This is a genomic window from Flavobacterium plurextorum, assembly GCF_002217395.1.
Taxonomy (GTDB): Bacteria; Bacteroidota; Bacteroidia; order Flavobacteriales; family Flavobacteriaceae; genus Flavobacterium; species Flavobacterium plurextorum.
On record NZ_MUHD01000002.1, the window covers coordinates 114,263 to 160,373 of the forward strand.

46 protein-coding genes (1 of these 46 only partly in view) are annotated in these 46,111 nt (G+C 32.9%); 29 read left to right on the top strand and 17 right to left on the bottom strand.

Annotation, left to right across the window (positions count from 1 at the left end):
• Positions 1-596, top strand: the 3' portion of a protein-coding gene (locus B0A81_RS00900; protein ID WP_089056251.1) for a hypothetical protein. The gene continues 373 nt to the left of window position 1, outside the view; the window shows 596 of its 969 coding nt (coding positions 374-969); its start codon lies beyond the left edge, outside the window; it ends in the stop codon at positions 594-596.
• Here B0A81_RS00900 and B0A81_RS00905 read toward each other — a convergent pair.
• Both B0A81_RS00905 and B0A81_RS00910 read right to left on the bottom strand, forming a co-directional pair.
• A complete protein-coding gene (locus B0A81_RS00905) occupies positions 583-1,272 on the bottom strand; it encodes a DUF4386 domain-containing protein (protein ID WP_089056252.1) in 690 nt (229 codons plus the stop codon). The two genes, B0A81_RS00900 and B0A81_RS00905, sit on opposite strands and share 14 nt — an antisense overlap.
• Positions 1,273-1,288: 16 nt before the next feature.
• Positions 1,289-1,720, bottom strand: coding sequence for a DUF6326 family protein (locus B0A81_RS00910; protein WP_089056253.1), 432 nt, complete (start codon positions 1,718-1,720; stop codon positions 1,289-1,291).
• A 220-nt stretch (positions 1,721-1,940) separates the two neighbouring features.
• Here B0A81_RS00910 and B0A81_RS00915 point away from each other — a divergent pair, with 220 nt between their 5' ends.
• The 3 genes from B0A81_RS00915 to B0A81_RS00925 all read left to right on the top strand — a co-directional run bounded on the left by B0A81_RS00915 (position 1,941) and on the right by B0A81_RS00925 (position 5,210).
• On the top strand, positions 1,941-3,803 hold the full coding sequence (locus tag B0A81_RS00915) for an ABC-F family ATP-binding cassette domain-containing protein (protein ID WP_089052922.1): 1,863 nt from the start codon (positions 1,941-1,943) through the stop codon (positions 3,801-3,803).
• A gap of 104 nt (positions 3,804-3,907) precedes the next feature.
• Entirely contained in the window at positions 3,908-4,378 is a 471-nt protein-coding gene (locus tag B0A81_RS00920) for an FKBP-type peptidyl-prolyl cis-trans isomerase (protein ID WP_089056254.1), read from the top strand.
• A 28-nt stretch (positions 4,379-4,406) separates the two neighbouring features.
• Positions 4,407-5,210: an O-methyltransferase gene (locus tag B0A81_RS00925; RefSeq protein WP_089056255.1), complete on the top strand. Its 804-nt coding sequence runs from the start codon at positions 4,407-4,409 to the stop codon at positions 5,208-5,210.
• 55 nt (positions 5,211-5,265) lie between these two features.
• Here B0A81_RS00925 and B0A81_RS00930 read toward each other — a convergent pair whose 3' ends face one another.
• Positions 5,266-5,922, bottom strand: coding sequence for a DUF6565 domain-containing protein (locus tag B0A81_RS00930; RefSeq protein ID WP_089056256.1), 657 nt, complete (start codon positions 5,920-5,922; stop codon positions 5,266-5,268).
• A gap of 305 nt (positions 5,923-6,227) precedes the next feature.
• Here B0A81_RS00930 and B0A81_RS00935 point away from each other — a divergent pair, with 305 nt between their 5' ends.
• The 8 genes from B0A81_RS00935 to B0A81_RS00970 all read left to right on the top strand — a co-directional run bounded on the left by B0A81_RS00935 (position 6,228) and on the right by B0A81_RS00970 (position 15,516).
• Complete coding sequence (locus B0A81_RS00935; RefSeq protein ID WP_089056257.1) at positions 6,228-6,914, top strand: ABC transporter ATP-binding protein; 687 nt, start codon at positions 6,228-6,230, stop codon at positions 6,912-6,914.
• A 96-nt stretch (positions 6,915-7,010) separates the two neighbouring features.
• A complete protein-coding gene (locus B0A81_RS00940; protein ID WP_089052917.1) occupies positions 7,011-7,580 on the top strand; it encodes a cob(I)yrinic acid a,c-diamide adenosyltransferase in 570 nt (189 codons plus the stop codon).
• Positions 7,581-7,752: 172 nt separating this feature from the next.
• Positions 7,753-7,974 (top strand): DUF2795 domain-containing protein, encoded by a 222-nt coding sequence (locus B0A81_RS00945; RefSeq protein WP_007138072.1) that lies wholly within the window; start codon positions 7,753-7,755, stop codon positions 7,972-7,974.
• Positions 7,975-8,061: 87 nt separating this feature from the next.
• Positions 8,062-11,406, top strand: coding sequence for a preprotein translocase subunit SecA (secA, locus tag B0A81_RS00950; RefSeq protein ID WP_089056258.1), 3,345 nt, complete (start codon positions 8,062-8,064; stop codon positions 11,404-11,406).
• A 393-nt stretch (positions 11,407-11,799) separates the two neighbouring features.
• Positions 11,800-12,252: a hypothetical protein gene (locus B0A81_RS00955; RefSeq protein ID WP_244281195.1), complete on the top strand. Its 453-nt coding sequence runs from the start codon at positions 11,800-11,802 to the stop codon at positions 12,250-12,252.
• 106 nt (positions 12,253-12,358) lie between these two features.
• Positions 12,359-13,162: an MbnP family protein gene (locus B0A81_RS00960; protein ID WP_089056293.1), complete on the top strand. Its 804-nt coding sequence runs from the start codon at positions 12,359-12,361 to the stop codon at positions 13,160-13,162.
• A gap of 171 nt (positions 13,163-13,333) precedes the next feature.
• Entirely contained in the window at positions 13,334-14,374 is a 1,041-nt protein-coding gene (locus B0A81_RS00965) for a cytochrome-c peroxidase (RefSeq protein ID WP_089056259.1), read from the top strand.
• Positions 14,375-14,556: 182 nt separating this feature from the next.
• On the top strand, positions 14,557-15,516 hold the full coding sequence (locus B0A81_RS00970; RefSeq protein ID WP_089056260.1) for a transporter family protein: 960 nt from the start codon (positions 14,557-14,559) through the stop codon (positions 15,514-15,516).
• Between the two features lie 110 nt (positions 15,517-15,626).
• Here B0A81_RS00970 and B0A81_RS00975 read toward each other — a convergent pair whose 3' ends face one another.
• Together B0A81_RS00975 and B0A81_RS00980 are read right to left on the bottom strand one after the other, a co-directional pair.
• Complete coding sequence (locus B0A81_RS00975) at positions 15,627-16,289, bottom strand: TrmH family RNA methyltransferase (protein ID WP_089056261.1); 663 nt, start codon at positions 16,287-16,289, stop codon at positions 15,627-15,629.
• A 56-nt stretch (positions 16,290-16,345) separates the two neighbouring features.
• Positions 16,346-16,726, bottom strand: coding sequence for a hypothetical protein (locus B0A81_RS00980; protein WP_089056262.1), 381 nt, complete (start codon positions 16,724-16,726; stop codon positions 16,346-16,348).
• A 102-nt stretch (positions 16,727-16,828) separates the two neighbouring features.
• Between B0A81_RS00980 and B0A81_RS00985 the strand changes: the two genes are divergently transcribed.
• The 4 genes from B0A81_RS00985 (at position 16,829) to B0A81_RS01000 (ending at position 22,346) form a co-directional block, all read left to right on the top strand.
• Entirely contained in the window at positions 16,829-17,530 is a 702-nt protein-coding gene (locus B0A81_RS00985) for an SIR2 family NAD-dependent protein deacylase (protein ID WP_089056263.1), read from the top strand.
• The gene (locus B0A81_RS00990) at positions 17,527-18,219 is read left to right on the top strand and encodes a sterol desaturase family protein (protein ID WP_089056264.1); all 693 of its coding nucleotides are present in this window, start codon (positions 17,527-17,529) and stop codon (positions 18,217-18,219) included. The genes B0A81_RS00985 and B0A81_RS00990 overlap by 4 nt, the downstream gene beginning before the upstream one ends.
• A gap of 297 nt (positions 18,220-18,516) precedes the next feature.
• The gene (purB, locus tag B0A81_RS00995) at positions 18,517-19,863 is read left to right on the top strand and encodes an adenylosuccinate lyase (protein ID WP_089056265.1); all 1,347 of its coding nucleotides are present in this window, start codon (positions 18,517-18,519) and stop codon (positions 19,861-19,863) included.
• A 233-nt stretch (positions 19,864-20,096) separates the two neighbouring features.
• Positions 20,097-22,346: a cation:proton antiporter domain-containing protein gene (locus tag B0A81_RS01000; protein WP_089056266.1), complete on the top strand. Its 2,250-nt coding sequence runs from the start codon at positions 20,097-20,099 to the stop codon at positions 22,344-22,346.
• 54 nt (positions 22,347-22,400) lie between these two features.
• Here the strand turns inward: B0A81_RS01000 and B0A81_RS01005 are convergent, their stop codons facing one another.
• Both B0A81_RS01005 and B0A81_RS01010 read right to left on the bottom strand, forming a co-directional pair.
• The gene (locus B0A81_RS01005) at positions 22,401-23,039 is read right to left on the bottom strand and encodes a peroxiredoxin (RefSeq protein WP_089052906.1); all 639 of its coding nucleotides are present in this window, start codon (positions 23,037-23,039) and stop codon (positions 22,401-22,403) included.
• 111 nt (positions 23,040-23,150) lie between these two features.
• The gene (locus B0A81_RS01010) at positions 23,151-24,062 is read right to left on the bottom strand and encodes an AEC family transporter (RefSeq protein WP_089056267.1); all 912 of its coding nucleotides are present in this window, start codon (positions 24,060-24,062) and stop codon (positions 23,151-23,153) included.
• A 129-nt stretch (positions 24,063-24,191) separates the two neighbouring features.
• Between B0A81_RS01010 and B0A81_RS01015 the strand changes: the two genes are divergently transcribed.
• The 3 genes from B0A81_RS01015 (at position 24,192) to meaB (ending at position 26,714) form a co-directional block, all read left to right on the top strand.
• Entirely contained in the window at positions 24,192-24,599 is a 408-nt protein-coding gene (locus B0A81_RS01015; RefSeq protein WP_089056268.1) for an RrF2 family transcriptional regulator, read from the top strand.
• 57 nt (positions 24,600-24,656) lie between these two features.
• Positions 24,657-25,298, top strand: coding sequence for an NAD(P)-dependent oxidoreductase (locus B0A81_RS01020; RefSeq protein ID WP_089056269.1), 642 nt, complete (start codon positions 24,657-24,659; stop codon positions 25,296-25,298).
• A 318-nt stretch (positions 25,299-25,616) separates the two neighbouring features.
• Entirely contained in the window at positions 25,617-26,714 is a 1,098-nt protein-coding gene (gene meaB, locus B0A81_RS01025) for a methylmalonyl Co-A mutase-associated GTPase MeaB (protein ID WP_089056270.1), read from the top strand.
• Between the two features lie 136 nt (positions 26,715-26,850).
• Here meaB and B0A81_RS01030 read toward each other — a convergent pair whose 3' ends face one another.
• The 3 genes from B0A81_RS01030 to B0A81_RS01040 form a co-directional block, all read right to left on the bottom strand.
• On the bottom strand, positions 26,851-28,785 hold the full coding sequence (locus B0A81_RS01030) for an LTA synthase family protein (protein WP_089056271.1): 1,935 nt from the start codon (positions 28,783-28,785) through the stop codon (positions 26,851-26,853).
• 60 nt (positions 28,786-28,845) lie between these two features.
• Complete coding sequence (locus B0A81_RS01035) at positions 28,846-29,073, bottom strand: hypothetical protein (protein WP_017495128.1); 228 nt, start codon at positions 29,071-29,073, stop codon at positions 28,846-28,848.
• Positions 29,074-29,200: 127 nt separating this feature from the next.
• Positions 29,201-30,586, bottom strand: a complete 1,386-nt coding sequence (locus B0A81_RS01040; protein WP_089056272.1) for an MATE family efflux transporter — start codon at positions 30,584-30,586, stop codon at positions 29,201-29,203.
• 190 nt (positions 30,587-30,776) lie between these two features.
• On the opposite strand from B0A81_RS01040, the gene B0A81_RS01045 reads away from it, so the two are divergent.
• Positions 30,777-31,292 carry a hypothetical protein gene (locus B0A81_RS01045; RefSeq protein WP_089056273.1) on the top strand — a complete coding sequence of 172 codons (516 nt, stop codon included), beginning with the start codon at positions 30,777-30,779 and terminating at the stop codon, positions 31,290-31,292.
• 133 nt (positions 31,293-31,425) lie between these two features.
• Here the strand turns inward: B0A81_RS01045 and B0A81_RS01050 are convergent, their stop codons facing one another.
• The gene (locus tag B0A81_RS01050) at positions 31,426-32,304 is read right to left on the bottom strand and encodes a PPK2 family polyphosphate kinase (RefSeq protein WP_089056274.1); all 879 of its coding nucleotides are present in this window, start codon (positions 32,302-32,304) and stop codon (positions 31,426-31,428) included.
• Positions 32,305-32,447: 143 nt separating this feature from the next.
• Between B0A81_RS01050 and B0A81_RS01055 the strand changes: the two genes are divergently transcribed.
• From B0A81_RS01055 to B0A81_RS01090, 8 genes are all read left to right on the top strand, one after another.
• The gene (locus B0A81_RS01055) at positions 32,448-33,041 is read left to right on the top strand and encodes a hypothetical protein (RefSeq protein ID WP_089056275.1); all 594 of its coding nucleotides are present in this window, start codon (positions 32,448-32,450) and stop codon (positions 33,039-33,041) included.
• Between the two features lie 11 nt (positions 33,042-33,052).
• Positions 33,053-33,889 (top strand): DUF6929 family protein, encoded by an 837-nt coding sequence (locus B0A81_RS01060; protein ID WP_089056276.1) that lies wholly within the window; start codon positions 33,053-33,055, stop codon positions 33,887-33,889.
• Positions 33,890-34,082: 193 nt separating this feature from the next.
• Positions 34,083-34,583 (top strand): RNA polymerase sigma factor, encoded by a 501-nt coding sequence (locus tag B0A81_RS01065; protein ID WP_089056277.1) that lies wholly within the window; start codon positions 34,083-34,085, stop codon positions 34,581-34,583.
• 2 nt (positions 34,584-34,585) lie between these two features.
• Complete coding sequence (locus B0A81_RS01070) at positions 34,586-35,554, top strand: hypothetical protein (RefSeq protein WP_089056278.1); 969 nt, start codon at positions 34,586-34,588, stop codon at positions 35,552-35,554.
• A gap of 71 nt (positions 35,555-35,625) precedes the next feature.
• On the top strand, positions 35,626-37,749 hold the full coding sequence (locus tag B0A81_RS01075) for a vWA domain-containing protein (RefSeq protein ID WP_089056279.1): 2,124 nt from the start codon (positions 35,626-35,628) through the stop codon (positions 37,747-37,749).
• Positions 37,750-37,807: 58 nt separating this feature from the next.
• Positions 37,808-38,395 (top strand): LURP-one-related/scramblase family protein, encoded by a 588-nt coding sequence (locus tag B0A81_RS01080; RefSeq protein ID WP_089056280.1) that lies wholly within the window; start codon positions 37,808-37,810, stop codon positions 38,393-38,395.
• A 113-nt stretch (positions 38,396-38,508) separates the two neighbouring features.
• Positions 38,509-39,225, top strand: a complete 717-nt coding sequence (locus B0A81_RS01085) for a 3-ketoacyl-ACP reductase (protein ID WP_089056281.1) — start codon at positions 38,509-38,511, stop codon at positions 39,223-39,225.
• Between the two features lie 98 nt (positions 39,226-39,323).
• Complete coding sequence (locus tag B0A81_RS01090; protein WP_089056282.1) at positions 39,324-39,833, top strand: hypothetical protein; 510 nt, start codon at positions 39,324-39,326, stop codon at positions 39,831-39,833.
• A 212-nt stretch (positions 39,834-40,045) separates the two neighbouring features.
• Here B0A81_RS01090 and mtaB read toward each other — a convergent pair whose 3' ends face one another.
• Positions 40,046-41,380 (bottom strand): tRNA (N(6)-L-threonylcarbamoyladenosine(37)-C(2))-methylthiotransferase MtaB, encoded by a 1,335-nt coding sequence (gene mtaB / locus B0A81_RS01095; protein ID WP_089056283.1) that lies wholly within the window; start codon positions 41,378-41,380, stop codon positions 40,046-40,048.
• Between the two features lie 490 nt (positions 41,381-41,870).
• Between mtaB and B0A81_RS01100 the strand changes: the two genes are divergently transcribed.
• Positions 41,871-42,389: a hypothetical protein gene (locus tag B0A81_RS01100; RefSeq protein ID WP_089053087.1), complete on the top strand. Its 519-nt coding sequence runs from the start codon at positions 41,871-41,873 to the stop codon at positions 42,387-42,389.
• Positions 42,390-42,495: 106 nt separating this feature from the next.
• Here the strand turns inward: B0A81_RS01100 and B0A81_RS01105 are convergent, their stop codons facing one another.
• The 5 genes from B0A81_RS01105 to B0A81_RS01125 all read right to left on the bottom strand — a co-directional run bounded on the left by B0A81_RS01105 (position 42,496) and on the right by B0A81_RS01125 (position 46,074).
• A complete protein-coding gene (locus tag B0A81_RS01105; protein ID WP_089056284.1) occupies positions 42,496-43,023 on the bottom strand; it encodes a GNAT family N-acetyltransferase in 528 nt (175 codons plus the stop codon).
• Positions 43,024-43,029: 6 nt separating this feature from the next.
• Positions 43,030-43,833 carry a Cof-type HAD-IIB family hydrolase gene (locus B0A81_RS01110; protein ID WP_089056285.1) on the bottom strand — a complete coding sequence of 268 codons (804 nt, stop codon included), beginning with the start codon at positions 43,831-43,833 and terminating at the stop codon, positions 43,030-43,032.
• Positions 43,834-43,895: 62 nt separating this feature from the next.
• Positions 43,896-44,114, bottom strand: coding sequence for a putative signal transducing protein (locus B0A81_RS01115; protein ID WP_089056286.1), 219 nt, complete (start codon positions 44,112-44,114; stop codon positions 43,896-43,898).
• 30 nt (positions 44,115-44,144) lie between these two features.
• On the bottom strand, positions 44,145-44,810 hold the full coding sequence (locus tag B0A81_RS01120; RefSeq protein ID WP_089056287.1) for a DEAD/DEAH box helicase: 666 nt from the start codon (positions 44,808-44,810) through the stop codon (positions 44,145-44,147).
• Positions 44,811-44,910: 100 nt separating this feature from the next.
• Positions 44,911-46,074 carry a sigma-54-dependent transcriptional regulator gene (locus tag B0A81_RS01125; RefSeq protein ID WP_089056288.1) on the bottom strand — a complete coding sequence of 388 codons (1,164 nt, stop codon included), beginning with the start codon at positions 46,072-46,074 and terminating at the stop codon, positions 44,911-44,913.
• Between the last annotated feature and the right edge of the window lie 37 nt (positions 46,075-46,111).

Below are 46,111 nucleotides of genomic sequence, written 5' to 3' on the forward strand. Positions count from 1 at the left end.
ATGCAAAGGGAAATCGAACGGATTTAAAGATTCTAAAAATAAACAAAACAGCATTTTTGAATGAAAATCCAAGTGTTGAAATAATTTCATTTAAGTACTCTGATCAAACTGATTTTTCTGCAAAGAAGCCAAACACAACCAATTTTGACTGCGAAGCTTTTATAGTTTCTAAAGACAGCATTTATCTGTTTACTAAACAATGGAAATCTTCACAAACAAATATTTACGTTTTACCCAATCGCACAGGAAATCATATTGCACAATTTAAAAGCACAATTAACACAAAAGGTTTAGTTACAGGTGCCGTTTTTCTTGAAAACAAAAAAACAATTGTGTTATGCGGTTACTCAAAAACAGGAAAGTCTTTTCTGCATTTATTATATGATTTTAAAAATGGAGATTTTTTATCAGGAAATAAACGTCGAATAAGTCTAAAACTCCCTTTTCATCAAATTGAAGGAATTGCGACAAAAGACGGACTTCATTATTTTATTACAAATGAATCTTTGATTCGCAAACCAATCTTAAACAATCCTCAGCAAATGCATTATTTAAATTTGAGTTCAGTATTAAGCCAATATTTTAATCAGCCGTAATTACTTTATCTTTTGCTCCCATTATAAGTAACCATAAACAAGTTCCTATTTCTCCCAGACTTGCAGGAAGTCTTACATAAGACGACATTCCTAGTTCTGAATAGTTAGGGAATAGTGCATTTCCGAAAAAATTAATCAAATAGCCAACGCATCCAAGCATCAATAAAACACCTAAAAATCTAGGAATTATTGCAGATTTAAAAACTAAGTATCCAAAAGGAAATAACCAAAGTCCCCAAAAAATTTGAACAATTAAATTTCCGAAATCATATTGATTTAAATAAAACATAATCTCTTCTTTTTGCTGTTGACCTGAACTTATAATAGAGAGAACTGCAAATTTATTCAGCATATTAACAAAAGAAATCGGCACGCTTACAATGGCTAAAACGACCATATATAAGGCATACGTTTTATTGAAAGATTTAAGCAATTTGTATAAAACCAACGGCAGAAACAAAAAGAAAGTATAACAAATCAGACCGCTCACAATTCCGAGTCGAAATAGAAATTCAGCATTAACGATATTTGTTAAAGTGGCTGGCGGATTATCCCAAACTATTAATTTTGAAGGAACGTATCCTAAACTAAAAATTCCAGTTATTACAACTACAAAATACAATAAGCCAGCAATTCTGCCAGTATTTCTAAACGTTATTTTTGATTCTTCAGTCATCTTTTATGTTTTAAAATTAAACTTGTCTTGGCCATTTAACTGCATTATAAACAATTATCGAAGTGAGAATACTTTCTACTAATGCCAGAAAAACATAAAAACTCCACCAAGGCGCTATTGAAGTAAAAGCAATCAACAGCATTATTGCCGTATAAAAAATTCCAAAAACAATATTGAGCCATCTATTTATTCTTGGTTTTAAAACAATCGATGCAAAAATCATTAAAGCCGGAACAGTCATTAAAACTGCCGCAAAAAATAATTTTAAAGGAGAATCAAGTAGTGTTTCTCCACTTATAAAATCCTCAACTTTTTTTGGAACATAAAGCGAAAAGTAATCTCCATAGATATAACAAAACATCACAGAAGTCCACAATGCCGAAAGTTTGATTTTTGTATTTACTTTAAAATCTTCAAAATCGCTGACACTTTTCTCTTTATCACTCATAATTAAGAATTTAAGTTTTAAGTATGACGAATATCATCACAAATTGTTACAATCTTTTTATAATTCATTTTAGCAGCACGCTTTTATTCTATTTTACATTAAATCAGGAAAAACAGGTTTAAAATTGCTCGTTTTTTTTCTCTAATTCAAAAAGCTATCTTTGCGCCGTCTTATTAGAATTTTTAATTAATAAAAACTGAGTTTTCAGTTAGAAATCTTCATGAATTACTTATCTGTAGAAAATATATCGAAGTCATTTGGCGAAAGAGTCCTTTTTGACAATATCTCTTTTGGAATCAACAAAGACCAAAAAATTGCTTTTATTGCCAAAAATGGTTCTGGAAAAACAACTATCATGAGCATCATAAATGGTTTAGACGAACCAGATACGGGACAAGTTGTTTTGAGAAAAGGAATTAGAATGGCTTTTCTGTCGCAAGACAATAATCTTCAGGATGAACTTACGATTGAGGAAAGTATTTTCGCTTCAGACAATGAAACGCTTAAAATAATCGAAGCTTATGAAAAAGCTTTAGAAAACCCAAATGACGAAGAAGCCTATCAAAAAGCTTTTGACGGAATGGATCAGCATAATGCTTGGGATTTTGAAACACAATACAAACAAATTTTATTCAAGTTAAAACTCGAAGATTTTAAACTTAAAGTAAAAAACCTTTCTGGTGGACAAAAAAAACGTCTTTCATTGGCTATTATCTTAATTAATCGTCCAGATTTATTGATTTTAGATGAGCCAACCAACCATTTAGATCTTGAAATGATCGAATGGCTTGAAAGCTATTTTGCCAAAGAAAATATTACTTTGTTTATGGTAACGCACGACCGTTTCTTTTTGGAACGTGTCTGCAATGAAATAATCGAATTAGACAACGGTAAATTATATCAATATAAAGGAAATTACTCTTATTATTTAGAGAAAAAAGAAGAGCGAATTACGTCTGAAAATTCTAGTATTGACAAAGCAAAAAATCTTTTTGTAAAAGAATTAGAATGGATGCGCCGCCAGCCAAAAGCGAGAACAACTAAATCTAAATCGCGTCAGGACGACTTTTATGTAATTAAAGAAAAAGCGCAAAGCCGACGTAAAGAAAACAAAGTCGAGCTTGAAATTAATATGGAAAGAATGGGAAGCAAAATTATCGAGCTTCACAAACTTTCTAAAAAGTTCAAAGACCGCGTTATTCTTGACAATTTTAGCTTTGATTTTCAGCGTGGCGAAAGAATTGGAATTATTGGTAAAAACGGAACAGGAAAATCTACCTTTTTAAATTTACTAACTGGAACAATTCCGCCAGACAGCGGTAGAGTTGTAAAAGGCGATACTATTAAAATTGGTTATTATACACAGTCTGGAATTAATCCAAAACCTGGACAACGTGTAATTGATATTATAAAGGAGTACGGAGAATATATTCCGCTTGCAAAAGGAAAAATCATTTCGGCTTCACAATTGTTAGAACGCTTTCTTTTTGATGCTAAAAAACAATACGATTATGTCGAAAAATTAAGCGGTGGAGAATTAAAACGTTTGTATTTATGTACGGTTTTAATTCAAAATCCAAACTTTTTGATTCTCGATGAGCCAACAAACGATTTAGATATTGTAACGTTGAACGTTCTTGAAAGTTTCCTTCTAGATTATCCAGGATGCTTGCTGGTTGTTTCGCACGACCGTTATTTTATGGATAAAATTGTTGATCACTTATTTGTTTTTAGAGGAAATGGCGAAATCGAAAATTTCCCAGGAAACTATTCTGATTTCCGCGCTTATGAAGACAGTGCCGATGTTGCTCAAAAAGAAGAAAACAAAGCTGAAAAGAAAGACTGGAAACAAAACAATCCAACTGGAAATTTGAGCTTCAACGAGCAAAAAGAATATCAAAAAATCGAAAGAGAAATTAAAGATTTAGAAATCGAAAAAACTAAAATCGAGCAATTATTCTCTGACGGAAAAGTTGCTGACGCCGATATTGAGAAAAAAGCAAACGAATTGCAAAATATCATAAACAAAATAGATAAAAAAGAAGAGCGTTGGTTTGAGCTTTCTGCTAAACTTGAAAGTTAATATTTTAGTTATAAATTTCCGTTTTCAAAAAAAATGAATTTTCCGACCAAAATATAGAGTAAAAACAAATTTTATATATTTACGACTTTTAAAACAAATACCACATGAAAAAATTACTAATTGCTTTTTCGATTCTTACTTTTTTTATTTCTTGCACAAGTGATTCAGGATTAGAAAGAATTCCTGAAAAAATAGATTATAGTGTTGAAAACGAAAAAGAAATCACAGATTATCTAGTTAAAAACAATTTAACGGCGAAAAAAACAACGACTGGTTTACATTACATTATTACAGAAGAAGGAACGGGTAAACAACCTATTTCGCAATCATCTGTTACGGTAACATACAAAGGTTCTCTTACCAATGGAAAAGTTTTTGACCAAAATGCCACAGGCGCAACTTTCCCATTAAACAAGTTAATTTTAGGATGGCAGCAAGGATTACCATTTTTTAAAGAAGGAGGAAGTGGTCGTTTGTTTGTTCCAGCACATTTAGGATATGGCAGTACTGCTGTTTCTGGGATTCCTGGAGGTTCTGTTTTAATTTTTGAAATTAAACTTATTACAGTAAATTAATTCGTCTAAAAAACGAAACATTATAAGAATGCTTTCCCAAATACGATCTTATCTAAAATTTCTTTGGAATTCTAAAAACGAACATGGTGTTCACTCGCCTTTCGTTTTTAGTCTTCTAACAAAATGTTTCTATGATAAGAAACCTAAACCAGAATATAAAATTCTAAAAAATTACAGAAAGTCACTTCTTGAAAACAAAAATTTCATTGAAGTAACTGATTTTGGTGCAGGTTCAAAAGTCTTTAAATCTAATAAAAGACAGATTTGTAAAATTGCATCAACGGCAGGAATTTCTCCAAAACGTGCCGAACTATTGTTTAGAGTAACTAATTATTTCAAACCAAATAACATTCTTGAAATAGGAACTTCACTGGGCTTAGCAACTTCTGCCCTAGCTCTTGGATCCCAAAGTCTCGGAACAAAAGCAAAAGTTACTACTATTGAAGGATGTGCACAAACTGGAAATATTGCAAAAAATCAATTAGAAAAATTTGAATGCAAAAACGTTGAAAACATAATTTCAGAATTTGAATCTTTTTTAATTTCTGAAAATCTATCCCAAAACTTCGGAACTAAAATTTACGATCTAATTTACTTTGACGGTAATCATTCTAAAAAAGCAACTTTAGCTTATTTTGAACTTTTACTGCCGACAATCGACAACGATTCGGTTTGGATTTTTGATGACATTCATTGGTCTCAAGAAATGGAAGAAGCTTGGGAAATCATAAAAAATCATCCAAAAGTAAAAGTTACTATCGATACCTTTCAATGGGGATTTGTATTTTTTAGATACGAACAGGAAAAAGAGCATTTTGTAATTAGAGCATAAAAAAAAAAGACGATCAAAAATGATCGTCTTTTTCATTTCAATAAAAACTTAAACTTTATTTTTTAGCAGCAGCAGTTTCTTCAGACTTCGCTCCTATTCTGTTTACTGTATACATTGGTGCAAATTTAAGTTTCAAACCAGCGATTTTTCTGTTATCTTCAGCAGTAAGGCCTTCTTTTTCAACTGTATTTTTACGGCTGTCAAGTGCCTCATACATAAGTTTAACTTCATCCCAGTCTTCTCTTGAATACTTATCTTTATTATTCTCAACCGTATGAACAAATTGCTGGTAAACACTATGGATATTTTTAGCATTTACCCAATCAAAATTCATATCATCACCAATTTTGCCTTCGCCAAATAAGGCATTACGCAATTGTTGTTTTGGGCTCGGACTTGGGGTAAAAAGGACAGTCATCTTATTTCTAAACTCTTCATACTTTACTTTACTCGTATTTATTTTCTCCGTTGCCGCAGTATTATCTTTAATATCTGCCAAAGCCATTTGAGCTTCTTCGGCTCTTTTATCATATTCAGTTTCTACACCTTTCCAATTTTCTTTCAAATCATCAGCAGTTACATTTTTAACTGAATCGACGTAAGCCACATAAGAATCAATCGTTTTTTGAGCCTTTTCTTGTTTCTCATCTTTACACGACGTAAAAATCAACGCAATAAATGCAATTCCTGAAACTAATTGTATATTTTTCATAATTCTGATTATTTAAGATTACATAACAAATATAGTTATAACCTTAAGTGTTTTATTACATAATTATCACTTTTACAGCAATATAAACAATATAATTCAATAAAACTTAAAAAACATGATAATTACACAATAATAATTCAAAATGATATAACAGCATTTTCAATTCTAATTTTATATTATGCAAACAAGCACAAAAACTTAAATCAATATAAAAAACTACAATTTGTAACATAATTCAATTTAAAACTACTTATCGTTTATTGAAAAGTGTTTTGTACTTTTAAATCCAAAAATTGTAAAACGAAATGGCAAATCCATTAATTAAAATAACCGACATAAAACGAAATTTTGTTCTAGGTAATGAAATTGTATATGTTTTAAAAGGAATTAATTTAGAAATCAACAAAGGAGAATATGTTGCATTAATGGGGCCTTCGGGATCTGGAAAATCAACTTTAATGAATTTATTAGGTTGTTTAGATACGCCAACTTCTGGGCGATACATTTTAAACGGAAAAGATGTCAGCCAGATGAAAGATGATGAATTGGCAGGAATTAGAAACAAAGAAATTGGTTTTGTTTTTCAAACCTTTAATCTTTTACCAAGAACAACGGCGTTAGACAATGTTGCATTACCAATGATTTATGCCGGACATTCAAAATCAGAACGAAATGCAAGAGCAGTCGAAGTATTAACGCAGGTTAATCTGGCAGATAGAATGGATCACCAGCCAAATCAGCTTTCTGGAGGTCAGCGTCAGCGTGTTGCTATTGCTCGAGCTTTGGTTAACAAACCTTCTATTATTTTGGCCGATGAGCCAACAGGAAACTTAGACAGTAAAACTTCGGTAGAAATTATGAAGCTTTTTGGCGATATTCATGCACAAGGAAATACAGTAATTCTGGTAACTCACGAAGAAGATATTGCAGCTTATGCACATCGAGTTATTCGTTTAAGAGACGGATTAATTGAAAGTGATACGACGAAATAATTTTATAATTCAAATAGTTTAACCGTTTGTTTGGTTAATTGTTTAACTGCAAAAGGAAAAACTCAGCATCTTAGAATCTCAGCATCTTTAAAAAAAATGAAAGTATATACAAAAACAGGCGACAAAGGAACTACGGCTCTTTTTGGAGGCACGCGAGTTCCTAAAGATCATATCAGGATTGACAGTTACGGAACTGTTGATGAATTAAATTCTTACATTGGATTAATTCGCGATCAAGAAATGGATTCTCATTATAAAACTATTCTAATAGAAATTCAAGATCGATTATTTACTGTTGGAGCAATATTAGCAACTCCACAAGAAAAAGAGGTTTTAAAAAACGGCGAGCTTCGTTTGAAAAACTTAGGCATTATTGATTCTGATATTGAATTACTTGAAAACGAAATTGACAAAATGGAGGAAAGTTTACCGCCAATGACTCATTTTGTTTTACCGGGCGGTCATCCCACCGTGTCACATTGTCATATAGCACGCTGCATTTGCCGCCGAGCAGAACGTTTGGCAGTGCATTTAAGCCATAATGAACACGTTCCTGAAGTAGCAATCAAGTACTTAAACCGACTTTCTGACTACCTTTTTGTCTTGGCACGAAAGTTGTCCTCAGACTTAAAAGCGGAGGAAGTGAAATGGATACCTCGCAAGTAAAATTTTAGATTTTAGAGCTCCCTTTTTAGATTTTTTTCAATGTATCAATCTAAAATCAACAATCTAAAATCTGCAATTTAGAAGACGTTCTTAAATTTTATTAAAATAAATCAAAATTTACTTGTCTTTTTCAGTAAAAAATTTATTTTTGCACAAACTAAACAGATAACAGATGTATTGGACATTAGAATTAGCATCTTATTTAAGTGATGCGCCATGGCCTGCTAACAAAGACGAACTTATTGACTACGCTATTAGAGCTGGTGCTCCATTAGAAGTAGTTGAAAACCTTCAATCAATCGAAGACGAAGGCGAGATATATGAATCAATGGAAGAAATTTGGCCTGATTATCCAACAGACGAAGATTATCTTTGGAATGAGGATGAATATTAAAAAATAAACCAAAGGAAAAAGTCTCATCACCGAGGCTTTTTTTTTGGTTCAAATACACAACATATAATAAAGAAATACTAATAAATTATGAGTTTCATAAACAGCATCATCAAGGTCTTTGTAGGTGATAAATCTCAAAAAGATGTCAAAGCTTTACAACCTTATTTAAACAAAATTAAAACATTCGAAACCAGCTTAATGGCTTTATCTCACGATGACCTAAGAGCTAGAACTGTATATTTTAAAGATAGAATTAAAGAAGCCAGAGCAGATAAAGATGCTAAAATTGCTTCGCTTAAAGCTGAAGTTGAAAACATCGAAGACATCGACAAAAGAGAAGATCTTTATGATGCAATAGACAGTCTTGAAAAAGAAGCTTATGAAATTTCTGAAAAAACTTTATTAGAAATTCTTCCAGAAGCATTTTCTGTAGTTAAGGAAACAGCACGTCGTTTTAAAGACAACTCATTTATTGAAGTTACTGCTACTCCAAAAGACAGAGAATTTTCGGCTTCAAAAACTTATGTTACTATTGAAGGTGACAAAGCTACTTGGGCTAACAAATGGAATGCTGCAGGTAAAGAAATTACTTGGGACATGATTCATTATGATGTTCAGTTAATTGGAGGAATGGTTCTGCACGAAGGTAAAGTTGCCGAAATGCAAACTGGTGAAGGTAAAACTTTGGTAGCTACACTTCCTTTATACTTAAACGCTTTGACAGGAAACGGAGTTCACTTAGTAACAGTGAATGACTACTTAGCAAAACGTGACAGCACATGGAAAGCGCCTTTATTCGAATTTCACGGCTTAACTGTTGATTGTATCGATAATCACCAGCCAAGTACTGAGCAAAGAAAAAAAGCATACGATGCCGATATCACTTACGGAACTAATAATGAATTTGGTTTTGACTACTTAAGAGATAACATGGCGCATTCGCCTAGCGACTTAGTTCAAAGAAAACACAATTATGCTATTGTCGACGAGGTCGATTCTGTATTAATTGATGATGCAAGAACACCGCTTATTATTTCAGGACCAGTTCCTCAGGGAGATCGTCATGAATTTAACGAGTTGAAACCAAAAATCGAAAATCTAGTTGCACAACAACGTCAATTAGCAAATGGTTTCTTGGCAGAAGCTAAAAAATTAATCAAAGAAGGAAATACTAAAGAAGGCGGATTCTTATTATTAAGAGCTTACAGAAGTTTACCTAAAAATAAAGCATTAATTAAATTTTTGAGTGAAGAAGGAATCAAACAATTACTTCAAAAAACTGAAAACCAATATATGCAAGATAACAATCGCGAAATGCATAAAGTGGATGAAGCTTTATACTTTGTGATTGAAGAAAAAAATAATCAGGTAGAATTGACAGATAACGGTATTAAATATCTTTCTGGAGATACTGATGCAGATTTCTTCGTTTTACCAGACATTGGTACAGAAATCGCTGCTATCGAAAAACAAAAATTAGATAAAGACGCTGAAGCTGAAGCTAAAGAAAGATTATTTCAAGATTTTGGAGTAAAAAGCGAGCGTATCCATACTCTTACACAACTTTTAAAAGCATATGCTTTATTCGAAAAAGATGTAGAATATGTGATCATGGACAACAAAATTATGATTGTCGATGAGCAAACAGGTCGTATTATGGATGGTCGTCGTTATTCTGATGGATTACACCAAGCGATTGAAGCTAAAGAAAATGTAAAAATTGAAGCTGCAACTCAAACTTTTGCAACCGTTACATTACAGAATTATTTCAGAATGTACAGCAAATTGGGTGGTATGACAGGTACAGCGGTAACAGAAGCTGGAGAGTTATGGCAGATTTACAAATTGGATGTTGTTGAAATTCCAACCAACCGTCCAATTGCTAGAATTGACAAAGAAGATTATATCTACAAAACAACAAGAGAGAAATTCAACGCTGTTATCGAAGACGTTACTGAATTATCAAACGCTGGAAGACCAGTTTTGATTGGAACAACTTCTGTAGAGATCTCTGAATTATTAAGCCGAATGTTGAAAATGAGAGGCGTTACACACAACGTTTTGAATGCTAAAATGCACAAGCAAGAAGCACAAATCGTTGAAGAAGCTGGTAAAGCCGGCGTTGTAACCATTGCGACAAACATGGCTGGTCGTGGTACCGATATTAAATTATCTCCAGAAGTAAAAGCTGCAGGAGGTTTAGCAATCGTTGGTACAGAGCGTCATGATTCTCGTCGTGTAGACAGACAGTTACGTGGTCGTGCTGGTCGTCAAGGAGATCCAGGAAGTTCTCAATTTTATGTTTCTCTAGAAGATAACTTAATGCGTTTATTTGGTTCTGAAAGAGTCGCTAAAGTTATGGACAGAATGGGACTTCAAGAAGGTGAAGTTATTCAACATTCGATGATGACTAAATCTATTGAGCGCGCTCAGAAAAAAGTAGAAGAAAACAACTTTGGTGTTCGTAAACGTTTATTAGAATATGATGACGTAATGAACTCACAACGTGAAGTAGTTTACAAACGTCGTCGTCACGCATTGTTTGGTGAGCGTTTAAAACTGGATATTGCAAATATGCTTTACGATACGTGCGAACTAATTGTAAGCAATAATAAAGTAACAAACGATTTCAAAAATTTCGATTTTGATTTAATCCGTTACTTCGGAATTACTTCTCCAATCTCAGAAGCTGATTTTACAAAATTATCAGATATTGAAATTACAGGAAAAGTATACAAAGAAGCACTTGCTTTCTATACTGAAAAAACAGAAAGAAGCGCAAGAGAAGCTTTCCCAATTATTAAAGGAGTTTACGAAGAACCAAACAACCATTTTGAAAGAATCGTAGTTCCATTTACTGACGGAATCAAAACGCTTAATGTTGTTACAGACTTAAAGAAAGCATACGATAGCCAAGGAGCTCAGTTAATTGCTGATTTCGAGAAAAACATCACACTTTCGATTGTTGATGAAGCTTGGAAAAAACACTTACGTAAAATGGACGAATTGAAACAATCTGTTCAATTGGCCGTTCACGAACAAAAAGATCCATTGCTTATCTACAAATTAGAAGCTTTCAACTTGTTTAGAGGAATGTTGGACAACGTTAACAAAGAAGTTATTTCATTCTTATTTAAAGGAGATTTACCTGCGCAAAACGTTCCTGAAATTCACGAAGCAAGCGAAGTGCGTCAAAAAGAAAATTTACAATTAAGTAAAGACGAAATTGTAAACAGCGAAGAAATTAATCGCGAAGCTGGAGAAACACAACAACGTCAGGTTACAGAAACCATTGTTAGAGAGATGCCAAAAATCAATCGTAATGACAATGTAACGATTCAAGAAGTTGCAACTGGTAAAACAGAAACAATGAAATATAAAAAAGCAGAAACTCTTTTAGCTTCAGGAGCTTGGGTTATTGTTAAAGAATAATTTTTATTTCAAATTACATATTAAACCCGACAAGTTTTTTAAAACTTGTCGGGTTTATCATTTAAAAGAATCTTCGGTTGTTTGCAGAATCAGGTTCAAAAGTTAGGGATTAGACAATCTGAATAAGAAAAAAAGATCAAGAACAATTAATTTAATCTTATTTCGGATATGGCCCGCTGTTTCAACCGTGGGAGTGTTTGGGATAATCGTTGTGTGCATTGTAACATAAATTTTGATATGCGTTATTCCCCAGTGGCTGAAACCACTGGCTATGTTTCCTAATAAGACCTGCTAATAAATTATGGACAAAAATCTAAAATGCTCTTAATCTAAAATGTTCTTATATCACTTATATGGTTTTAAAAGAAAAGGGCAGCTCTTGAATATTTTTTTTTGAAAAAATTTAAAATAAGTTCTTTCCAAAACGAATTAAATGTATTTTTGCATTCGAAACAACGAAATCAAGCCTTGAAGAATATCTTCATCATATTACTTTCCGGTATACTTTTACTGCCATCTTTTGGCAATTTCTTTGTTTATACTAATTTCAAACTAAATCAGGAAGAAATTGTAAAAACCATTTGTGTACAGCGTAAACAAGTTTTCAATACCTGTAACGGTCGATGCGAGCTTCAAAAAAGCTTGAAAAAATACGCCGATAACGAGAAAAAAATGGAAAACAATCTTAAAGAAAAATCAGAGATTGTTTATATTCAAAATACAATTACAGCACCTTACAACTTAATTGTGCCTATTACAACTAAAACACAAAACTTTTCTGTTTTAGACAAAAAACCTGTTTCTGTTTCGAACACTTCATTTCGTCCGCCATCCTATTTTATATAATTTTTAAATCTACTTTCAATTTTACAATTGAAATCATTTTTATTGCCCAAAAGCAATGAAACGTGCTTACGCACATCTCAAATTTAAATTATATAAAACTCATAAAATGAAAAATACTTTATACAGAGCTTTAGCTATTGTAACACTATCTATATCTTTATTTTCTTGTTCAAGCGACGATAACAACGAAACGATTACTGGAAACGGAAAAATCACTTTAAAATTTGACAATGCATTTGGAGCAAATGATCTAATTTTAAACACACAAGGAAACACAACTTCTAACAATGAAGTATTAAAAATCAGTCTTGTAAAATATATTGTCAGCAATGTTGTTTTTACAAAAGCTGACGGAACCACTTTTACATACCCAAAAAGCAAAAGCTACTTTATTGCAGATGAATCTACTGCTACCGGACAACAATTTCAACTTGCTGATATTCCTGCTGGAGACTATACAAAAGTAAAATTCGGAATTGGAGTTGATGAAGAACAATGGAAATTAGGCGCTGCTGGACAAGGTGATTTCTTAGCAAAAGCTGATGCTGCAGGAATGATGTGGTCTTGGGCTGCTGGATATAAGTTTTTAGCTCTTGAAGGCACATTTACTTCACCAACAGTTACAACTGCCACTCCATTTATGATTCACACCGGAAAAACGGGAACAGATTATAACTATACTGAAGTGACTCTGGATCTTCCAACAAAAGCTTTAGTTCGTACGAACATTACTCCTGCCGTACACATTATCACAGATCTTTCGAAAATTATCGACGGGAAAAACAAAATCAAACTTTCTGACAACAACATGGGCGGAATGGGCGCGATGATTATGGGCGGTGCTAATTTGCCATTAATTACTCAAAACATCTCTGCAATGTTTCGAGTAGATCACGTACATAACGACTAAACTTATTTTCAGGAGCACAAAAGTTAGGGTTTAACAGACCACTCGTCCCGCCATCCGTTAAATCTTTCACGGCATCCCGATCCCGAAGCTTCGGGCCGGGACCGCCGTAAAAGGATATCACTTCTGTCAGGGCTAAAAAACATCTTTTGTGCTTCTTAAAACCCAAAAATTATGTTGAAAACAAAATATTTTCTTTATCTGATCATTCCATTACTATGGAGCTGTTCAGATCAAGATGACGAATATATAAATGTGCCGCTAGAATTTAAAGTTCCATCAAACTTTCCAGATCTTGCTTATAATATTGCTTTAAATCCACCAACAGAAAAAGGATTTGAACTAGGAAAAAAATTATTTTATGATGGTCGTTTAGCGTCTGACGGAGTAGTTTCCTGCGGTTTTTGTCACATACAAGCAAATGCCTTTACGCATCACGGACATACTGTAAGTCATGGTGTAGACAATGCTCAGGGAACACGAAACACACCTTCAATTCAAAATCTAGGTTTCCAAACTACTTTTATGTATGATGGTGCAGCTGATCATTTAGATTTACAGCCGTTGATTCCGCTTAAAAGTGTGATCGAAATGAATGGTGATTTGAATGCGATTCTAAAAATGATGAAAGCCGATAAAGAATATCAAAAACTATTTGGGCAGGCTTTTGATGATGGTGCCATTACAACCGAAAATATGTTGAAAGCCCTTTCGCAATTTATGGTTATGGTGGTTTCATCAAATTCAAAATTTGACAAATACAGACGAAATGAATCTGGCGGAACTTTGACTTCTAATGAATTGGCAGGTTACGACTTATTCAAATCAAAATGTGCTTCATGTCATGCAACAGATTTACAGACTGACAATTCATTCCGAAACAATGGCTTAGCTGTAAATCCTGCCGTTAATGATGTTGGACGTTATAGAGTAACAGAACTGACAAATGATTATTACAAATTTAAAGTACCGAGTTTACGAAATGTAGAAGTTTCTGCTCCTTATATGCATGATGGACGATTTGGAACTCTTGAAGGCGTTTTGGATCATTATGCGAGCGGAATTGAAGATTCTCCAACTTTAGATCCAATTTTAAAACAAAACGGAAAATTTGGAATTGCACTTTCTGCAACTGAAAAAACACAAATAATAGCTTTTCTGAAAACGTTAACTGACAATCAATATTTAACAGATAAACGTTTATCAGAATATTAAAAAATATTTCCATAAAATCAGGTGCCCTAGCCCCGATTGCAGTGGAAAGCCTTTTTGAAAAAAGATAAAATTTTTCTTGAGTTTATGAAGCGACCAACGGAAGCTTTATAAACTTTTAGAAAAATGAGATTTTGATAAAAGTTTGAAACGAAAAGCGGGATAAGCTCCTAAAAACAATAAAAATGAAAAAATTAATAATAGTTTGCACTTTCTTGGTTGGATTTTCAGCCTTTAGTTCTACTGTAAAAGACAGTATTTCGACATTCACCTTTCAGCGTTTGGCACTTATGGAAGATTTTGACTGTGATGCCTGCGGTTGTTCTGCAAGCGGAGGAAGTATGGGTTTTAGCTCAATGTTGAATAACAATTTTGTTGGACTTCGATATTTTAAACAAAGCTATACAAGCCGTGACGGTATTTTTGCCAATTCGCCTTGGATAGACGAAAATTTCAATACTGTTCAAGCCTGGGCAAGGATTCCGATTTCAGAGAAAATTCAGATTTCCGCTTTAATTCCCTATCATTTTCACGAACGAGCATTAACTGCCGGAACGCAAAGTATTGAAGGTTTAGGCGACATGACTGTTATGGGACTTTACACCGTTTATGAAACTCAAAAAGACAGTACGGTTTTTACTCATAAACTAAATCTTGGTGGTGGAGTTAAGATTCCGACTGGACAATTTAAAGAGATTAATAATTTAGGAACTATAAATCAGAGTTTTCAATTAGGAACAGGAAGCTGGGATTTTCCTTTGGTTTCAGAATATGTTATCAAACATAAAAATCTAGGCCTGAACACTACTTTAAATTATATTTTTAAAACTGAAAACAGTAAAAATTACCAATACGGCGACCAGTTTAATTATGCTGGTACTTTTTTCTATTTGTTTGATGCAAATAAATTTCAAATTGTTCCACAAGCAGGACTTGCAGGCGAAGTTTACCAAACTAATAAACAACACGGACTTGATTTACCAAATACGGCAGGAGATATTTTGTTTGGAAAATTTGGCATTGAAGCCGGAAAAGATAAATTTTCGATTGGCGTAAATGCCATGTTACCGATTAATCAAAATTTATCGAATGGTAATATGGAGGCGAATTATCGCTGGAGTATTAATTTGAATTATACTTTGTAAAAAGGCTCAAAGCTGCAAAGACACAAAGTCGCAAAGGTTTTTAGCTACGAATTACACAAATTTTTATAACATTTTAATTAGTGAAAATTCGCGTAATTCGTGGCAAACTTTTATCTTGGATTCTCTTCGTAATAACGTGCCTCAATTCTCTTAATATCTTTGATAGAGTTTTTTGCCCATGAAAGACGTTTTTCTAAAATTTCTTCTTCAGACAATTGCCAGTTGATATCTGAATTTCTCAGTCTATTAGTTAGGTTTTGAATAATGATTGCAGCCGAAACAGAAATATTCAAACTCTCGGTAAAACCAACCATCGGGATTTTAAGGAAACCATCGGCTTTCTCTAATATTTCTTCAGATAATCCATCTCGTTCTGTTCCAAAAAATAAAGCACTTGGTTTTGCAATATCAAAATCCTCAAGCAAGCAATCATTTTCATGCGGAGTAGTTGCAATAATTTGATAACCTTGATTTTTTAAAGTCGAAATACAATTGCTGACAGAATCAAACTGATTGATATCTACCCATTTTTGAGCGCCCATCGCAATTTCCTTGTCGATTTTTTTTCCATATCGCTGTTCAATAACATTTAGTTCCTGAATTCCAAAAACTTCACAACTGCGCATTACAGCACTTGTGTTATGCATTTGAAAAACATCTTCAACAACAATAGTAAAATGTTTAGTACGATTTCCAAGTACGTTTAGAAATCTTTCTTTACGATTATCCGTTAATATATTTTCAAGAAAAGCGAGGTAATCTAAATCAACCATTATAATTTTATTTGCTGCAAAAATACATTTTAAAGAATAGTCGAATTAGTTTTATTCTATTTTTTACTAAAAATGCCGTCTAAAACTTGATAAAAAACAGCTTCGCCAAATGTTTTATTATCCTTTTCGTCAGGAAAAATAGGCTCTGGTTTTATATTACTCATCTCTTTTTTCAGTAATAACCTTGTATTTACCAAAGAGTAATATTTTCCTGCTTCTATTTTTGTTGGAGTAAATCCTGGTTTCGGATTATAAATTGAAAATGGAGCAGAAGAATTATAATACTTCTGAAATTGGACCGCTAATGGAGTTTCTTTTAAGAATGAAAATGCCATTAAATCATCATTTTCACTAAATAAATTTTTATTTTTAGAAACTGATTGTCCAAAAAAAGAAATGCTCACTAAAAAAAATCCAATTAAAAATAGTCTTTTCATCTGATAAAAATAAAGTATAAAAGTAAGAAAAAACTATTTTTATAATCAAACCAAAAGATAAATTCTATTTTGCGAAAAAATAGATCGAAAATAATTAATGATATGAAAAAGAAACTTGTGGTATTAACTGGTGCTGGAATAAGTGCCGAAAGCGGTATTAAAACCTTTCGAGACAGCGATGGTTTATGGGAAGGCCACGACGTTATGGAAGTTGCGACTCCCGAAGGCTGGCACAAAAACCAAGATTTAGTATTGGATTTTTACAACAAAAGGCGCCAACAGCTTAAGGAAGTGAATCCGAATTTAGGTCATCAGATTTTAGCTGAATTAGAAAAAGACTTTGATGTTTATATTGTTACTCAAAATGTTGATGATTTGCATGAACGCGCTGGAAGCTCAAAAGTTTTGCATTTGCATGGAGAATTATTGAAAGTAAGAAGCACAAAAAATCGCGAATTAATTCTAGACTGGACTAATGATTTACTTAGTGGTGATCTTGATAAAAACGGTCATCAGTTGAGACCGCATATTGTTTGGTTTGGTGAAGAAGTTCCTGCGCTTGAAGAAGCCATTTCGATTGTCGAAGAAGCTGATTATTTGGCCGTAATTGGAACTTCTCTGCAAGTGTATCCTGCGGCTGGATTAATTTCATATACGTACAGCATTACTCCGGTTTTCTATATAGATCCTAAACCAATTTCGATTCCTAATATTCAGAACAAAGTTGAAGTTATCGCTAAAACTGCGACTGAAGGAGTTGCAGAAATGAGAAAGAAATTATTCGAATTGGAAAAAATATCATGATTGTAGAAAATCTTTTACAGCAACTATCGCAAATAGGTTTCTGGACACAATTACTAATTTTTACACTAGAAAACGGTATTTTGTTGTTGATGGCTATTTTAATTGGAAAAGTAATCGAACCCAAAAACACTATTTTAAGTATAAAAGATCGAAAATGGGTTATTTCGAGTTTGATCTGCAATATATTAATTACTGCTTTAGGGTTTAAACTGTATCAATTGCAAATAATTCGAATTGATTTTTCGCCCTCTTTAACTTCCGCTGTAATCGATACTCTTGTACTCATTATTTTGATGGACTTTTTTATGTTTTGCTTTCATTATCTAGCACATACTCTAAAATGGTTTTATCCAATTCACAAATTGCATCATACACACATAAAGACCAATGTTTATAGTTTATTTGTGCTTCATCCAGTAGAAACTCTCGGATTTGGTTTTATATGGCTTATTCTCATTTCTATTTTTCAATTTAATTACATCAGTATAATAGTTTATCTGTTCTTAAATTTGATGTATGGAATATTTGGTCATTTAGAAAAAGATCTATTTCCTGCATTTTGGCACAAAAGCTTAATCACAAAATGGATTTCTACAACAAAATTTCACGCTGATCATCATAAAAATGAAGCTCATAATTTTGGTTTTTACTTTACCATTTGGGATAAAATTTTCAAAACTAATATTTAACACGGTACGTATAATTACTTTTAACACATAGAAACATAGGTTTTGCGGTCGAAAATTAGGCGTTTCACTTTTTTAAAACACACATAACTACCTTATGTGAAAGAAACATGTTGCTTTTTATTTCCTTTTTTTTTGGTTATAAATTCTATGTTTCTATGTGTTAAACTATTCTTTTTTTGCAATTATACCCAATGGATTAATTATTTAATTTGAAAGTTCCTATATAATAACGCTTCGGTAATTTTCAGAAGTTTTAACAATAGCTTATATTTGCACCTTTCGAAAAACAACATAACAATGACTACTTTAAACGAACTGAATGCTATATCGCCAATTGATGGAAGATATAGAAATAAAACTCAAAATTTAGCACCTTTTTTCTCAGAAGAAGCTTTGATAAAATATCGCGTATTGGTTGAAATTGAATATTTCATTGCCTTATGCGAAGTGCCTTTGCCTCAGCTTTCAGACATAGACTCTAGTTTATTTGACAGCTTAAGAGATATTTACAAAAAATTCTCTACTGAAGATGCGCTTTGGATTAAAGAAACGGAAAAAGTAACCAATCACGATGTAAAAGCGGTTGAATACTTTATTAAAGATGCATTTGAAAAATTAGGTTTGTCTAAATACAAAGAATTTATTCACTTCGGACTGACATCACAAGATATTAACAACACTGCAATTCCGCTTTCTACAAAAGAAGCATTCGAGCAAGTTTACATGCCGTCTCTAATTAGTTTAATTTCTAAACTAAAAGAGTTAAGTGTAGAATGGGCTGCCGTTCCAATGTTGGCACGCACGCACGGACAACCAGCTTCACCTACACGTTTAGGAAAAGAAATTTTGGTTTTTGTAGAGCGTTTAGAAGAGCAAATGCGTTTGTTATTTAATATTCCTTTTGCGGCTAAATTTGGTGGAGCAACAGGAAACTTCAATGCACATCATGTAGCTTACCCACAGATTGACTGGAAAAAATTCGGAAATAAATTTGTAGAAACAGATCTAGGTTTACACCATTCTTTTCCAACAACACAAATTGAGCATTACGATCATTTTGCAGCATTCTTTGATGGTTTAAAAAGAATCAACAACATTATTATTGACTTAGATCGTGACATTTGGACTTATGTTTCAATGGAATATTTTAAGCAAAAAATAAAAGCAGGTGAAATCGGTTCATCAGCAATGCCGCATAAAGTAAATCCAATTGATTTTGAAAACTCAGAAGGAAACTTAGGGATTGCAAACGCTATTTTTGAGCATTTAGCAGCTAAATTACCTATTTCAAGATTACAGCGCGATTTAACTGACAGTACCGTTTTACGTAATGTTGGAGTTCCAATAGGACACACGATTATTGCTTTTGAAGCTACTCTAAAAGGTTTAAACAAATTATTATTAAACGAAGGTAAATTTGCTGAAGACTTAGAGAAAAACTGGGCTGTAGTTGCAGAAGCAATTCAAACTATTTTACGTCGCGAAGCATATCCAAATCCATACGAAGCATTAAAAGGGTTAACAAGAACAAATGAAGCCATTGATAAAAATGCAATACACAATTTCATTGCAACTTTAGAAGTTTCTGATGCTGTTCGAGCTGAATTAATGCAGATAACACCTAGTAATTACGTAGGAATTTAAATAAAACCTAAAATATTTTCTAAAAAAAAGCTATCTTTATCGAGATAGCTTTTTTTTTAACACAGGAAGTTAATCCAGATTCAAACAAAAATCCTTTTGTCGAAAAAATTTCGTTTTTTTTCACTCCTGTTAAATGGCTGACGAAAGCACCAGGAACCAATTTAAAAGGGCTATTTGAGTAAACAGCTTAAATATAAAATCTGACTAAGCTCCTTAAAACAAAAATACCCTTTATGATTGCCTTAAACGCCGCTGCCGAAAGTACACACCATTTGCAACCCTTAATCAGTGATCTGGGATTAATCCTGATGACTGCTGGAATCGCTGTTTTATTATTTAAAAAAATGAAACAACCTCTAGTTTTAGGATACCTGATTGCAGGATTCTTAGCTGGAAACCATTTTGATTTTTTCCCTTCAATAACCGATATGAAAAGTGTTGAAGTATGGGCCGAAATTGGGGTTATCTTTTTGCTGTTTAGTTTAGGACTCGAATTTAGTTTTAAAAAGCTGATGAAAGTTGGAGGCACCTCCTCCATCACCGCAATAACCCAGATTTTATTCATGACCATTATTGGCTATTGCGTAGGACAATGGATGGGATGGGGAAAAATGGACAGCGTTTTTCTTGGCGCGACACTCTCAATCTCATCAACAACGATTATTATTAGAGCCTTTGATGAACTGGGGGTAAAAGGTAAAAAATTCGCCGGAATTGTATTTGGTGCCTTAATAGTCGAAGATATAGTTGCCATTTTAATGCTTGTTTTATTATCGACTATTGCAGTCAGTGATCAGGTTTCAGGCGCCGAATTATTACAATCAGTTCTAAAACTGGTTTTCTTTTTAATCATTTGGTTCCTAGGAGGAATCTTTATTATACCAACGATTCTTAAAAAAGCCAAACATCTTTTGACAGATGAAATGCTTCTTATTATTTCATTGGCATTATGTTTAATGATGGTTGTGTTTGCTGCAAAAGTTGGTTTTTCTCCAGCATTAGGGGCATTTATAATGGGTTCTATCATTGCCGAAACTACTATGGCAGAAAAAATAGAACATTTAATTCAGCCCGTAAAAGATCTATTTGGAGCCGTTTTCTTTGTATCAGTCGGAATGTTAATTAATCCAGACACCTTAATTACTTATGCGCTCCCTGTTGCCTTAATTACACTTATAACCATTTTCGGAAAAGCATTTAGTTCCTCATTCGGAGCCTTGCTTTCTGGACAGCCGCTTAAACAATCCGTTCAAACTGGTATGAGTTTAGCACAAATTGGTGAGTTCTCTTTTATTATTGCCACTTTGGGAATGACATTAAAAGTTACCAGCGATTTCTTGTATCCAATTATTGTTGCTGTATCAGCAGTTACAACCTTTACAACTCCATTTTTAATTAAATATTCAGATCCTTTCTCTGAATTTCTTGAGCGAAAGCTGCCAAAAAAATGGGTTAAAAACATAAACCGTTACAGTGTCAATGCACAAGCGATAAAATCAGTCAGCACATGGCAAATCGTATTAAGAGCATCTATAACCCAAATCATACTGCACACCATAATTATTGTTGCTATAATTTTACTATCATCAAAATTTGTTGCTCCTTTGGTTGCTGATACTCGTTTTGGCAACACCTTAGCTGCACTTATTACACTAGTAATCATTGCTCCTTTTTTATGGGCGCTTTCACTGCGTCGCGTAAAAGTTGAAGAAGTTGAAACTTTATGGGAAGAACGTAAATATCGAGGCGCACTTTTAATGCTTATATTAATTAGAATGAGCCTTGGATTATTCTTCGTAGGTTTCTTATTGAATATTTTCTTCTCTCCATTAGTAGCATTTGTTGCACTTATTATTGCAATTGGAGCGTATCAAATTTTCCCTAAAAAACTAAACGAACAATATCATAAAATTGAGAATCACTTTTTAAAGAACTTGAACGATCGTGAAAATAAAAAAATAGACAGAAGATATGCTAATCTTATGCCTTGGGACGGTCACATGTCTATTTTTGATATTGGAAAAGAATCAAACCTTGCAGGTAAAACACTTGAAGAATTGCGAATTCGAGAAAATATGGGAATAAACATCGCTTTTATTCGACGTGGAGAAATTACAATCCCGATTCCAACTAAAAACGAACGATTGTTTCCTGGTGATGAGATATGTGTTATTGGGACTGATGAACAAATTGCACAGTTTACTACTTACTTAAAAAATGAAATTGAAGCTCCTAACAACAGCGAAGAATCTGATATCGTACTTCGCCAATTAGAGATTTCAAACGAAGATTTTATTCAAAAAAGTATCGGTCAATTTAGAGGAAGAACCGGCGGACTTGTTGTAGGAATTGAACGTAATGGTAATCGAATTTTAAATCCTGAATCTAATATCATTTTAGAAAAAAACGATATTATCTGGGTGGTAGGCGATAAAAAACGAATGAACGAATTAATGCAAAAAAGTACACACGTTGCATTTTAAAATCTAATTATATATAAAAAAAGCCACAGATTAATTTCTGTGGCTTTCTTTTTTTTATTTATTTGGCTGCGGTGTCATACGCAGATAAGGTTTTATAGGTGTATGTCCTTTAGGAAACTTTGCAGGAATATCACTATCCGGAATCGCTGGTGCAATTACCACATCTTCTCCGTCTTTCCAGTTTGCCGGTGTAGCAACGCTATAATTGGCTGTTAACTGCAAACTATCAATAACACGAAGCAATTCGTCAAAATTTCTTCCAGTTGATGCTGGATAAGTCAAAGTCAACTTGATTTTTTTATCGGCGCCAATTACAAAAACAGATCTCACCGTAAATTTATCACTTGCATTTGGATGAAGCATATCATACAAAGTCGCTACTTTTTTATCCTCATCAGCAATAATTGGAAAATTAACTTCAGTATTCTGAGTTTCGTTGATGTCTTTAATCCAATCTAAATGCGATTGTAAGCCATCTACACTCAAAGCAATAACCTTGGTATTTCTTTTTGTAAACTCAGGAACATAATTCGCTACAGTTCCCAATTCAGTTGTACAAACAGGAGTAAAATCTGCTGGGTGCGAAAATAAAACTCCCCAAGAATCTCCTAACCATTCATGAAAATTAATTGGTCCCTGCGTGGTTTCTGCATGAAAATCTGGAGCTATATCGCCTAATCTTAATGTTGACATAATTTATCTTTTTTAGTTCCTCTAAAATTAACTAAAAAATACATTTAGAAAACATGTAAGAATTAAAAAAAAGTTAAAATTCTATCTTATCTATATAATTACTATTTTAAACTAAATAAAACTCACCACAAAGTACCAGAATGCAAGGGTTACAAACGAAATTGGAATTCCAAAACCAATCATCATACTGCTCAATTTTGGTTTTAAACCATAAGTAGAAGCCAAAATTGCACCAGTAATCATTGGCGCCATAGCAATTTCTATAATTGTAATCTTTATAGCTTCAGAATGCTGCTTAAAAACAAATACATATAATATAAAGATAATGAGCGGTGTCACTATAAGCCTAAAGAAAAGTCCGAGCTGCAAGAATTTCCAATGTTTGCTTTTTCGATCAAAAGTGAGTTGTAATCCAACCGAGAATAAAGCCAAAGGCGTAACTAAACTTCCTAATTTTAATAGTAAAGATTGAATATTTATATCTAAATCATAATTCCAAACATTCAATAAACAAGCTGCAACGAAAGTTATAAAAGGCGGAAAGAAAATTATCTTTTTTGTAATGCTTTTAAAATCAGGATTTCCTTTAGAATAAAAAGCAGCAACAAAAACACCAAGTGTAGAAACCACAACAAAAGTTCCGGGTTGATCTACCAAAACAGCAGTTTCTAAACCTTTCTTGCCAAACAAAGCTTCAATAATAGGATAACCCAAAAATGACGAATTACTTAATCCTGCCGTTAAAACCAAACAGCCGATTAGTTTGTTTGACCAGCCTAATCGTCGTCCTAAAAAATGAAAAAAAACAAAAGCAAGAAAAAAACTAATCCACCCTGCTCCTATTGGAAACAACAATTCGCTGCTCCATTTTATTTTCGGAATATGATATAAAGTAATCGCGGGAAGACATAAATAAATGACAATTTTATTGATTGTTTTATAAATATGAGTAGGAAATCGCTTTACATTTTGCAAAAGCAATCCTAAAAATAAAAAGAAGAATATTATAATAAAGTTGCTCATATCAAGGGTTAAGCACAAAAATAAGTATTTATAAGTTAGTAACTACTAAGGGCTAAGCACAAAAAAAAACGTTAAATTTGTTTTTTGTGTTATAAAACTCCTTACATTTGTAACATATTTTATTACAGTATGATTTCAGGTAAATTTGCCATAACGATTCACATTCTTACTTTGCTGACTAAATTCCCTAATGATTATTTATCATCAGAGTTTATTGCCGGCAGTATCAATTTAAATCCTGTTTTGGTTCGAAAAGAAATCGCAAACCTAAAAGCACATCATATTGTAGAAAGTAAAGAAGGTAAAAATGGCGGAACAAAATTGGCCGTAGATGCCGCGAAATTGACTCTAAAAGAGATTTTTGAAATGACTTTTGAAACTATTAATTTGGGATATGCAAAAAATGAACCTAACCCAGATTGTCCTGTTGGAAAAAAAATCAATCAAAATCTAGCTGATTTATACACCGAAATGAATCAGAAAGTAAGCGCACAACTAGAGAATATTTCGCTTGAAGATTTTTCGAACCAATTTTAAAACTATTTTTTTATCCTAAACTGTAACATTTTTTATTACTAAATAAATTTATATATTATGAAAATCGCAATTATTGGAGCAACAGGATTTGTAGGCTCAGCAATCTTAAATGAATTAGCAGACAGAAAACATAACATTTCTGCAATTGCTAGAAATCCAAAAGACAATACAAACGCAACTTGGATTGCCGCAGATATTTTTAATGTTGATGCTTTGGCAGAAGCTTTAAAAGGACACGATGTTGTAGTAAATGCATTTAATCCGGGTTGGACAAATCCTAATATTTATGATGATTTCCTTAACGGATCAAAAGCAATTCAAGAAGCTGTAAAAAAATCAGATGTAAAACGTTTTATTACCATTGGAGGCGGAGGAAGTTTATTTGTTGCTCCAAATTTACAAGCCGTAGATACTCCAGATTTTCCAAAAGAATATTACGCCGGTGCAACTGCAGCAAGAGATTATTTGAATATCTTAAAAGAAGAAAAAGATTTAGATTGGGCATTTTTTAGTCCGGCATTTGAAATGCATGCAGGAACTAAAACAGGAAGAACTGGTAAATATCGTTTAGGTTTAGAAAACCCAGTTTTTAATGACGAACAAAGAAGCATCTTATCTGTAGAGGATCTGGCAGTTGTTATTGCTGACGAAGTTGAAAATCCAAAACATCATCAAGTTAGATTTACAGCTGGATATTAATTTTAAGATGCTAAGGCTCTAAGATTCTGAGATACTAAGTTTTTTTTCATATTAAAGCTAAGTTCTGTATGTCATTTTGAGCTAGAAACTCTATAATACTACTCAGACCCGACAGGTTTTAAAAACCTGTCGGGTCTCTTTGTGTCAAAAAAAATGCTGCTAAACAATCTTTGTCGAGCTATTTCTGTCAATTCTTTGGCTTCGTTCAGGAAGAAAAAAATATGATAACAAATTAGTAGAAATTCGTGTAATTCGTGGCAAACTAACTTTTTGAAACTGTTTTTGTTTTCAGTACTTTTACACTATTAAAAAAGTATTTTGTCAAGTTTAAAGAAACAGTCAAGCAGTTTAACTGAAAAAGCTGGAATTTCATCACCCGAAATCACCAATGTTTCGGCTATTAATCAAATTAAAAACAAACGCAGACAACAACCTTCTGCCAGCGAATTAATATCTGGAATTCTTTCTGAAAATAGAACGGCTCTTAGTCGTGCTATTACTCTTGTCGAAAGCACAAATCCTGAACATACTGAAAAAGCGAACGAAATTATAAACGGCTGTTTACCTCATGCAAATAAATCTATCCGAATAGGAATTACGGGAGTTCCCGGTGTTGGCAAAAGTACTTTTATCGAAGCTTTTGGAACCTATCTTACACAGGCAGGAAAAAAAGTAGCAGTTCTAGCCGTTGATCCAAGCAGTTCGATTTCCCACGGAAGTATTTTGGGAGATAAAACACGCATGGAAGAATTGGTTAAAGATGAAAATGCTTTTATACGCCCGAGTGCCTCAGGAGAAACTTTAGGCGGTGTGGCACGCAAAACCCGCGAATCAATAATCTTATGTGAAGCTGCTGGTTTTGATACTATAATTATTGAAACAGTTGGTGTTGGTCAAAGCGAAACGGCTGTGCACAGCATGGTAGATTTTTTTCTTTTATTAAAAATTTCTGGTGCCGGCGATGAGCTTCAAGGTATTAAACGCGGCATTATGGAAATGGCAGATGCTATTGTAATTAACAAGGCAGACGGCGATAATATCAAAAAAGCAAATCAGGCAAAACTTGAGTTCAATCGAGCTTTACATTTATTTCCTCCAAAAAAATCAAACTGGCAGCCAAAAGTAACTACTTGCAGTGCCATAACAAAAGATGGAATTACGGCTATTTGGGATACAATTTCTGATTATCTTGAACTAACAAAGGAAACCGGTTTCTTCCAAGAGAAAAGAAAGGAACAAAATCATTTTTGGATGATGGAAACAATAGACGAGCAATTAAAGCAAAATTTCTATAACAGCCCTGAAATCATTTCCCTTTTAGAACAAAATAAAAAAGCAGTTCAAAATAATGAAATTTCACCTTTTGCGGCTGCACAAAGTTTATTAAAATTATATTTTAATAAAGGTTCAAAGTAGCAAAGATTCAAAGAGACAAAGGTTTTCTCTAGCTTGTCTTTTCTTAGTCTAAATTCATAAAAGTAAAAAGGTTCAAAGTAACAAAGTCATTAACTCTGTTTCTTTGAACCTTTGCATCTTTGTACCTCTTTTAAAACTATTTTTTTCTAAGCTTGTATTTGCTTTCTTTATATAAATTACCTGCTGTAATTACGTGTGCCAAGGCATCTTTTGCCAACTCTTCGTTTAATTTTACAGGAACTAAAGTCGTATCATTTTTAACCTCAAACTGAAGAGGTTTTAAATTAGGCTGCATAATTACAACCTGATTTTCAACTCTAAATGCATTGATATCGTTAAACTGCATAATTGCTCTTCCTTGTACTTTCTCATCAAGTTTACTTAGATTTCTACCTACCATTGGAGTTTCGAAAGGAAGTCCTAAATAACTTAATAATGTTGGCGGAATATCAATTTGACTTGCTAATTTATTATAAACAGCACCTTTTGGAACTCCAGGTCCCATAATAAATGCAGGAATATGAAATTTGTTTATTGGCACTAAATTTTTTCCGTATGTTCTTGTATTATGATCCGCAATTACAATAAAGATTGTATTTTTAAAATAAGGCTCTTTTTTAGCCATTTCAAAGAATTTTCCAATTGAAAAATCCGCATACTTCATAGCATTATTTACCGTTGCAGGTTTTGAATCATAAGGTTTTATTCGGCCTGCAGGATATTCAAAAGGTTCATGATTTGAAGTGGAGAACATTAAAGAGAAAAATGGTTTGTCACCTTTTGCCTTAAAATAATTATTTGCTTTTGTAACTAAATCTTCATCAGAATAGCCCCAAGTTCCTTTAAAAGCATATTTATTTCCATCTGATTCAAAATCTTCTTGATCTACAATATCTTGAAAACCATTTCCGTTGAAAAACGACGCCATATTATCAAAATTGGCCATTCCTCCGTAAATAAAACTCGTATCGTATCCTTTTTGTTTTAAAGCATCTGCAAGTGTAAAAAATCCTTGCTGCGAATTTCCAAGTTTTACAACGCTTTCTGACGGTGATGGTAAAAATCCGGTTACAACTGCTTCAATTCCGCGAACACTTCTTGTTCCTGTACAATACAAATTGGTAAACAATAATCCTTCTTTTGATAATTTATCAAATTCTGGCGTCAGCGGTTTTCCTCCTAAAATTCCAACATATTCAGCACCTAAACTTTCTTGTAAAAAAATCACCAAATTATATGGCTTTTTCAAAACAGAATCTGGCTGCTGTACATGAAGAAACGGAATTTCAGCATCTGTAAAATCGTTTGGACCAGCAATCATGTATTTTTTCACACGAGCGATTGCTTCAGCTTCATCCATTTTACCGTACATTTTTGTGTTTCCTTCATTTTTAATCGAATAAGCAGCAAAAGCAACAGTATAAAATGAATTTAATCCTAAAGTATTTGTCAATTGATCTGTTGAAAAAACAGCATTACTGGCATTGATAGGACGCTTTGAAGTAAGACTTGAACGTGCTCCAAAAAACAATAAAAATGCTAGTAATGGAAAAACCATTAATTTGAATTTATATGGAGTACTTGTTGTATGAAAATATTTTTTCCCTTTTTTGAAAGCAAAATAAAGTACAACTCCTAAAATTAAAAAAGTTACAATTATTGAAGTCAGATAACTTTTTAAAAGCATTCCAACAACTTCCTTTGGATAAATAAGATAATCTAAGAAAATTTTATTGGGACGTGTATCGTATTGTTTTACAAAATCAGGCGTAGCTAATTCTACAAAAAGAATCAGAAACAGGAATAAAAAACTATAAATTACCAAAAAATTATTGGTGAACTTAAGCCATTTATTTGGTAAAAAAGTAATCAAAACGGCTGGTAAAAATGACAAATAGCAAAGTAAAATCAAATCCATTCGCAAACCGATTGGAAAAATATACCAGAAATTTGGAGTTTCTACTACTCTTTCTTTAAATAGAAAAAATAAAAAGATTCGGCTTAAAGTAGTAATCAGTAATCCGATTAAAATAAAATTAACTATAGGTTTTAAATAACGTAAATTTTTCATTAGATGCTTTAGACTATTTTTTGATTAAGGCAAACTATAGAGACACATTGTTGTGCGTTTCTACTCTTCGTAACGATTTATTTCTCGGTCATAGAACTCATTTGCCAAAACAATCAAACCTTCCATTTCTGCATTTAACTCCGCTTCATCAAGATCTTCGGCTTCTTCCATAAACTCAACCTCATCATCTTTTAGATTGATTATAAATCTAGGGTAATCAAGGTGAATGATAAAAATATCATCTGGAAAATCAGTATTATCTCCAAGTAAAAATTTAGGTAGTTCCATTTTTATTTATTTATTATTTTGTTTTATTTTTTTGCTTTACCCGAAGTTATCGAGACGCAAGGATTAAACTATTTATTATTTGTTTAAGTCATTTAATCCGTGCCAGATTCTTATTTTCTGCTCAAATTTAAGTATTTGAAACTGAATTAGTATTTAATTTCCTAGTTAAATAATGAAAGCGCATGAATAGAAAAATTGCCGCTGCAGTTAATCCTGCCAAAAGTCCAATCCAAACACCTTGAGCTTTCCATTCTGTATGTTCGCCTAAATAATATGAAATTGGAAAACCAATTATCCAATAAGCTACAAATGTTATATACATTGGGATTTTTACATCTTGTAAACCACGTAAAGCACCAAGAACAACTACCTGAATTCCATCAGAAATTTGAAAAACTGCTGCAATTAAAAGTAATTTTGATGCAATGCTGATTACTTCTGTATTATCCATAAGCTGCCCGCTGTTTTCCATATTTAAAAAGATGTAAGGCAGATGATTGTGAAAAACAACAAACAATATTGCAAAAAATGTTTCTATTATAATGGCAAGCAAAAAAATTGAACGTGCCACAACAATTAGTTTTTTATAATCTTGTAATCCTCTCTGATTACTAACTCTAATCATCGAAGTTACACTTAATCCCATGGCAAACATAAATGTCATCGAAGCAAGACTTAAAGCAATTTGATTGGCCGCTTGGCTCGTTTTACCAATATTTCCGCAAAGCCATATTGACGCTGTAAACAATACAACTTCAAAAAGCATTTGCATTGCTGATGGAAATCCAATACTTATAATTTTTTTGATGGTAGCTTTTTTAATTTCCTGAAAGCTGAAGTTCTTGAAAAAACGCTTTAAATCATTTCTTCTAGAAAGCATGATATGCATAAACATAACTAAGAAAATCCTAGAAATTACAGTTCCTAAAGCGGCACCAATAATTCCCATTTTTGGAAAAATCCATATTCCGTAAATCAACACATAATTGATTCCTACGTGCAGTACATTTGCCATAATCATTGCATACATAGAGTATTTTGTCAATGATAATCCGTCAGCAAATTGTTTGTATCCTTGATACATAATTAGCGGAATCAACGAAAAAGCCACCCAGCCCAAATACGGTTTTGCTAAAACAATTACTTCTTCTGGCTGCTGCAATAATTCCATGATAGGCTTCGCAAACATAATTACCGTAAAAAGAACTAATCCTAGAATGGTACATAAAAATAATCCATGATGAAAAGCGGATCTAATTTTAGTATCATTTTTTTCGGCATCACCTTCGGCAACAATTGGAGTAATAGCGGTAGAAAAACCAATTCCTAAAGACATTGCAATAAAAATCATACTGTTGCCCAGAGAAACTGCTGCCAGTTCAGTACTTCCAAGTTTTCCCACCATTATATTATCGACAATACCAATTAAGGTATGTCCGACCATTCCTAAAATTATGGGATATGCTAATTTTAAATTGTATGAAAACTCTTTGGTGTACTGCTTTAAATTCACTTCTATTCTTTTTTAGTGTGCAAAGATAATCAGAAGCTTCGAATTCTATTCTATTAATAAAAAGATAAGCCAATTTTAAGGTGAATTTTGGCTAAACGCAATATTATGTAACGATTTTTAAAAATTATATAACGAGCTCCAAAGGTCTTGATTCTACTTTTACAGTATTAGAAATTCAAAAAAAATTGTCATGAGAAAATTACAAATGTTATGCCTGGCGACTTTCGCTTTTTTATACGCCAATACCACTTTCGCTCAAGACAGTGAAACAAAAAATTACGATCAAGGTTTTAGATTAGGATTTGGTGTGAATGGCGGAATACCAACTGACAATGATTACAGATGGTCGCTTGGTGGAGATGTTCGTTTACAATACGATTTATCTAAAAAAACATCGTTGACTTTAACTACAGGTTTTACAAACTTGTTTATGAAAGATCAAAATGGAGTTGAAGTAAAAGATCTTGGATTTATACCTGCTAAAGCTGGTTTTAAAGCTTTCATCTGGGAAGACCAATTTTACGTTCTAGGTGAAGTAGGTGCAGGTTTTGCCGTAACAAATGGCTATAACGACACTACTTTTTTGTGGGCGCCGGGAATTGGATACGCCAATAAGTACATTGATATTAGTGTTCGTTACGAAGACTATAACAAATTCAATACCAACCAAGTGGCGTTACGTTTAGCTTATGGTTTTAAATTATAAAAAGAAAGGTTTAATTTATTATTTTGTTTTTGGTAACAAGCCCGACAGTTTTCATAGTCTGTCGGGTTTTGTTTTTTATAATTTCTTATTTCTAAAAAAAATTATCTAATCATCAAATTGACACATTATCAAATTAATCCTTTTCTAATGCTTTTTTATACATTTCAAAATTAGCTTTTATTTTATCGTCCAATTCTGGTTCTTTAATATCAGTGTGTTTTTGCATTTCTTCCCAAATAATTTTTGCCACAATATAACGTGCCATTTCCTTATCGTCGGCAGGAACTACATACCACGGCGCATAATCTGTAGAGGTTTGATTAATTGCTTCTTCGTAGTATTCCTGATATTCTGCCCAATGCTCGCGTTCCTTCAAATCACCTGGTGAAAATTTCCAATGATGTTTCTCCTCTTCTAAACGGCGCAACAAACGTTTTTTTTGTTCGTCTTTGCTTAAATGCAAAAAGAACTTCATTATAATAGTTCCGTTTTGAGCAATATGTTTCTCGAAATTATTAATCTGCTCAATTCTATTTTCCCAAAACTTAGGCGTAATATCATCGATAGATTTAATGTCTGGTAAATTCTCTGACAAGATATATTCGGGATGCACACGAGTTACTAAAACATTCTCATAATGTGTTCTATTAAAAATGGCGAACTTTCCTTTCTCGGGTAAAACAATATAATGACGCCATAAATAATCGTGTTCCAGCTCGCTTGAATTTGGTGTTTTAAAACTATGAACTACTACTCCACGCGGATTAAATTCTTTAAAAACTTCCCGAATCAAACTATCTTTTCCTGAAGTATCCATTCCTTGAAGGCAAATTAAAACCGCATATTTATTATGAGCATACATTACGTCCTGCAAATCACTCAATTTAGCTTGAACCTTATCCAATTTCTCTTCCTTTTCATCGTCATCAGCATCAATATTTAACAAAGTAGGAAGTTTACTTAGTTTGATTTTATCTGTAACTTTAAAATCTTTCGGGTCTATTGATTTCATGTTTTTTAGTTTTTTGTATCATAAATATACTACTTTTACGAATTCCGATAACTATCGGAACTGCTATTCATTGCAATACTTTTTAATAAATTGCTCTCAAGGTTAAACAGTTGTTCTTAAAACAAGCTTTTAGATAAGAAAAAATGCAGCGATTCAATATTTATAAAAAATCAAAAAAGTTTCATTGGAGCAGCGCTTCAATATTTTTTTCATTACTATTATTGTTGTACTTAATTTATTTTATTAAGAATAATTTATTTTCTCTAGCCAAAGGATTATCTGAAGACGCATTTTTAAAATCCGCCCTTTTATTCTCTTTTATTATATTAGTACTAAAATCAATTGGTTTAATAAAACCTAAAGCCTTAAATGGTACGTTTAGCGGCTTTTTAGAGTTTTTTGAAGATGCTATAATTATAGATGACGAGAAATTTCAAATTGAAGAAATCAAATTAGTTGAAATTTCTAATAATGATTACTACGGTAAACCAACGAAAAATGGCTTTGACTCTTCGTTATCAAGCGGAATAGAAAATCGAATAACTCTTACGCTAAATTCTGGAGAAAGAAAAACATACTACTTTGAATTGTACAATCAATATGATTTAGGAAAAGTTGAGGATGAACTAGTTTCATATTATTTAAAAGGAAAAATGAAGTTTACAGAACTTTGCAAAATATTAAAATTAAAACAATCAGAAATAGAGGAATATAAAAATCAAATTACTCTTCTCTAACAGAAACATTCATGGAAAAATTCACATTAGAAATATTATTTCAAATCATAGGAATCGGTTCGGCATCAGGATTATTTTACAATAATGATGCACTTTATGTAATTGGCGACAACAGCGGATTCTTATACGAATACAATATGCAGAATCAGCAATTAAATCAACACGCTTTAATTGACAATCCGACACAGAATATTCCAAAAAACTTAAAACCTGATTTTGAGTCGCTGACAAATCATAATGATACTTTGTATATTTTTGGTTCTGGTTCAACCGAAAATAGAAACAAAATGATTGAGTTCGACCTTAAATCTAAAACTGTTTTACAAAAGAATAATTTGGTCGACTTATATGGTTTAATGCAAAATTTTGGAGAAATAAAACCTGAAGATTTCAATCTGGAAGGTTCTATTTTCGACGGTGAAAACTGGTATTTGTTTAATCGCGGAAATGGCGTTTCAAACAAAAACACCATTTTTACGATTCACGCCAAAAGTCTTGGTGAAGAATTTGCCTTAATTTCTGTGAATTATAAACTTCCAAAAATAAAAGGTATTCGTTCCAGCTTTACTGATGCCATTTTAGTTGAAGACAAAATCTATTTTCTTTCTACAGTCGAAAATACTAAATCAACTTACGATGACGGTGAAATCTTAGGAAGTTTCATTGGCCGAATCGATCAGAAAACCATGAAAATAGATTTTACTCAAAAAATTACTTCAACCAATAAATTCGAAGGTTTAACTTTTTACAAAAAAGAAAACAACAAAATTGAGTTCTTGCTTTGCGAAGATAATGATACAGAAGTTTTAGAAACTAAGATTTATAAATTGACATTGCCTGTTAAATAAATTTTTACGCATAGAATATCGTAGAGACGCACTGCGGTGCGCCTCTACGATAAAACCTTTGTAGCTTTGTAACTTTGAACCTAAAAAAAATATTTTTTTTCACCCCTGTCCCAACCTTTTTATCTTTTTCTCTCTCTATATAAGAAAGACAACAATTGTGATAAACGAGACTCAAATAGCAAACTGTAAAAAAATGCATCGTGATGCCCAGCGTCAGGTGTACGAATACATGGCGCCAAAGCTGTACCGCCTTTGCAAACGATATTTAAAAAAGGAAGAAGAAATCGAAGAAGCTTTGGCAGATTCATTCTTTACCATTTTCACCAAACTGGATCAATTGAAAGAAGCATATGCTTTTGAAGCTTGGGCTAGAAGAATAACGGTAAATCATTGCTTGGCGACTATTAGAAAAGAAACTAACTTCAATATGTATCTGGATGATGTTAAGCTGATTTCGCAGCCTTCAACAGAGGAATTAACAACATTAGAAGAGGAAGATTTACTTAATTTATTAAACCATATTCCAGACGGCTGTAAAACAGTATTTAACCTTTTTGTTATTGAAGGTTTTGCGCACAAAGAAATAGCCGAAATGCTAAAGATCTCCGAGGGCACCTCAAAATCACAATTGAATGCCGCAAAGACCAAATTAAAAGAACTGGTTAATAAACTCTATTATCAAAAAGCAAAATAGTCATGGACAATCAAGATAAATTATTCGATAAAATAAAACAAGCTTCGCAAAATGCCGAGTTTAAAGACTTTCCTGGAATGGAAAAAGTCTGGTCGCGCGTTGAAGAAAAATTGGACAAAAAAGAAGATAAAAAAACAATCGCATTGTGGAAAAAAATTGCTGTTGCCGCTTCTCTTCTTTTATTGATTTCTTTAGGTTCTCAATTTTTTCTTTCGGATAAAAAATCAGCAACTGAAACACAAGAAGTAGTGATTCAAGAAAAAGAAAAATCTAAAGAACCTGTTTTAAATCAAGAAAACACAATTCCTTCTTCTGGTTCTGGGCTTGTTTCAAATGAAGAAGCTGCTGAAATTTTAGAAAAACAAAATAAAGGACAAAAAGCTGTCGCCATTCATGAAGAAGCAGCTCCAAATATTCAAGCAATAGAACCTTTAGCAGACAAAAAAGTTTATACAGAACCTCTTGCTTCAGCTCCTGCACTTGTTGCTCCAGTTCAGCAAAATTATGCTGAAGAACAAGACAATGCTGCATTTTCTAAAGAAGAAACTGTCTCAGCCGCTAGATATTCAAAAGCCAAAGAATCGACTAAAGTTGCTTATGGTGCAAAACAATTTCAAAGCGTTAAAAAAAGTACGCCTTTAGTAATTTTAAACGGGAGTGCAGTAGCTCACAGCGATGATGCCAAAAAAGACAAAATGCTGCAGAATGAGCTTCCGAATCTAAATCCAGAAAACGTAGATTCACTTGTAATTCTTGATGAGCCTTTGTACATCATCGATGGGATTTACTATTCAGAAAATGATTTATTTGGCAATAACCCAACAAGTCCATATGCGCCTTTAGACAAACAGGATATTAAAACAATAACCATTTTACAAGACCTTGAAGCTACAGAAAAATACGGCGAAAAAGGTAAAAAAGGAGTTGTCATAATTACTACAAAAACAGGAAAACCTACTCCGAAAAAATAATTCCAAGCTTTGTCAAAGTCTGCAGCTTTGACAAAGCTAAATCCGAACATTAATTCTTAAAACTTACTATCATGAAAAGTTTAAAACTTATTTCATCAGGCATTGCTATGCTTATATGTTTCGTAACCATGGCACAGCAAAGAGCTATTACAGGAACAGTTACAGATGTAAATTCTACTCCGCTTCCCGGCGCTAATGTCTTTATTAAAGAATCAAAAACATCTGCTGTCACCAATTTTGACGGAAAATATACTATTAAAGCTGAAAAAGGAGACGTTCTCGTTTTTAGTTATATTGGTATGAGTACTGAAAATGTAGTTGTAAAAAATTCAAATGTAATTAATGTTACATTGAAAGAAAGCGCTAACCAACTGCAAGAGGTTGTTACAACTGCTTATGCTTCTACAAAAAAGAAAATGACAACAGGATCCGTAATGATGATTCGAGGTACAGCGGCAGGCGTTGCAGTTTCATCAAATAACCAATATCTCGCGGCTCCGAGTGTTGCTATACGAGGAGTTGGATCAATTTCGCCTAAAAATGAACCCATGTACATTGTTGATGGTGTTCCTGTAAAAGCAGATCAAATGGCAAAAATTAATCCGAATGACATTGATGACGTAAAAGTTCTAAAAGACGAATCAGCCGCCTCTCTTTATGGCAGTAAAGCTGCAAATGGCGCTGTTGTAATTGTAACTAAAAATGAACTTTACAAAAATCTTTCGGAAAAAGAATTAGACAAAAAATTAAACATTATTAGACCAATTCCAGCTCAACCAACTCAGGAAGATTATGATACTTTTGTAGAAAATGCTTTTGAAAGCCCAAAAACAGCACCGCTTTCTACATTTTCTATTGATGTTGACAATGCTTCTTACACTAACATTAGACGTTTTTTGAACAACGGACAAGAAGTTCCAAAAGATGCTGTACGTGTTGAGGAAATGGTAAACTTCTTTAAATACAATTATCCACAGCCAAAAGATCAGCACCCGTTTTCTATTAACACTGAAGTAAGTGAGTCGCCTTGGAATTCAAAAAACAAAATTTTGAAAATTGGTTTGCAAGGAAAAAATATTCCAACCAATGATTTACCAGCTTCAAATCTTGTTTTCTTAATTGATGTTTCAGGATCGATGAGCGACATGAATAAACTGCCTTTACTAAAACAATCTTTAAAAATATTGGTAAATGAATTACGTGCAAAAGACAAAGTGGCAATTGTAGTTTATGCAGGAGCAGCCGGAGTGGTTTTGAAACCAACTACGGGAGATGAGAAAAAAACAATAATTGAAGCGCTGGATAAATTAGAAGCTGGAGGAAGTACTGCCGGCGGAGAAGGAATTGAACTTGCTTATAAAATTGCATCTGAGAATTTTATTAAAAATGGCAATAATCGCGTGATTCTAGCAACTGACGGAGATTTTAATGTGGGAAGCTCTTCTAATTCTGATATGGAAAAATTAATCGAAGAAAAAAGAAAAACTGGTGTTTTTTTAACTTGTCTGGGTTATGGAATGGGAAATTACAAAGACAGCAAAATGGAAATCTTAGCCGATAAGGGAAACGGAAATTATGCTTACATTGATAATATTCAGGAAGCCAATCGTTTTTTAGGAAAAGAATTTAAAGGTTCGATGTTTGCCATTGCCAAAGATGTAAAAATTCAGATCGAATTTAATCCGAAACAAGTTCAGGCGTATCGTTTGATTGGTTATGAAAACAGAAAACTTCGTCCAGAGGATTTTAAAAATGACGCTATTGATGCAGGAGAATTAGGAAGCAATCATACGGTTACAGCTTTGTATGAAATTATTCCAGCCGGCGTAAAAAGCGATTATTTAAATGTTCAGCCAGATGATTTAAAATACACTAAAACGGAAACCAATTCTGCTAATTACAGCAGTGAACTGGCGACAATAAAATTCCGTTACAAAAAACCAGACGGAGATAAAAGCATCGAAATGGTTCAGATAATTAACAATAAATCGGTTGCTTTAGATAAAGCGAGTGATGATTTAAAATTCAGCTCAGCCGTGGCTTGGTTCGGATTAAAATTAAGAGATTCTAAATTGATTGCTGACAAATCATCTGAAGAAATCGTGAAATTAGCCAAACAAGGAATTTCAAATGACGACGATGGTTATAAAGCTGAATTTATCCGTCTTGTAGAGACTTCAAAGCAGTATAATTAATAAATATTTTATTACATTTGGGTTCTAAAATCTAAACACTAATTTTTTTAAAAAACGTATGAACCCAATTTTAAGCCAAAATCTATTTTTAGTAAAAGAACATGTCGGAATGTTTAAAGCTGCTAACAATTATGATATTTACAATCCTGAAACGAATCAAATAACTATGAATTGCCGTGAGAACAATCTTGGTTTTTTCACAAAAATGATGCGTTTCACAGATTATAAAAGAATGACTCCTTTTAATGTTGAAATTACAACCGCTTCTGGAGAAAAATTAATTTCGGTAAAACGAGGTATTGCAGTTTTTCGCTCAACAGTTGAAATATTTGATGAGAAAGATAGATTGGTAGGAACCTTCAAACAAAAGTTCTTTTCTATTGGCGGGAAATTTGAAATCATGGATAAAAATGAAAAACCAGTTGCTACTTTACAAGGAAAATGGACAGGTTGGGACTTTAAATTTTCACACGAAAACAAACAACTTGCTCAAGTAAGTAAAAAATGGGCTGGTTTAGGTAAAGAGTTTTTTACAAGTGCTGACAATTACGTGCTTCAAATCGAAGACAATGTCGCAGCAGACAGTTCACTTAGACAATTAATTCTTGCTGCCGTAATGTGTATTGACATGGTTTTGAAAGAATAACAAAGTTGTTAAACTTAGATTAAGAAAATACTTGAAAGCATCATTTTAGTTTGCAAAAGCTTTATTTTTGTAATACTTAAAATGATGCTTTCAGCATTTCTAAACAATAAATCATGACAAGCTTAAAAAATAAAAATGCTCTTATTACAGGAGCTGGAAAAGGAATTGGAAAAGCAATTGCAATTGCTTTGGCAAAAGAAGGTGTAAACGTAATTCTGGTTTCAAGAACTCAAGCCGATGTTGATCAATTGGCAGATGAAACCACTAATTTAGGTGTTAAATCTTTAGCTCTTTCTGCAGATGTTTCTGATATTAATTCTATAAATACTGCCGTTGAAAAAGCTTTAGCTGAGTTTAAACATATTGATATTTTAATCAACAGCGCGGGAATTGCTTCTTTTGGAAAATTCCTAGATTTAGAACCTTCGGCTTTTGAAAAAATTATACAGGTAAATTTAATGGGAACTTATTACGCAACACGCGCCGTAATCCCAAATATGATAGAAAGACAAACTGGCGATATTATTAATATCTCGTCAACTGCTGGTTTAAATGGTAATGCTCTAACGAGTGCATACAGCGCTTCTAAATTTGCAGTTTTAGGCTTAACTGATTCTCTTATGCATGAAATGAGAAAACACAACATACGTGTTACTGCTTTGACTCCAAGTACTGTTGCAACAGATATGGCAAAAGATTTAAACTTAACAGATGGAAATCCTGAAAAGGTTATGCAATCTGAAGATATTGCCGAATTAGTTGTTGCACAGTTAAAATTAAACCGAAGAGTATTTATAAAAAGCAGCAGTATTTGGTCAACGAATCCTTAAAATTCGAATTGTTATTGGGACCTTCAAAAAATCTCTGATAAGCTTTGTCATAGTTTAAAACTTTGACAAAGCTCTTAACAGCCTTAACACAAAATCAAATGGAACAATACTTAAGACAATTAATAGCAATAGAATTTCAGGATAAAAAAGAAATTTTCACAGGTTTTCTTATTGATTATTCTGATGACTGGATTCTGCTTCGAAACAATCCTGTTGATTATATCTTGGATGGTTTTGTTATTTTAAAAAACAAAAATATCGAAGCTGTTCACAGAGATCAGGATTTGGCTTTTACAGAAAAAGTAATTCGTCTAAAAGGCTTAAAAACAAATGCCGAAGATATTATTCCGATTCGGGATTTGAATTCGATTTTAAATTTCATAAACAATAAACATGGTATTTTTCAGATTTCTAAAAAATCAGCAAAATCAGCTTATTTAGGAAAATTAATTTCTTTAAATGATGAAGAACTTCTAATTGATTTCTTGGATACAAAAGGTCAATTTGGCGGAGAATTAAGTTTTAATCCGGAAAAAATCCGAGTTATTGAATTTGACACCGATTATATCAATTCTTTGAAATTGGTGATTCCTGAAAATCAGAAGTAAGATGTTTTAAAACAACAAAGCCCTTTATAAAAAAGGGCTTTGTTGTTTTTTATCATTTTGAAGAAGGAAACCCTAGCGATAGCGAATAAGCGAAGCAAATCACACTCGTCATTTCTCATTAAAAATTTATAATCTTTGTCGACTCACTAGTGTGATTTCTCCCTTTGGTCGAAATGACAAACTATATGGTAACTTTGGATTACTTTAAAAATTTAAGCTTCCGCTAATTTATTTACAAACTCCAAACGAACACTTCCGTCTTCATCAATTTTAGTTAAATTAATTTCCTGCAGCGTATTTATTAATTCAGGATTCCATGGTGTTTTTACTTTTACGTAATTCTCTGTAAAACCATGAATATAACCTTCTTTATTTTCTCCTTCAAAAAGAACTGTTCTGTTTGTTCCTAATTGGGTTTCATAAAATGCACGACGTTTTTTTACAGATAAACCGCGAAGCATTTTACTTCTTTTTGCTCTTACATTTGCAGGAACAACTCCAGGCATATCTATAGCTTCTGTATTATCTCTTTCAGAATAGGTGAAGACGTGTAAATACGAAATATCCATTTCGTTTAAGAAATGATACGTTTCTAAGAAATGTTCATCTGTTTCTCCAGGAAAACCAACAATTACGTCAACTCCTATACAAGCATGAGGCATCACTTCACGAATTTTATTCACTCGTTCTGTATACACTTCACGCAAATAACGACGTTTCATTAATTTCAAGATATCATTGCTTCCTGATTGCAACGGAATATGGAAATGCGGTACAAAAGTGCGGCTTTTTGAAACAAATTCTATCGTTTCATTTTTCAACAAGTTTGGCTCGATAGATGAAATTCTTAAACGTTCAATACCTTCAACTTTATCTAAAGCTTGAACTAATTCTAGAAAAGTATGTTCGTGTTTTTTATTTCCAAACTCTCCTTTTCCGTAATCTCCAATATTAACACCGGTTAAAACAATTTCTTTAATATTTTGAGCTGAAATTTCTTTAGCGTTCTGCAAAACGTTTTCTAAAGCATCACTTCTAGAAATTCCTCTTGCCAAAGGAATTGTACAATAGGTACATTTATAATCGCAACCGTCTTGAACTTTCAAGAAAGCTCGAGTACGATCTCCTATTGAATAACTTCCAACATAAAAATCAGCTTCAGCAATCTCGCATGAATGAACTTCACCCATGTCATTTTTGCTTAAGTCATGAATATAATCTGTAATCTTAAACTTTTCTGTAGCGCCAAGAACCAAATCAACTCCGTCAACATTTGCTAATTCTTCAGGTTTTAACTGCGCATAACATCCCACGGCTGCAACAAATGCCTTGTCATTAAGTTTCATTGCTTTCTTTACTACCTGCTTAAACTGCTTATCGGCATTATCTGTTACTGAACAAGTATTGATTACATAAATGTCTGCAACTTCTTCAAAATCGACACGGTCGAATCCTTCGTCATTAAAATTTCTGGCAATTGTAGATGTTTCTGAAAAATTCAGTTTACATCCAAGCGTATAAAAAGCAACTTTTTTTCTATTTTCCATGGGAACACACTACGTTTTAAGCAGTAAGATATTATATTTATGTCTCTTTTAAAGAGTTTGCAAATTTACGTACAATATTCTTTAAAATGAAATCAATAATACACTATATATCAATATTTTGCATTAAACGTCTATTTAAAATCGTCTTAATTAACCATATCGCAAATCGCAGGCATAATTAATTCTAAAAAAACAAAATCACGATTCAATAAGAATAAAATGACAAAAACATCGATTAAATGCAAATTACATCGATAAAGTGCGTTTTTTTCAAGTATTGGCTTAAAATTTTCTTACATTTAACTTTGTTTAAGTCTTTAGCAAGATTTAATTCGGATTCTAAAATAAATGACCGTTATTACTAATATTATAACAATTCGAACATAACAATTTTGAAATTCAATCGTTATGTTGTTGTTTTGTTACAAAAAGCATGGGAACGCCGAAAACCAGAAAGAGTAGGCAAAAATTAAAAATTACAAATTCCATTATGAAAGCATTTTTACCCACAATCTGCTTAATGTTCTTAACCATCTTTAGTTCGCAAGCGCAAACTAATACTCCTGCTGCAAATCCATTTCCGTCTATCAGTACCTTAACAACTTGGGCGAGCTTAAATTCTCAATCTCAATTTGATATTGCTATTCGTGCAGTTGGATTTAAATTTGAAGTAAAAGAACCAGGCGAAGGATCTACAGCTTATACTTATATTCGTAAAGTTACGGTAAACGAAGTAAACTATACAGACAGAATTGTTTACAGAATTACAAACAATAACTCAGCAAGTATTATTTCATTAGTAACAGCTTCAACTGATTTGGTAAGTTTATACACACCTCAATTGGCTACTTTTAAAAATAACAACTGTAAAACTGAAATGTCTAAAGACAAAAACACAACTTGCAGCTGCTACGAAAGTGCAAACTTTGCGATTGACTTATGCGACGAGCGTGTTAAATTGACAATGGGAGACGGAAATAAGTATTTTGTTTCTGTAGCTAAAAAATAAAATACTTTTCAGGTATTTATAAAAACTTCGAGCTGTTTTCCAAATCTTTGCAAATCTTAAACGAGATGAGTTTACAAAGATTTGGGACACAATTCTTAGAACAATATTATACGTTTGGATTCTTTAATTCGTACCAAACTTCTAATTCTTCTTCATGCTCAAAAGAATTTACATATCGTAAACCTAATTTTTCGAGTGTTTTTCTTGAATTCTCATTTCCAGCATCTGCATAGGCATAAACTGCATCTGCTTTTAAATCATTAAAAGCATAATCTATAAAAGCTTTTCCAGCTTCAGTTGCATATCCTTTTCCCCAATGTTTCTCTATAAAGCGATAACCAATCTCATAGAAATTTTTATGGTTGTTGATTTCATCGGTAATAAATTTAATTCCAGACCAACCTAAAAACTCATTTGTTTCTTTTAGAATTACTGCCCAGCGTCCAGTTCCAAAATCTTTATATTGCTGCTGAAGATTTTCGATGTATGCCGCACTTTGTTCAATGGCAGTAACAGGTTTATTTCCGATGTAAATATGAACATTCGGATTAGAGTCTAATTCGAACATTCCATCAACGTCTGAAATAATTACCTCACGCAATAGCAAACGCTCAGTTTCGATTGGTTTTTTCATAAAAAATTAATTTAGAATATATTTTTGTACTACTTCGGCAACACCATCATTATTATTTGAAGCCACAATTACGTTTGCTCTATCACGCAATTCAGGCGTAACATTATCGACCCAAACACCTAAACCAGCATATTCAATCATTGTTAAATCATTTCCTGCATTTCCAACCGCAATAATTTCACTTTGATGAATATTCAGCTTTTCGGCCAAAAGTTTTAAACTAGCAGCTTTATCAATTCCCTGCTGTGCTGCTTCCAAGAAAAACGGTTTAGACATCGAAACACTCAAATGCGGCATTGCTTCAATTAAATCATTTTCCACGGTTTTTAGATAGACCGGATTTTCAAGTAAAATACATTTTACAGCTGGTCGATCAATGTAATCTTTAAAGTTTGCCACTTTGCGATGCGTCATTCTTGTAATTTCCTTTTCAACTTCGATATATTCAGAATCTGTTTCGCTTATAATTTCATCATCCAAATAGGTTATGATATGCGTTTTCGTTTTCACACTGTAATCATACAAATCGTGAATTTGTTCAACAGTCAATTTCTGCTCAAATAAAACTTGATCATCTTTTGCCTGACTTATAATAGCACCATTAAACGAAATTATATAGGAATCATTCAAATCTAGTTCTAATTCCTTAGCATAAGAAGTCATTGCAGAAGTTGGTCTTCCAGAAGCCAAAACGACATAAACACCTTTTGCCTGAGCTTGTAAAAGTACCTTTTTATTTAAATCTGATATTTTATGATCATCTGTCAACAAGGTATCATCCATGTCGAGAACTAACATTTTGTATTGCATGCTTTTTTTGTTTTCAGCGCTCAGTCTCCGTTTTCTATTTCCATTGTGACTGAAGACTTCTTTTAAATACTCATTCTGAAATCTTCGATAACTGGATTCGCTTTTGCAAAATCTGTTTCTTGAATAAAAATCTCAACAGCAAGATCTGTACGAGGGAAACCTCCTAAACGAGACGATTGAATATTATCTTTTTTAACTGTTTCTACACCCGCTTCTTCTAATTTTCCTTGTAAAGCAATTGCTAAAACTTCACTTCCTGAATACACCTTCATTAATCCCATAACACTTTATTTTTTAATTCTAATTTCTGACTATTCTTCCTCTTCAATATCTTCTTCGTCCTCATCCAATTCTTCTTCACCTTCTTCATCCATATCGAAAAAATAAGGCTCTAACAGCATTTTATCTGTCAGAATCTCGATACGTTCTGTCAAAGTTTCAGCAAAAACTATACGCTGTGTTTTTGCAATGCTGTTTGAAATACGCATTATTTTAGTTTCATGACGCAATTTCAAAATAGGATCTGCATCGTCAAGAATAAACATTTTTAAACGGTTTACATTGTAACCTGCCGTCGAAAACATGTCGCTTAATTTATTTGGTGTTCCAATTAAAACATCAATTCCCGTAGAAATATAATTTTTATCGTAATCCATGTCACCTTTATCGTGTACACCGTAAACCTCAAGATTAGTATATTTTCCATACTTTTCAAAAAGCTCTTCCATTGCAAGAACCTTTTCTTTATCTTCAACAATAATCAAAGCACGAGGCGATTCTTCGGTTTTTCCTGCCAATTGCTGAATAACATTCAATACAATCGTAGTTGTTTTACCACTTCCTTCCGGAGAAACAATTAAACAATCCGCACCACTTTTTATAGTCGAAAAAGTTTCCTGCTGTAAAGCATTTGCTTCTGTTAAACCATTCTCAATTAGGGCGTCCTGTAATTTCTCGTTTATTTTTTTTAGTTTCATTTTTTTATGCTTTAAGCTTTAAGCTATACGCCGTAAGCAAAAATTATTTATAATTTTAACAGCCAAAAGCGTAAAGCTTATAGCCTATTTCGCGAAGCACCTATTTGCTTGCAAACATTTTAACATCATTTTCAGAAATTTCGTTTCCTCCTAAAATAATCAATCTTTCGACTACATTTCGAAGCTCACGAATATTTCCTGTCCAATCGTATTCTTGCAATAATTTTATGGCTTGCGCCGAAAATCCTTTTACAGAATTTCCCTGCTCTGAAGCAATTTTTTCTGCAAAATGTGTTATCAAAGCTGGTATATCGTCACGTCTTTCATTTAATGGCGGTACTTTTATTAATATAACTGCCAAACGATGGTATAAATCTTCACGGAAACGACCTTCGGCAATTTCTGTTTTCAAATCTTTATTGGTTGCAGCAACCACACGAACATCAACTTTAATATCCTTTTCTGCCCCGACTCTAGTAATCATATTTTCCTGAAGTGCGCGCAAAACTTTGGCTTGCGCCGAAAGACTCATATCACCAATTTCATCTAAGAAAATAGTTCCTTTATCAGCAGCTTCAAACTTTCCAGCACGATCTTTAACCGCCGATGTAAAAGCACCTTTTACGTGCCCGAACAATTCACTTTCGATCAATTCGCTCGGAATTGCAGCACAGTTAACTTCGATTAAAGGGTAATTAGAGCGCTCACTTTTTTCATGCAATTGATGTGCGACTAATTCTTTACCTGTTCCGTTTGGACCAGTAATTAAAACTCTGGCTTCTGTTGGAGCTACTTTATCAATCATCACTTTAATATGATTAATTGATTCGCTCTCGCCTATCATTTCATAATTCTTACTGACTTTTTTCTTTAGAATTTTATTCTCGACAACTAATTGTTTTTTATCTAAAGCATTACGAACTGTATTTAGCAAACGATTTAAATCTGGCGGTTTTGAAATGTAATCAAAAGCTCCTAAACGCATTGTATGAATCGCCGTTTCCATATCGCCATGACCTGAGATCATAACCATCGGAATTTCTGGTTTTATTTTTTTTGCTTCTTCTAAAACCTCAACACCATCCATTTTTGGCATTTTAATATCACACAGAACCAAATCGTAATCGTTGTTTTTTATTTTTTCAAGACCTGCAACTCCATCTTCAGCTTCATCAACTTGATACGAATCATTTTCTTCTGATAATATTTTTACCAAAACTCTTCTGATTGCTGCTTCGTCTTCGATAATTAGTATTTTACTCATTTTTTCTTCTAAGGTTCAAAGTTGCAAAGGTATAGAG

Bases quoted from the DNA above. Each gene is read 5' to 3' on its own strand.
- B0A81_RS00905 (WP_089056252.1), bottom strand. From the start codon at position 1,272: ATGACTGAAGAATCAAAAATAACGTTTAGAAATACTGGCAGAATTGCT.
- B0A81_RS00910 (WP_089056253.1), bottom strand. From the start codon at position 1,720: ATGAGTGATAAAGAGAAAAGTGTCAGCGATTTTGAAGATTTTAAAGTA.
- B0A81_RS00915 (WP_089052922.1), top strand. From the start codon at position 1,941: ATGAATTACTTATCTGTAGAAAATATATCGAAGTCATTTGGCGAAAGA.
- B0A81_RS00920 (WP_089056254.1), top strand. From the start codon at position 3,908: ATGAAAAAATTACTAATTGCTTTTTCGATTCTTACTTTTTTTATTTCT.
- B0A81_RS00925 (WP_089056255.1), top strand. From the start codon at position 4,407: ATGCTTTCCCAAATACGATCTTATCTAAAATTTCTTTGGAATTCTAAA.
- B0A81_RS00930 (WP_089056256.1), bottom strand. From the start codon at position 5,922: ATGAAAAATATACAATTAGTTTCAGGAATTGCATTTATTGCGTTGATT.
- B0A81_RS00935 (WP_089056257.1), top strand. From the start codon at position 6,228: ATGGCAAATCCATTAATTAAAATAACCGACATAAAACGAAATTTTGTT.
- B0A81_RS00940 (WP_089052917.1), top strand. From the start codon at position 7,011: ATGAAAGTATATACAAAAACAGGCGACAAAGGAACTACGGCTCTTTTT.
- B0A81_RS00945 (WP_007138072.1), top strand. From the start codon at position 7,753: ATGTATTGGACATTAGAATTAGCATCTTATTTAAGTGATGCGCCATGG.
- secA (WP_089056258.1), top strand. From the start codon at position 8,062: ATGAGTTTCATAAACAGCATCATCAAGGTCTTTGTAGGTGATAAATCT.
- B0A81_RS00960 (WP_089056293.1), top strand. From the start codon at position 12,359: ATGAAAAATACTTTATACAGAGCTTTAGCTATTGTAACACTATCTATA.
- B0A81_RS00965 (WP_089056259.1), top strand. From the start codon at position 13,334: ATGTTGAAAACAAAATATTTTCTTTATCTGATCATTCCATTACTATGG.
- B0A81_RS00970 (WP_089056260.1), top strand. From the start codon at position 14,557: ATGAAAAAATTAATAATAGTTTGCACTTTCTTGGTTGGATTTTCAGCC.
- B0A81_RS00975 (WP_089056261.1), bottom strand. From the start codon at position 16,289: ATGGTTGATTTAGATTACCTCGCTTTTCTTGAAAATATATTAACGGAT.
- B0A81_RS00980 (WP_089056262.1), bottom strand. From the start codon at position 16,726: ATGAAAAGACTATTTTTAATTGGATTTTTTTTAGTGAGCATTTCTTTT.
- B0A81_RS00985 (WP_089056263.1), top strand. From the start codon at position 16,829: ATGAAAAAGAAACTTGTGGTATTAACTGGTGCTGGAATAAGTGCCGAA.
- B0A81_RS00990 (WP_089056264.1), top strand. From the start codon at position 17,527: ATGATTGTAGAAAATCTTTTACAGCAACTATCGCAAATAGGTTTCTGG.
- purB (WP_089056265.1), top strand. From the start codon at position 18,517: ATGACTACTTTAAACGAACTGAATGCTATATCGCCAATTGATGGAAGA.
- B0A81_RS01000 (WP_089056266.1), top strand. From the start codon at position 20,097: ATGATTGCCTTAAACGCCGCTGCCGAAAGTACACACCATTTGCAACCC.
- B0A81_RS01005 (WP_089052906.1), bottom strand. From the start codon at position 23,039: ATGTCAACATTAAGATTAGGCGATATAGCTCCAGATTTTCATGCAGAA.
- B0A81_RS01010 (WP_089056267.1), bottom strand. From the start codon at position 24,062: ATGAGCAACTTTATTATAATATTCTTCTTTTTATTTTTAGGATTGCTT.
- B0A81_RS01015 (WP_089056268.1), top strand. From the start codon at position 24,192: ATGATTTCAGGTAAATTTGCCATAACGATTCACATTCTTACTTTGCTG.
- B0A81_RS01020 (WP_089056269.1), top strand. From the start codon at position 24,657: ATGAAAATCGCAATTATTGGAGCAACAGGATTTGTAGGCTCAGCAATC.
- B0A81_RS01030 (WP_089056271.1), bottom strand. From the start codon at position 28,785: ATGAAAAATTTACGTTATTTAAAACCTATAGTTAATTTTATTTTAATC.
- B0A81_RS01035 (WP_017495128.1), bottom strand. From the start codon at position 29,073: ATGGAACTACCTAAATTTTTACTTGGAGATAATACTGATTTTCCAGAT.
- B0A81_RS01045 (WP_089056273.1), top strand. From the start codon at position 30,777: ATGAGAAAATTACAAATGTTATGCCTGGCGACTTTCGCTTTTTTATAC.
- B0A81_RS01050 (WP_089056274.1), bottom strand. From the start codon at position 32,304: ATGAAATCAATAGACCCGAAAGATTTTAAAGTTACAGATAAAATCAAA.
- B0A81_RS01055 (WP_089056275.1), top strand. From the start codon at position 32,448: ATGCAGCGATTCAATATTTATAAAAAATCAAAAAAGTTTCATTGGAGC.
- B0A81_RS01060 (WP_089056276.1), top strand. From the start codon at position 33,053: ATGGAAAAATTCACATTAGAAATATTATTTCAAATCATAGGAATCGGT.
- B0A81_RS01065 (WP_089056277.1), top strand. From the start codon at position 34,083: ATGCATCGTGATGCCCAGCGTCAGGTGTACGAATACATGGCGCCAAAG.
- B0A81_RS01070 (WP_089056278.1), top strand. From the start codon at position 34,586: ATGGACAATCAAGATAAATTATTCGATAAAATAAAACAAGCTTCGCAA.
- B0A81_RS01075 (WP_089056279.1), top strand. From the start codon at position 35,626: ATGAAAAGTTTAAAACTTATTTCATCAGGCATTGCTATGCTTATATGT.
- B0A81_RS01080 (WP_089056280.1), top strand. From the start codon at position 37,808: ATGAACCCAATTTTAAGCCAAAATCTATTTTTAGTAAAAGAACATGTC.
- B0A81_RS01085 (WP_089056281.1), top strand. From the start codon at position 38,509: ATGACAAGCTTAAAAAATAAAAATGCTCTTATTACAGGAGCTGGAAAA.
- B0A81_RS01090 (WP_089056282.1), top strand. From the start codon at position 39,324: ATGGAACAATACTTAAGACAATTAATAGCAATAGAATTTCAGGATAAA.
- mtaB (WP_089056283.1), bottom strand. From the start codon at position 41,380: ATGGAAAATAGAAAAAAAGTTGCTTTTTATACGCTTGGATGTAAACTG.
- B0A81_RS01100 (WP_089053087.1), top strand. From the start codon at position 41,871: ATGAAAGCATTTTTACCCACAATCTGCTTAATGTTCTTAACCATCTTT.
- B0A81_RS01105 (WP_089056284.1), bottom strand. From the start codon at position 43,023: ATGAAAAAACCAATCGAAACTGAGCGTTTGCTATTGCGTGAGGTAATT.
- B0A81_RS01110 (WP_089056285.1), bottom strand. From the start codon at position 43,833: ATGCAATACAAAATGTTAGTTCTCGACATGGATGATACCTTGTTGACA.
- B0A81_RS01115 (WP_089056286.1), bottom strand. From the start codon at position 44,114: ATGGGATTAATGAAGGTGTATTCAGGAAGTGAAGTTTTAGCAATTGCT.
- B0A81_RS01120 (WP_089056287.1), bottom strand. From the start codon at position 44,810: ATGAAACTAAAAAAAATAAACGAGAAATTACAGGACGCCCTAATTGAG.
- B0A81_RS01125 (WP_089056288.1), bottom strand. From the start codon at position 46,074: ATGAGTAAAATACTAATTATCGAAGACGAAGCAGCAATCAGAAGAGTT.